The 57671-nt window shown below is 69.2% G+C and carries 48 protein-coding genes and 1 riboswitch (2 of these 49 running past the window's edge); of the genes, 28 read left to right on the top strand and 20 right to left on the bottom strand.

Going from position 1 to position 57671, the window contains the following annotated elements; all coding sequences use genetic code 11:
* Together WBG06_RS06785 and WBG06_RS06780 are read left to right on the top strand one after the other, a co-directional pair.
* Positions 1–241, top strand: the final stretch of a protein-coding gene (locus WBG06_RS06785; RefSeq protein WP_336735829.1) for an ATP-binding protein. Its footprint begins 1097 nt before the window's first position; 241 of the gene's 1338 nt are visible here — the last part of the coding sequence; the start codon falls outside the window, past its left edge; it ends in the stop codon at positions 239–241.
* Positions 234–881 carry a LuxR C-terminal-related transcriptional regulator gene (locus WBG06_RS06780; protein WP_008364072.1) on the top strand — a complete coding sequence of 216 codons (648 nt, stop codon included), beginning with the start codon at positions 234–236 and terminating at the stop codon, positions 879–881. The genes WBG06_RS06785 and WBG06_RS06780 overlap by 8 nt, the downstream gene beginning before the upstream one ends.
* A 1-nt stretch (position 882) precedes the next feature.
* Here WBG06_RS06780 and WBG06_RS06775 read toward each other — a convergent pair whose 3' ends face one another.
* Positions 883–3144, bottom strand: coding sequence for a bifunctional SulP family inorganic anion transporter/carbonic anhydrase (locus WBG06_RS06775; RefSeq protein WP_336735828.1), 2262 nt, complete (start codon positions 3142–3144; stop codon positions 883–885).
* A 135-nt stretch (positions 3145–3279) separates the two neighbouring features.
* Between WBG06_RS06775 and WBG06_RS06770 the strand changes: the two genes are divergently transcribed.
* Both WBG06_RS06770 and pcrA read left to right on the top strand, forming a co-directional pair.
* Positions 3280–3642, top strand: a complete 363-nt coding sequence (locus WBG06_RS06770) for a hypothetical protein (RefSeq protein WP_336735827.1) — start codon at positions 3280–3282, stop codon at positions 3640–3642.
* Between the two features lie 61 nt (positions 3643–3703).
* On the top strand, positions 3704–6163 hold the full coding sequence (pcrA, locus tag WBG06_RS06765; RefSeq protein WP_336735826.1) for a DNA helicase PcrA: 2460 nt from the start codon (positions 3704–3706) through the stop codon (positions 6161–6163).
* Positions 6164–6264: 101 nt separating this feature from the next.
* On the opposite strand, the gene WBG06_RS06760 is transcribed toward pcrA, so the two are convergent.
* Positions 6265–8319, bottom strand: a complete 2055-nt coding sequence (locus WBG06_RS06760) for a peptidoglycan DD-metalloendopeptidase family protein (RefSeq protein WP_336735825.1) — start codon at positions 8317–8319, stop codon at positions 6265–6267.
* Positions 8320–8830: 511 nt separating this feature from the next.
* Here WBG06_RS06760 and sucC point away from each other — a divergent pair.
* Both sucC and sucD read left to right on the top strand, forming a co-directional pair.
* A complete protein-coding gene (gene sucC / locus WBG06_RS06755; RefSeq protein ID WP_336735824.1) occupies positions 8831–9994 on the top strand; it encodes an ADP-forming succinate--CoA ligase subunit beta in 1164 nt (387 codons plus the stop codon).
* Between the two features lie 17 nt (positions 9995–10011).
* A complete protein-coding gene (gene sucD / locus WBG06_RS06750; protein ID WP_336735823.1) occupies positions 10012–10908 on the top strand; it encodes a succinate--CoA ligase subunit alpha in 897 nt (298 codons plus the stop codon).
* 58 nt (positions 10909–10966) lie between these two features.
* Here the strand turns inward: sucD and WBG06_RS06745 are convergent, their stop codons facing one another.
* Entirely contained in the window at positions 10967–11803 is an 837-nt protein-coding gene (locus WBG06_RS06745; RefSeq protein WP_336735821.1) for a helix-turn-helix domain-containing protein, read from the bottom strand.
* Positions 11804–11904: 101 nt separating this feature from the next.
* Here WBG06_RS06745 and WBG06_RS06740 point away from each other — a divergent pair, with 101 nt between their 5' ends.
* Positions 11905–12501: an NADPH-dependent FMN reductase gene (locus tag WBG06_RS06740; protein ID WP_336735819.1), complete on the top strand. Its 597-nt coding sequence runs from the start codon at positions 11905–11907 to the stop codon at positions 12499–12501.
* A gap of 53 nt (positions 12502–12554) precedes the next feature.
* On the opposite strand, the gene WBG06_RS06735 is transcribed toward WBG06_RS06740, so the two are convergent.
* From WBG06_RS06735 to WBG06_RS06715, 6 genes are all read right to left on the bottom strand, one after another.
* Positions 12555–13931: a dicarboxylate/amino acid:cation symporter gene (locus WBG06_RS06735; RefSeq protein WP_336735817.1), complete on the bottom strand. Its 1377-nt coding sequence runs from the start codon at positions 13929–13931 to the stop codon at positions 12555–12557.
* A 115-nt stretch (positions 13932–14046) separates the two neighbouring features.
* Entirely contained in the window at positions 14047–14337 is a 291-nt protein-coding gene (locus tag WBG06_RS06730; RefSeq protein WP_336735815.1) for a hypothetical protein, read from the bottom strand.
* 599 nt (positions 14338–14936) lie between these two features.
* Complete coding sequence (locus WBG06_RS26510; protein ID WP_442945412.1) at positions 14937–15359, bottom strand: peptidase inhibitor family I36 protein; 423 nt, start codon at positions 15357–15359, stop codon at positions 14937–14939.
* Between the two features lie 72 nt (positions 15360–15431).
* Positions 15432–16949: a hypothetical protein gene (locus tag WBG06_RS06725; protein ID WP_336735813.1), complete on the bottom strand. Its 1518-nt coding sequence runs from the start codon at positions 16947–16949 to the stop codon at positions 15432–15434.
* Complete coding sequence (locus WBG06_RS06720; RefSeq protein WP_336735811.1) at positions 16946–17455, bottom strand: RNA polymerase sigma factor; 510 nt, start codon at positions 17453–17455, stop codon at positions 16946–16948. The genes WBG06_RS06725 and WBG06_RS06720 overlap by 4 nt, the downstream gene beginning before the upstream one ends.
* Positions 17456–17557: 102 nt before the next feature.
* Positions 17558–19390, bottom strand: a complete 1833-nt coding sequence (locus tag WBG06_RS06715) for a hypothetical protein (protein WP_336735809.1) — start codon at positions 19388–19390, stop codon at positions 17558–17560.
* Between the two features lie 156 nt (positions 19391–19546).
* Between WBG06_RS06715 and WBG06_RS06710 the strand changes: the two genes are divergently transcribed.
* The 6 genes from WBG06_RS06710 to WBG06_RS06685 all read left to right on the top strand — a co-directional run bounded on the left by WBG06_RS06710 (position 19547) and on the right by WBG06_RS06685 (position 25515).
* Entirely contained in the window at positions 19547–20809 is a 1263-nt protein-coding gene (locus WBG06_RS06710) for a cell division protein PerM (RefSeq protein ID WP_336735807.1), read from the top strand.
* Positions 20810–20819: 10 nt separating this feature from the next.
* A complete protein-coding gene (gene purN, locus WBG06_RS06705; RefSeq protein WP_336735805.1) occupies positions 20820–21461 on the top strand; it encodes a phosphoribosylglycinamide formyltransferase in 642 nt (213 codons plus the stop codon).
* A gap of 10 nt (positions 21462–21471) precedes the next feature.
* Positions 21472–21549, top strand: a riboswitch (ZMP/ZTP riboswitch).
* 17 nt (positions 21550–21566) lie between these two features.
* Complete coding sequence (gene purH, locus WBG06_RS06700) at positions 21567–23177, top strand: bifunctional phosphoribosylaminoimidazolecarboxamide formyltransferase/IMP cyclohydrolase (RefSeq protein WP_336735803.1); 1611 nt, start codon at positions 21567–21569, stop codon at positions 23175–23177.
* 222 nt (positions 23178–23399) lie between these two features.
* Positions 23400–24251, top strand: a complete 852-nt coding sequence (locus tag WBG06_RS06695) for a calcium-binding protein (RefSeq protein ID WP_336735801.1) — start codon at positions 23400–23402, stop codon at positions 24249–24251.
* 51 nt (positions 24252–24302) lie between these two features.
* Entirely contained in the window at positions 24303–25154 is an 852-nt protein-coding gene (locus WBG06_RS06690) for a bifunctional methylenetetrahydrofolate dehydrogenase/methenyltetrahydrofolate cyclohydrolase (RefSeq protein WP_336735799.1), read from the top strand.
* 4 nt (positions 25155–25158) lie between these two features.
* Positions 25159–25515 carry a DUF3017 domain-containing protein gene (locus tag WBG06_RS06685; protein ID WP_336735797.1) on the top strand — a complete coding sequence of 119 codons (357 nt, stop codon included), beginning with the start codon at positions 25159–25161 and terminating at the stop codon, positions 25513–25515.
* 88 nt (positions 25516–25603) lie between these two features.
* Here the strand turns inward: WBG06_RS06685 and WBG06_RS06680 are convergent, their stop codons facing one another.
* Positions 25604–26707: an MIP/aquaporin family protein gene (locus tag WBG06_RS06680; protein ID WP_336735795.1), complete on the bottom strand. Its 1104-nt coding sequence runs from the start codon at positions 26705–26707 to the stop codon at positions 25604–25606.
* 291 nt (positions 26708–26998) lie between these two features.
* Here WBG06_RS06680 and WBG06_RS06675 point away from each other — a divergent pair, with 291 nt between their 5' ends.
* Together WBG06_RS06675 and WBG06_RS06670 are read left to right on the top strand one after the other, a co-directional pair.
* Entirely contained in the window at positions 26999–29191 is a 2193-nt protein-coding gene (locus WBG06_RS06675; RefSeq protein WP_336735793.1) for an NADP-dependent isocitrate dehydrogenase, read from the top strand.
* Positions 29192–29459: 268 nt separating this feature from the next.
* The gene (locus WBG06_RS06670; protein ID WP_336735791.1) at positions 29460–32957 is read left to right on the top strand and encodes an ABC transporter ATP-binding protein; all 3498 of its coding nucleotides are present in this window, start codon (positions 29460–29462) and stop codon (positions 32955–32957) included.
* Positions 32958–33067: 110 nt separating this feature from the next.
* Here the strand turns inward: WBG06_RS06670 and WBG06_RS06665 are convergent, their stop codons facing one another.
* Positions 33068–33607, bottom strand: a complete 540-nt coding sequence (locus tag WBG06_RS06665) for a Clp protease N-terminal domain-containing protein (protein WP_336735789.1) — start codon at positions 33605–33607, stop codon at positions 33068–33070.
* On the bottom strand, positions 33607–33819 hold the full coding sequence (locus tag WBG06_RS06660; RefSeq protein WP_336735788.1) for a helix-turn-helix domain-containing protein: 213 nt from the start codon (positions 33817–33819) through the stop codon (positions 33607–33609). Before WBG06_RS06660 ends, WBG06_RS06665 begins: the two co-directional genes overlap by 1 nt.
* A 120-nt stretch (positions 33820–33939) precedes the next feature.
* Between WBG06_RS06660 and WBG06_RS06655 the strand changes: the two genes are divergently transcribed.
* Entirely contained in the window at positions 33940–35142 is a 1203-nt protein-coding gene (locus WBG06_RS06655) for an MFS transporter (protein ID WP_336735787.1), read from the top strand.
* Between the two features lie 49 nt (positions 35143–35191).
* Here the strand turns inward: WBG06_RS06655 and ggpS are convergent, their stop codons facing one another.
* Positions 35192–37447 carry a glucosylglycerol-phosphate synthase gene (gene ggpS / locus WBG06_RS06650; protein WP_336735785.1) on the bottom strand — a complete coding sequence of 752 codons (2256 nt, stop codon included), beginning with the start codon at positions 37445–37447 and terminating at the stop codon, positions 35192–35194.
* A gap of 435 nt (positions 37448–37882) precedes the next feature.
* On the opposite strand from ggpS, the gene trpS reads away from it, so the two are divergent.
* From trpS to WBG06_RS06625, 5 genes are read left to right on the top strand one after another with little or no spacing between them, the layout of a single operon-like run.
* Positions 37883–38932, top strand: coding sequence for a tryptophan--tRNA ligase (trpS, locus tag WBG06_RS06645; RefSeq protein WP_336735783.1), 1050 nt, complete (start codon positions 37883–37885; stop codon positions 38930–38932).
* A gap of 12 nt (positions 38933–38944) precedes the next feature.
* Positions 38945–39469, top strand: a complete 525-nt coding sequence (locus tag WBG06_RS06640) for a 2'-5' RNA ligase family protein (RefSeq protein ID WP_336735781.1) — start codon at positions 38945–38947, stop codon at positions 39467–39469.
* Positions 39470–39515: 46 nt separating this feature from the next.
* The gene (locus tag WBG06_RS06635; RefSeq protein WP_336735779.1) at positions 39516–40409 is read left to right on the top strand and encodes a YihY/virulence factor BrkB family protein; all 894 of its coding nucleotides are present in this window, start codon (positions 39516–39518) and stop codon (positions 40407–40409) included.
* A gap of 8 nt (positions 40410–40417) precedes the next feature.
* Entirely contained in the window at positions 40418–41317 is a 900-nt protein-coding gene (locus tag WBG06_RS06630) for a phosphotransferase family protein (RefSeq protein WP_336735777.1), read from the top strand.
* Between the two features lie 23 nt (positions 41318–41340).
* Positions 41341–41565, top strand: a complete 225-nt coding sequence (locus WBG06_RS06625) for an SCO4848 family membrane protein (protein ID WP_141791899.1) — start codon at positions 41341–41343, stop codon at positions 41563–41565.
* Positions 41566–41574: 9 nt separating this feature from the next.
* On the opposite strand, the gene WBG06_RS06620 is transcribed toward WBG06_RS06625, so the two are convergent.
* Positions 41575–42030, bottom strand: a complete 456-nt coding sequence (locus tag WBG06_RS06620) for a MarR family winged helix-turn-helix transcriptional regulator (RefSeq protein WP_336735775.1) — start codon at positions 42028–42030, stop codon at positions 41575–41577.
* A gap of 54 nt (positions 42031–42084) precedes the next feature.
* On the opposite strand from WBG06_RS06620, the gene WBG06_RS06615 reads away from it, so the two are divergent.
* Positions 42085–42501, top strand: a complete 417-nt coding sequence (locus tag WBG06_RS06615) for an organic hydroperoxide resistance protein (protein WP_336735773.1) — start codon at positions 42085–42087, stop codon at positions 42499–42501.
* 146 nt (positions 42502–42647) lie between these two features.
* On the opposite strand, the gene WBG06_RS06610 is transcribed toward WBG06_RS06615, so the two are convergent.
* From WBG06_RS06610 to WBG06_RS06595, 4 genes are all read right to left on the bottom strand, one after another.
* Positions 42648–43388 (bottom strand): succinate dehydrogenase/fumarate reductase iron-sulfur subunit, encoded by a 741-nt coding sequence (locus tag WBG06_RS06610; protein ID WP_336735771.1) that lies wholly within the window; start codon positions 43386–43388, stop codon positions 42648–42650.
* Complete coding sequence (locus tag WBG06_RS06605; RefSeq protein ID WP_336735769.1) at positions 43385–45439, bottom strand: fumarate reductase/succinate dehydrogenase flavoprotein subunit; 2055 nt, start codon at positions 45437–45439, stop codon at positions 43385–43387. The genes WBG06_RS06610 and WBG06_RS06605 overlap by 4 nt, the downstream gene beginning before the upstream one ends.
* A 15-nt stretch (positions 45440–45454) precedes the next feature.
* Entirely contained in the window at positions 45455–46174 is a 720-nt protein-coding gene (locus WBG06_RS06600) for a succinate dehydrogenase cytochrome b subunit (protein ID WP_336735767.1), read from the bottom strand.
* A gap of 108 nt (positions 46175–46282) precedes the next feature.
* A complete protein-coding gene (locus WBG06_RS06595) occupies positions 46283–47350 on the bottom strand; it encodes a glycosyltransferase (protein ID WP_336735766.1) in 1068 nt (355 codons plus the stop codon).
* 134 nt (positions 47351–47484) lie between these two features.
* Here WBG06_RS06595 and WBG06_RS06590 point away from each other — a divergent pair, with 134 nt between their 5' ends.
* From WBG06_RS06590 to WBG06_RS06580, 3 genes are read left to right on the top strand one after another with little or no spacing between them, the layout of a single operon-like run.
* Entirely contained in the window at positions 47485–49077 is a 1593-nt protein-coding gene (locus WBG06_RS06590) for a sulfatase family protein (protein ID WP_336735765.1), read from the top strand.
* A gap of 48 nt (positions 49078–49125) precedes the next feature.
* A complete protein-coding gene (locus WBG06_RS06585; protein WP_336735763.1) occupies positions 49126–50655 on the top strand; it encodes a sulfatase-like hydrolase/transferase in 1530 nt (509 codons plus the stop codon).
* Positions 50655–51026: a DUF1707 SHOCT-like domain-containing protein gene (locus WBG06_RS06580; RefSeq protein ID WP_336735761.1), complete on the top strand. Its 372-nt coding sequence runs from the start codon at positions 50655–50657 to the stop codon at positions 51024–51026. Before WBG06_RS06585 ends, WBG06_RS06580 begins: the two co-directional genes overlap by 1 nt.
* A 5-nt stretch (positions 51027–51031) precedes the next feature.
* Here the strand turns inward: WBG06_RS06580 and WBG06_RS06575 are convergent, their stop codons facing one another.
* Positions 51032–51457: a hypothetical protein gene (locus WBG06_RS06575; RefSeq protein ID WP_336735760.1), complete on the bottom strand. Its 426-nt coding sequence runs from the start codon at positions 51455–51457 to the stop codon at positions 51032–51034.
* Positions 51458–51546: 89 nt separating this feature from the next.
* Between WBG06_RS06575 and WBG06_RS06570 the strand changes: the two genes are divergently transcribed.
* From WBG06_RS06570 to WBG06_RS06560, 3 genes are read left to right on the top strand one after another with little or no spacing between them, the layout of a single operon-like run.
* Positions 51547–53337 (top strand): methylmalonyl-CoA mutase family protein, encoded by a 1791-nt coding sequence (locus WBG06_RS06570; protein ID WP_336735759.1) that lies wholly within the window; start codon positions 51547–51549, stop codon positions 53335–53337.
* Positions 53334–55502 (top strand): methylmalonyl-CoA mutase, encoded by a 2169-nt coding sequence (gene scpA / locus WBG06_RS06565; RefSeq protein ID WP_336735758.1) that lies wholly within the window; start codon positions 53334–53336, stop codon positions 55500–55502. The genes WBG06_RS06570 and scpA overlap by 4 nt, the downstream gene beginning before the upstream one ends.
* Positions 55503–55555: 53 nt before the next feature.
* The gene (locus WBG06_RS06560) at positions 55556–57256 is read left to right on the top strand and encodes a serine/threonine-protein kinase (protein WP_336735757.1); all 1701 of its coding nucleotides are present in this window, start codon (positions 55556–55558) and stop codon (positions 57254–57256) included.
* A gap of 84 nt (positions 57257–57340) precedes the next feature.
* Here WBG06_RS06560 and WBG06_RS06555 read toward each other — a convergent pair whose 3' ends face one another.
* Positions 57341–57671 carry the 3' end of an SDR family NAD(P)-dependent oxidoreductase gene (locus WBG06_RS06555; protein ID WP_336735756.1) on the bottom strand. It continues 407 nt past the right edge of the window, so the window shows 331 of its 738 coding nt (coding positions 408–738); its start codon lies beyond the right edge, outside the window; its stop codon occupies positions 57341–57343.

Below are 57671 nucleotides of genomic sequence, written 5' to 3'. Positions count from 1 at the left end.
CCGGGTCGATGTCTACGCGGAGGCGACCGAGGAGGCCTTCGAGGTCTTCGTCCGTGACCGCGGCGCCGGCTTCGTCCTCGACGAGGTCTCCGCGGACCGGCACGGCGTACGCGACAGCATCATCGACCGGATGTCGCGCCACGGCGGCAGCGCTGTGGTGAGATCGTCTCCTGGTGAGGGCACGGAGGTGCGGCTGAAGCAGCCGCGGACTCCCGAGAACGGAAAGAGGAACGATGAGTGAGGTCAAGGTCGTCATCGTCGACGACCACGCGATGTTCCGCACCGGCGTACGCGCCGAGCTGAGCCGGTCGCCGGTCATCCGGATCGTCGGGGAGGCCGAGGACGTCGACACCGCGGTCAAGGCGATCGCCGAGGGCAAGCCCGACGTGGTGCTCCTCGACGTGCACCTCCCCGGCGGGGGCGGTGTCGAGGTGATGCGCAAGGCACCGGCTGTCGACGGGTCCCCGCGCTACCTCGCGCTCTCGGTCTCCGACGCCGCCGAGGACGTCATCGGCACCATCCGTGGCGGCGCCCGCGGTTACGTCACCAAGACCATCACTGGCTCCGAGCTGGTCGCCGCGATCCAGCGGGTCTCCGGGGGAGACGCGGTCTTCTCGCCACGCCTGGCGGGTTTCGTGCTCGACGCCTTCGCGGGCACGATCGCGATCGCCGACATCGACGAGGACCTCGACCGTCTGACCGAACGAGAGCGCGAGGTGATGCGCCTCATCGCCCGCGGCTACTCCTACAAGGAGGTCGCCGGCGAGCTGTTCATCTCGATCAAGACGGTCGAGACCCACATGTCCAACGTGCTGCGCAAGCTGCAGCTGTCGAGCCGTCACGAGCTCACCCGCTGGGCCAACGACCGCCGCCTGCTCTAGCTCAGGCGGGCTCCGGCGGGCGGGCCTCCATCAGGTGGGCCAGCTCGTCGGTCTCCGCGTCGGTCAGCGTCGCGAACCCGTCGGCACGCAGGATCTGCAGCGTGCCGTCGGAGATGTCCAGGAACAGCCCGACCAGACGTACGTCCCGGCCGGCCAGGAGCTCGCCGAGCCGGTCGATCATCACCGCCACGTTGACCTGCGACACCTGGTCGACCTCGCTCCGGCCGGCAGCGGCAGCGGCGAGCCCGACCGGATGGCCGGTCTGCCACTCCTGGATCGCCGGCGCGGCATGGCGCAGCCAGTCGCCGACCGGCCCGGCGGGGATCTCGCCGGCGCGGGTGCTCTCCAGTGCGGAGGTGATCGCACCACAGCGCGAGTGCCCGCAGACCACGACGGTGTCGATGCCGAGGTCGTCCACCCCGAACAGCATGGCGGCCGCGACCGAGGTGTCGGGGCTGTCGGGCTCGGGCACGAGGTTGCCCATCGTGCGGACGGTCAGCAGGTCGCCCGGCCCGCTGGCCGTGATCAGGTTGGGCACGACCCGCGAGTCGACGCAGGTCAGGAAGACCGCGTGCGGCTCCTGGCCCTCCGCGAGCCCTTCGTAGACCGTACGCAGCGGAGCCGCGTGACGGCGGTGGTATTCACGGACGCCGAGCGCCAGCGGGTGGTGCCGGTCGGAGCGTACGTCCTGCCAGGCGCCCCACGGCAGCAGCCCGCGGGGACTGATCGGCGCAGCCTTGAGCGCCCGTTCCCGCCGAGGCGCCTCGACACCGTGCGGGCCGGAGTGCTCCACGTGCACCGTGCCACCGGCGGTCTCATAGCGAGCCCGCCAGTGGTCGAGCTGGTCGCGTCCGGCCGGATCGAGGTAGTCGACCAGGAGATCGAGCTCGACCAGCTGTCCGTCCGGGATCGCGTAGAGGCGGCTCACCAGGGTGGGCGTCGCCAGGAAGGAGAGGCTGCCGTGCACCTCGACCAGCCACTTCTCGCGGCCGTCGGCGGCGTGGCCGACCTGGCGTACATCGATCCGCACGTGGACCAGGCGCCACAGCACCAGGACGAGTGCGGCGACCAGGCCGATCAGGACGCCCTCGATGAGGTTGAGCGCGAGCACACCGGTGATGGTGAGGGCGTAGATCCACAGCTCGCCGCGAGCGTGCGCCTGGGTGATGTCGGCGGGGCGGACGAGGCCGGTGCCCATCATGATCAGCAGCCCGGCCAGCGCCGCGAGCGGGATCTGCTCGACGAGACCGACCAGGACCAGAGCGAACAGCAGCACCCAGAAACCGTGCAGGATCGCGGAGGCGCGGGTGCGCGCTCCGGCGGCGACGTTCGTGGAGCTCCGCACGATGACGCCGGTGACGGGGAGGCCGCCGAGCGCGCCGGAGGCGCTGTTGGCGAGCCCCTGACCGACGAGCTCGCGGTCGAGGTTGCTGCGCGGACCGTCGTGCAGCTTGTCCACGGCGACCGCGCAGAGCAGGCTCTCGACGCTCGCGATCAGGGCGAAGGTGAGCACCGCGCCGGCGATCGCGAGCGGGGTCCCTTCCGGCAGGGCCACCGAGCCGATCTCCTCGAGCAGGTCGGGGCCGAGCTCGACCCGCGCCGCCCCCGGCAGCCAGGCGGCGGCGAGCAGGGTCATGGCAACGATCGCGACCAGCTGGCCGGGGACCGCGCGGACCCGCTGCGGCAGCCGCGGCCAGAGGATCAGGATGACGATCACGCCGAGCCCGGCCAGCACGGCGTGGATGTTCGGTTCCTGCAGGTTGAGGAAGATGTGCTTGACGTTCTCGATCGCACTGGGCTGTGACGTCCCGCCCAGCGCCACGTTGAGCTGGCCGAGGACGATCGAGATCCCGATCGCGGCGAGCATCGCGCTGACGACGGTGGGCGAGATCGCCAGTGCATACCGCCCCAGCCGGGTGGCCCCGAGCACGATCTGCAGGAGTCCGGCCATCACGGTGATCGCGCAGGTCGCCTCCCAGCCGAACTCGGCGACGGTCTCGGCCACCACGACGGTCATGCCAGCGGCCGGTCCACTGACCTGCAGCGGTGAGCCGCCGAAGATGCCGGCGACGATGCCGCCTGCTGCGGCTGCGATCAGGCCCGCGGCGACCGGCGCCCCTGAGGCGACGGCGATGCCGAGCGAGAGCGGCACGGCGACGAGGAAGACGACCAGCGAGGCGGGTACGTCGAAACGGGCGGTCTGGCGAAGCTGGTCGAGCGGTCGGGATCTGCCCGAGGGCAGGGTCGGGTCAGGTGATGACACGTCAGAATCCTCCGTAAGGAGCCGAGATCGAAAATGGCGGTCGTCACTAGGCTAGACAGGTGTCCAAAACCCGCCGGAGGTCTCCGTGCGGGAGCCGCCTGCCGAGGCCGAGGGATCGGGCTCTAGTCTGTGCCCATGGAGATCGTGCGGCACATTCTGCTCGTCATTCACCTGCTCGGCTTCGCCGCGCTCTTCGGCGGCCTGCTGGTGCAGATCAAGGCCCCTGACAAGGTCGCCAACGGCCTCATGCGAGACGGCTCCGGCACCGCGTTCCTGGCCGGTCTGCTGCTCGTCGGCGTCCTCGAGATGGGCGACGGTCCGGTCGACCACGCCAAGGTCGGCGTGAAGCTCGTGATCGGCCTGGTCATCCTCGGTCTGGTGATGTCCCAGCTCCGCAAGCCCAAGATCTCCGACGCCCTCTACTGGACGATCTTCGGCCTGACGATCGTCAACGTCTGCGTGGCGGTCTTCTGGTCCTCCGCGCACGTCGCTTCCTGACCCACACCCAGGGCCCGCCGACCCGCGACTTGTCGGTGGCGCACTCTAGGCTGGAGCCAGCATGAGTACGCCTGACCAGACCCCTGTTGCGACCATTCCCGGCCTCGAGGCCTTCGCCTCGGCGCAGCCGGCCGACGAGCCGCGTACGAAACGACGTGGCCCGAGCGCCGAGGAGCTCCTCGACGGGCTCAACGAGCCCCAGAAGGCCGCGGTGCAGCACCAGGGTGCGCCGCTGCTGGTCGTCGCGGGCGCAGGGTCGGGCAAGACCCGGGTGCTGACCCGGCGGATCGCGTGGCTGATCTCCCAGCGCGGCGCTCATCCAGGCAGCATCCTGGCGATCACCTTCACCAACAAGGCCGCGGCCGAGATGAAGGAGCGCGTCGAGGCCCTGGTCGGCAAGCGTGCCCGGATCATGTGGGTCTCCACGTTCCACAGCGCCTGCGTCCGGATCCTCCGCAAGGAGATCGACAAGGTCGGGCTCAAGTCCAACTTCTCGATCTACGACGCCCAGGACCAGAAGCGGCTGATGCAGCTGGTGCTCACCGATCTCGACCTGGACCCGCGCCACTACCAGCCGGGCCAGGTGCTCAGCTGGGTCAGCGACCAGAAGAACGAGCTGCGCGACGTCGAGGCGGCCGAGAAGGACGCCCGCAACCACCTCGAGCAGACCTACGTCGCGGCCTACAAGGAGTATCAGAAGCGGCTGCGCCAGGCGAACGCCCTCGACTTCGACGACCTGATCATGTCGACGGTCGAGCTCTTCCGGGCCTACCCGGAGGTGCGCGAGGTCTACCGGCGCCGGTTCCGCCACGTCCTGGTCGACGAATACCAGGACACCAACCATGCTCAGTACGCCCTGGTGCACGAGCTCTGTGCCGACCGGATGGACGACACCGCGCTGACCGACTCCTACACGGAGGACACCCCGCGGGCCGAACCGGCCGAGCTGATGGTGGTCGGTGACGCCGACCAGTCGATCTACGCCTTCCGCGGCGCCAACATCCGCAACATCCTCGACTTCGAGCAGGACTTCCCCGACGCGACCACGATCCTGCTGGAGCAGAACTACCGCTCCACCCAGACGATCCTCACCGCCGCCAACGCGGTCATCAAGCACAACAAGGGCCGTAAGGAGAAGGCGCTGTGGAGCGACGCCGGCAACGGTGAGCGCATCGTCGGCTACGTCGCCGACGACGAGCGCGACGAGGCCCGGTTCGTCTCCGACGAGATCGACAAGCTCGTCGACGGTGGGCTCAAGGCCGCCGACGTCGCCGTCTTCTACCGCACCAACGCCCAGTCGCGGGTCTTCGAGGAGGTGTTCATCCGCACCGGCCAGCCCTACAAGGTCGTCGGCGGCGTGCGCTTCTACGAGCGCAAGGAGGTGCGCGACGCCCTGGCCTATCTCCGCACCCTGGCCAACCCCGACGACCAGGTCTCGCTCCGGCGGATCCTCAACACTCCCAAGCGAGGCATCGGTGACCGCGCCGTGGCCTGCGTCAACGCGCTCGCCGAGCGCGACGGGATGACCTTCTGGGAGGCACTGCAGAAGGCCGAGGACGCTCCCGGCATGGCGACCCGCAGCCTGACCAACATCAAGGCCTTCGTCGCGATGGTCGAGGAGCTGCTGCAGATGGTCGACGCCGGCGAGCGCGCCGACGTCATCCTGGAGACCGTGCTCGACAGGTCGGGCTACCTCGCTGCGCTCGAGGCGTCCGACGACCCGCAGGACGAGACCCGCGTGGAGAATCTCGCCGAGCTCGTCGCGGTGGCCCGTGAGTTCTCCGACGACCCCGTCGCCGCCCCGAGCGCCGACCCGGCCGACGTCGACGCCGGCACAGTAGAACCGGGCCTCGCCGACTTCCTGGAGCGGGTCGCGCTGGTCGCCGACACCGATCAGATCCCCGACGACGAAGACGGCGTGGTCACCCTGATGACGCTCCACACCGCCAAGGGCCTGGAGTTCCCCGCGGTCTTCCTCACCGGCATGGAGGACGGCGTCTTCCCGCACTCCCGGGCCCTCGGCGACGGCACCGAGCTCGAGGAAGAGCGCCGGCTGGCCTACGTCGGGATCACCCGCGCCGAGCAGCGGCTCTTCATCTCACGTGCCGTCGTCCGGTCCGCGTGGGGCGCGCCCTCGCACAATCCCGGCAGCCGTTTCCTCGACGAGCTCCCGGTCGACCTGGTCGACTGGCGCCGCACGGAGAAGGAGATGTCCTCCTGGGGCCGGCCCAACTTCGCCGGCGACAGTTGGGGCGGTGGCCAGCGGCTCGGTCAGCCCACGGCGGCCGGGCGCCGCAACTTCTCCTCGGCAGCGCTGCGTGCGGATGCCGCCTCGAAGTCGAAGCCGGCCCGTGCGGTGCCGTCGCTCGACCCGGGCGACCGGGTCACCCACGACTCCTTCGGGCTCGGCACCGTCGTCACCATCGAGGGCTCGGGTGACAAGCAGGTCGCGAGCATCGACTTCGGCGACACCGGGGTCAAGCGCCTGCTGCTGCGCTACGCGCCGGTCGAGAAGCTCTAGTCACGCCGAGTCGGCCCGTCATGACGTGAAATCGCGCCGAGTCGGCCCGTCTTGACGGGCCGACTCGGCGGAATTTTCGGTCAAGATGAGCCGACTCGGCGTCAGCTGGGATCCACGCCGTGCTCGTTGAGGGCGGCGTCGGGGTCGACGGCGTCACCACCACCGGGGCGGACCTCGACATGGAGGTGGTTGCCGGTGGAGTTTCCGGTGGAGCCGACGTAGCCGATGACGTCTCCGGGGGAGACGGTGTCGCCGACGGAGACGCCGTAGTCGCTCTGGTGGCAGTACCAGATCTCGGTGCCGTCCTCGAGGGTGATGATCGTCCGCTCGCCGTAGGCACCGCCCCAACCGGTCTCGGTGACCGTGCCGCGGGCGATGGCGTGGATCGGGGTGCCGTAGGGAGCCGCGAAGTCCAGACCGGTGTGGGTGCTGGACCAGTTGGAGCCCGAGGATCCGAAGGTGCCGGTGATGCGGTAGACGCCTGCCGGGATCGGCAGCTCCCACATGTTGGACTTGAGGAACTTGTCCTGCTTGTCGGCCTGGACGTCGACGCCTTGGAGCGCCTTCTCACGGTCGCTCGCCGCGGTGTCGGCCTCGGTGCGCTCGTCGCTGCGGCTGACGGTCGCGGAGCGATCACCGACGACGACCATGTCGCTGTCGCCGCCGAGCGCGGTGGCCCCGACGAGGCGTACGTCGTCGGCGGCAACCATCGTCGGACCGCCGGTCAGCGCGATGCCACCGATGGCGGCAGCGAGGGCGGCAGCGCCGGCGGTCATCGGGACCGTCGGACGGCCGCCTGCGGCCGCGGCCGCAGCGCGCCGGGTGCGGGGGCGGGTGGGCCCGCCGATGCCGACCATGGTGCCGGTGGTCTCGACCGCCGGGAGGTCGAGCTCGGGCCGGTAGGTCGCGATCTCGCTGATGCTCGGCAGGTCGATGCTGCCCGTGTCGGCACGGAAGTAGGACTCGGGCTGGTGCGGGTCGCGACCGTAGCCGTCGGTGTAGTCGTCCTGGTAGAACGCCTGGTCGGCCTGCGGTGCCTCGTAGTAGGGCGCGTCAGCCGTGTAGGTCTCGGCCGGGAGGTCGATCGCCATCGAGTCGAAGTCGATCTGCTGCGGCAGCGCCACCGGCGGGGCCGGGAACGACGTCGTGTCGATCTTGAAGGAGGTCGGCGGCGCATCGAACGCCTCCTCGAACCCGCGGGGCTCCTTGACCTCAGGCTGGTGGGCCGGAGCAGGCGGCGGAGTCACCGGAGCCGCCGGGGCCTGGCGGGCCTCGCGGACAGCGCGGATCTTGCCGGTCAACGGGGCGAACGTGTTGGCCATCCGCAGCGGCTTCGGGGTGTGCGCCTCGGCAGGCTCAGAACGCCACGTCGGCTCGGGGACCTCGAAGCTCGGCTCCGGGACGACGGGGGCGATCGGAGCGACAGGGGCGACCGGGGCAGGCGGAGCCACCGGAGCAGCCGGGATGCCACGCGGCGGGGTCTTGGTCGAGACCGCCTTGCTCGCCGCGGCCTTCGCCGGCGCAGCCTTGGTCGGCTGGGTCAGGAACATGGTGAGCTCGGAGGTGGTCATCCCCCCGACGCCGAGGTCCTCGAGCACCTCGGGGGTCACCTTGTCCGGGTCGATGCCCATCGAGGAGAGCAGGTCGGCCAGGACCGGGTCGATCTGGGCTGCCCGTCGCTGCACCGGCACGATCGGCCGGGACGCGGGGGCAGCAGGAGGCGTCGTCGGGAACGAGGCCGGGAAGGAGGAGCCGCCGTCGCCCTCGACGAGAGCGCGCAGCTCACCGGTCGAGATACGGCCGTCGGTGCTGTCTCTGTCGAGGGAAGCGTCGTCGCGGGGGGACCCGACGACCGGCAGCATGCCGGTCTGCTCGAGGACCACGCGGTTGGGCCGGGCCTTGGCGACCGGCTCCTCTGGAGTCTCTGGGGCGGGGGATGGTGTCGCGGTCCCGACGGCGGGGGACGGCGCGGCGCGCCGCTTCCCGACGTAGGAGGTCGATCCGGTCGCTCGCGGGGCAGGCCTGGAGGCAGGGCTGTCGGTCGCCGGCGCTGCGCGCCGCTTCCCGACGTAGCTGCTGCTGCTCGTGGTTGCTCCGGGGGAAGGGGTGACCGAACGCTGAGCGTCACTGGTGACCTCGGCTCGGTGGTTGCCCATCAGTTCATATCTCCGCTGTTCGGGGTTCAGACGGCGAGCCATGACTGTAACGGACCGGAGGGCGCGGTCAAGAAATGTGGCACGCCCGTGTCGCTGATTTCACCTTCGGCGGCTGCGGATTCCGTCGCTGATCTGCACAAATCCGCCAGATTCGGAACTCGATTGCGATTTCACACGTACCGGCGAAATGCGTGTCTTCGGGTCATTTGAGCCTCGATGGGATGTCGATATCCCCGCGTCTCGGGACGGCGGGGCGCCGCGTACGCCTCACAGGCGCCCGGCCGAGGAGGATCAGGCGGTGTTACTCGATGTTGCCGATTTGTGGGCGTCCGTGCGGTGTTTTCGGCGTGGTGGGCCGCTAGTGGCGTACGTCACGTCGTGGGCCCTGGGCTCGTAACCCGGCAACTTCGGGGTCTAAGGTGCTGAACGGACACATCTGAAGACGAGGACGTCGACCGCCGATCCCTGCGGTACGCCGTCCCGTACCGCAACACACAGACCAGGTGGATCAGTGGATCTCATGGAGTACCAGGCGAAGAAGCTCTTCGCCAAGCACGGCGTCGCCGTGACCGAAGGTGTCGTCGTCGAGACGGCTGAGGAAGCCAGGAAGGCCGCTGAGGAGATCGGCTTCTGCGTCGTCAAGGCGCAGGTCAAGGCCGGTGGCCGCGGCAAGGCCGGCGGCGTGAAGCTGGCCAAGACCGCGGACGAGGCGTTCGAGCACGCCTCGAACATCCTCGGCATGGAGATCAAGGGCCTCAAGGTCAACCGGGTGCTGATCACCCCGGCGACCCCGCCGGTGGAGGAATACTACTTCTCCTTCCTGCTGGACCGTTCGAACCGGCAATACCTCTGCATCGCGTCCGTCGAGGGTGGTGTGGAGATCGAGGAGGTCGCCAAGACCAACCCCGACGCCGTGAAGAAGATCGGCATCGACCCCGGCAAGGGCGTCGACGAGGCCAAGGCGCGCGAGATCGCGACCGAGTGCGGCTTCCCGGAGCCCGTCTTCGAGCAGGCCGTCTCGATGATCCAGAGCCTCTACACGGTGTTCACCGAGGAGGACGCGACCCTCGTCGAGGTCAACCCGCTGGCTCGCCTCGAGGGCGACAAGCTGGAGGCCCTCGACGGCAAGGTCTCGCTGGACGAGAACGCCTCCGAGGTGCGCCACGAGGACCACGAGTCCTTCGTCATCCGTGACGAGGAGGACCCGCTCGAGGCCAAGGCCAAGGACAAGGGCCTCAACTACGTCAAGCTCGACGGTCAGGTCGGCATCATCGGCAACGGCGCGGGCCTGGTCATGTCGACCCTCGACGTCGTCGCCTACGCCGGTGAGGCTCACGGCGGCGTGAAGCCCGCCAACTTCCTCGACATCGGTGGCGGCGCCAACGCGCAGGTCATGGCCGACGGTCTCGACGTCATCCTGAACGACGAGCAGGTCAAGTCCGTGTTCGTGAACGTCTTCGGTGGCATCACCGCGTGTGACGAGGTCGCCAAGGGCATCGTCGGCGCGCTGGACATCCTCGGCAACGAGGCCACCAAGCCGCTCGTCGTGCGTCTGGACGGCAACAACGTGGACCTGGGCCGCCAGATCCTCAGCGAGGCCAACCACCCGCTGGTCACCATCGTCGACACCATGGACGGCGGCGCCGACAAGGCCGCCGAGCTGGCCAACGCCTGAGGTCAGGAGAGAGAAACATGAGCATCTACCTCAACAAGGACAGCAAGATCATCGTCCAGGGCATCACCGGCGGCATGGGTGCGAAGCACACCGCGCTGATGCTCGACTCGGGCGCTCAGATCGTCGGTGGCGTCAACGCCCGCAAGGCCGGCACCACGGTGAGCCACAAGGACCACGAGGGCAAGGACGTCACCCTCCCCGTCTTCGGCACGGTCGCGGAGGCGATGAAGGAGACCGGCGCCAACGTGTCGGTGCTCTTCGTCCCGCCGGCGTTCACCAAGGACGCCGCGATCGAGGCCATCGACGCCGAGATGCCGCTGATCGTGGTCATCACCGAGGGCGTCCCGGTCCAGGACACCGCCGAGGTGTGGTCCTACCTGCAGGGCAAGGCGACCCGGATGATCGGCCCGAACTGCCCCGGCATCATCACGCCGGGCGAGTCGCTGGCCGGCATCACGCCGCACACCATCACCGGCAAGGGCCCGGTCGGTCTGGTCTCGAAGTCGGGGACGCTGACCTACCAGATGATGTACGAGCTGAAGGACTTCGGCTTCTCCACCGCCATCGGCATCGGCGGTGACCCGATCATCGGCACCACCCACATCGACGCCCTCGAGGCGTTCGAGAAGGACGACGAGACCAAGGTCATCGTCATGATCGGTGAGATCGGTGGCGACGCCGAGGAGCGTGCCGCGGCCTACATCAAGGAGAACATCTCCAAGCCTGTCGTCGGCTACGTCGCCGGCTTCACCGCTCCGGAGGGCAAGACCATGGGTCACGCCGGTGCGATCGTGTCCGGCTCCGCCGGCACCGCGCAGGCGAAGAAGGAGGCCCTCGAGGCCGCCGGCGTGAAGGTCGGCAAGACCCCGTCGGAGACGGCTGCTCTCGCTCGCGAGATCCTGCAGTCCCTCTGACCTACGTCAGCAGCTGAGTGCCCCGCGACCGGGTTCGGTCGCGGGGCACTTCGCGTCTCTAGACCGCGCGCAGGGCGCCGGAGCGGCGGCGCCGCAGTGCGTCGAGGGACTCGGCGGTGGCGTCGTCGGCCGGCATCAGCACCAGGATCTGCTGGTTGTCGGCGGCCGGGAGTTCGAGCTCCTCGACGTCGAGCCGAAGCTCACCGGCCTCCGGGTGGCGCCAGCGCCATACGCCGCCGTGGGGCTGCTCGTGTCGGTTCAGCCGCTCCGTGAACTCCGGCCCCGCCTGCTCCGAGATGGCGTCGATGAGCCGGCGCGAGGCGCCTGCGGTGGGTCCGCGGTAGAGGTTGGTGACCCGGTCGTCGGCCACGCGGTCCCAGTCGGGGAACGCCTCGCGGGCCCGGGGGTCGAGGAAGACGTAGGTGGTCAGGTTCGGCTCCGCTTCGTCGAGCACGCCGAGCGGGCGCGCCAGCGCCTCGAACCCGGAGGTGTGCGCGAGCACGTCACCGAGCCGGTTGGTGAGCACGGCCAGCCCCGGCTCGAACTGCTCCACGACGGCGCGGGCGCCCGGACGTACCTCACGACCGGAGGAGTAGGCCCCGACGCACTGCCCGCTGGAGGCCATCGCCAGCGCGCGCATGTGCTCGCGGCCCGCGGTGTCGAGGCGCAGCGCGTCCCCGATCGCCCGCAGGACCGGGGGTGAAGGATGGCGGTCGCGACCCTGCTCGATACGGACGAGGTATTCCACGCTGATCCCGGCCAGCGTGGCCAGCTCGGAGCGCCGCAGGCCGGGCGCGCGGCGGCGTACGCCGACCGGGAGACCGACGCTCTCCGGCGTGGTCTGGTCCCGGCGGTCCCTGATGAACGAGCCGAGGGCTCCCGGGTTGGCAGGCATGGCCCAAGCCTACGGGCAGCCGGTGTGCTGAGGGTGGCCCTGCGGGGGCCAGCCTCGGCTCGGTCTCCCGCCGCCCGCCGAGCCGCACGAGGCTGGATGACATGAACGAATCACTACGTATCGCAGTCATCACCGCCAGCGTCCGAGAAGGTCGCGGCGGCCCGATCTTCGGCACCTGGATGGCCGAGCAGACCGAGGCGTACGGCGGTCTCGACGTCGATCTGATCGACCTGGCAGACCATGAGATCCCGTTGTCCCTACCCGCCGAGTCGCCCAAGATGGCCGGCGCCGACTACCCGCGGCCCGAGGGCCAGGGTGACCTGACCGCCGCTCTCGAGGCGGCCGACGGCTTCGTCATCGTCACGCCGGAGTACAACCACAGCTTCCCCGCGTCGTTGAAGTCGGCGCTGGACTGGCACTTCACCCAGTGGCAGGCCAAACCGGTCGCGCTGGTCTCCTACGGCGGCGACAGCGGCGGACGCCACGCCGCCCTGCACCTCGAGAACGTGCTCACCGAGCTGCACGCGCATCCTCTCCAGGCCCGCCTCGCCTTCCCCCGCTACTGGGAGCGCCTCGACGAGGAGGGCCGTCCCGGTGACCCGGAATCGGCCGTGTACGCCAAGGGCATGCTCGCCCAGCTCGCTTGGTGGGCCGAGGCCCTGCGGACCGCCCGCGCCAGGGCTTCCTACCCCGGGTGAGACGACAGCGCCCCGGCAGCCGGATGGCTGCCGGGGCGCTGAATCCCGAGGGCTCAGGCGGCGACGGTCTCCTTGGCGGGCTCGTCGTCGGTCAGCAGGCCCTCCGCGGAGGCGGAGCGGTAGCGGTCGATGTCGAGGATGCCTTCGCGCTTGGCCACGATGGTCGGCACCAGCGCCTGTCCGGCGACGTTGACCGCGGTGCGTCCCATGTCGAGGATCGGGTCGATCGCGAGCAGCAGTCCGACGCCGGCCAGCGGCAGGCCGAGGGTCGACAGTGTGAGGGTCAGCATGACGACCGCGCCGGTGAGGCCGGCGGTTGCTGCCGAGCCGACGACCGAGACGAAGGCGATCAGCAGGTAGTCGGTGATGCTGAGGTCGATGCCGAAGATCTGGGCGACGAAGATCGCCGAGATAGCGGGGTAGATCGAGGCGCAGCCATCCATCTTGGTGGTCGAGCCGAGCGGGACGGCGAACGAGGCGTACTCCTGGGGGACGCCGAGGTTCTTGACCGTCACCTGCTCCGTCACCGGCATGGTGCCCACCGAGGAGCGGGACACGAAGGCGAGCTGGATCGCCGGCCAGGCGCCGCGGAAGTAGGAGATCGGGTTGAGGCCGTTGATCCGCAGCAGCACCGGGTAGACGACGAACAGGACCAGGGCCAGGCCGACGTAGACCGCCACCGCGAACCAGGCCAGCGAGCTCAACGAGTCCCAGCCGTAGGACGCGACCGCGTTGCCGATCAGGCCGAGCGTGCCGATCGGAGCCAGCCGGATGATCCACCACAGCACCTTCTGCACGATCGCGAGGAAGGAGCGGTTGAAGGCGAGGAACGGCTCGGCCTTGTCGCCGGTCTTGAGCGCCGCGATACCGATGGCGAGGGCCACCACGAGCACCTGGAGCACGTTGAAGCTCAGCGCGGTCTCCGCCAGCGGGCTCCCGCCGACCTGCTCGACACTCGTCGATGCCTCGAGGCCGAGGAAATTGCCCGGGATCAGACCCTGCAGGAAGTCGAGCCACGACGCGGACGCGCCGGTCTCCGCCGCATCGGCGGCGCTGACCGCGGTGTTGCTGCCCGGGCGGAAGAGCAGCCCGAGCCCGATGCCGATGGTGACCGAGATCGCCGCGGTGATCGCGAACCACAGCAGCGTCTGCCCGGCGAGCCGGGCCGCGTTGCTCACCGTACGCAGGTTGGCGATCGAAGCGATGATGGCGGTGAAGATCAGGGGTACGACGACGGCCTTGAGCAGCGAGACGAAAGAGCTGCCGATCGTGGCCAGCGTCGTCGTCAGCCAGTTGGCCTCGTCGCCGGCCCCGGGGCCCATCGCCCGGGCGACCGCGCCGAGCGCGACGCCGAGGACGAGACCCAGGATGATCTGGACCGAGAAGGACGGGAGCGGCAGCCGCCGTCGGGCGGTGGAGGTGGTGGACACGAGAGGGCTTCTCCCAGGGTTGGCGCGGGTCAGGGCTCTGCAGTGCCCGAACGCCGTGATGGTGAGATGTCTTCCCCGGATACGTCCGCTGTGATCGGAGTCACCGTCATGAGGCTCAGGTCAGCGCGAGGACGTCGACGCGTGGAAATCCTGAGGCGTCGAGCAGGTGCTCGATGTCGTCCGCGTCGCTGGTGGCGATGACCGCACCACTGACAGAGCTGCGCACGGCGGTCGCCACGACCGTCGCGTCGACGTGGTCGGCGGATCCGCGCCGTGCGCGGGACAGAACTCGACCGACGACTGGCGCCAGCTTCTCGTCGGTTGCGACGACCTTGATGTGCCGGTTGCGGCCGAGGAACGAGCTCACTGCTGCCGCATGGCTGGTCCGAGCGTTCTCGGAGAGCACCGCCGCAGTCGTCGCGCGCGGGTCTTCCTAGATCGTTGCAATCAACTCAGAGTCAGGGTGTTTCCGCGGTTGCTAGAAGTGCTCGTCGCCCGTGCCAACATGGCTGCGCCTGCGCCTATGAGTCGCGAGACCGCATCCGAGTCGAGGACCAGGATCACTCTGACATCCGGCTGTAGTCGCCGCTCGCGTCGTCGGCGCGGACCGAGCCGAAGACTGCGGCCACGCCGCAAGAGTCTCCAGATGGGGCTCGTCAAATGTGTTCGCCAGTTCAGCAACGTAGGTCGTGAGTGCGGCCTGGTCGTCGCGCCGCCGTTTCTCGGCCCGGACCACAGCGTTTACTGTCGCAGAGTGTTCGGCCGGACCACCCTCGAACTCAGCGACAAGATCAGAGTCCAGTGCAATCGCCTTCCGCACCTTCGGAGCCCTCATACCATCATCATATTTTGCTGGGCGATCGGCCTTTCGAAAGACTCAGCGCAGGTCGCCGATGCCGGCTGCGACTCTCGTTCGCGAGAATCTGCGATCCTTCTGATGTAGGCCAGCATCTGAGTGCCCCGCGACCGAACTTGGTCGCGGGGCGCTAAAGCAGCCGCAGCGTCTTAGAGGTAACGATGCGAAGCGTTTTGCTTGTAGAGAGTGCTGTTCAGGTCAGGGCTAGCGCCAGCCGCGATCGTCTGGTAGGCCCCGCCATAGCCAGAGTTGTAGTGGACGCGGACGCTGCGACCAGTGCGATTCCAGACTGATGCGGCCCTGTTTTTGACGCACAAGCCCTGACCCGTGCCACTTCCCTTGAACTCGTAGCAGGTCGGCTGGCTCGTCCCATAGTCAGACACCGAACCAGCGAAGTCGGAAACCGATCCACCCTGGTTGTTGCTGTAGTAAAGGCAGAACTCGCCGACTTCGCAATGCCCGTTCCTCGCTACTGCGGCAGAGGCCGGGCTGATTGCAATGAGGGAGGTGCTGAGTGCAGCCAGGAAAGCGACGATGAGTCCGGCAAGACGATGTGATGACCTACGTGACATCTGTACTCCGATCCGATGGGAACTGTTCTGGCCGAGTATGGCGACATCGGCGATGTCCCGGAGGTATTTCTTCTACTCGTAGGAAAGGCGCTCGGCCGCCGTGGGAAGCATCTGCCGTACCGGCGTACCGCCATCCTCCGCGAGCCAGTTGTAGTCCTGACCACTGACCAGCTGGCTGAGGATGGCGACCCGGTTGCCGCTGAGCACGACGCCCATCTCGAGGAACCAGCCGTCGTTCTCGCGGTCGGCAGGGTCGTACTGCGTCCCGGGCGCTGCCGTGATCGGACCGTAGATCGCGAGCCCGGTGGCGCCCTCTGCCTTGGCTGCCATCGGCACGTTCTCGAACGGGTTGGACTTGAAGCTGTCCGAGCCCTTGGGGTTGCAGCTGTCGAACCAGGTCTGTGCGTCCTCGTACGCCGCTTGGGCCTCCTCGTTGGAGGGGAACTCGGCGATCGTCGCGTTGAGGTACGCGTCGGCGTCGGAGTCGCCGCCCTCGGCGGTCTCGAGGACGAAGTCTCGCTGCATCGATGTGGTGGCGCCGCGCGCTTTCATCGATCCCTGCCAGCAGACGTTACCGAACGGAGCGGCGTCGCCGGCTCGGGTCGACCCGGAGGACTCCACCCAGTCCATGGCGCCGCCGTTGGGGTAGATCGCGTCCTCGCCGGTGAGGAGGTTGCTCGCCGAGAGCGTCGGTTCGGGCGCGTTGCTGGACACCGGCGCCGTGGCGCTGGGATCGGACGACGGCTCGACGGGGCTCTTCACTCCCACCATCCGATGGGCGGCGTTGATAGCCGAGGTCTGCACATCGGTCGGCGGGACGTAGTCCTGTACGCCGCGCTTCCGGGTCATCACCAGCACCCGGTCCTCCGCAGAGACGACGGCCGTGACGATCTCCCAGCGTGCGTTCATGTCGGGGTCGTCGGGCAGGTAGGTGACGACGTCGACGTTGCCGCCCGTGATGACGCCACCTTGGATGGGAAGGTACCCCGCGATCTCCGCGTCGACCGACGAGCATGCGGTGGCCGCCTCGGAGAGCTTCTCGCGTGCCTTCTCGGCCTCGGCCGGCGACGAGAACTCCGCAACTACGGCGCGCAACGTTCCGGCCGAGTCGCTGAGCTCGGCCCCGGGCTCGGGGACGAAGTCACGCCGCACTGTCGCCAGAGCACCCATGTCGGCCAGCGGAGTGGTCAGGCATTCGTTGTGGTCCGACCTCCCCTCCCCGTCGTAGGTCTGCTCCACCATCCACGGCGGGAAGGGGGCGTCGGCGACCACGTCGTCCTCGGTCGGCAGGTGGGCACGGGTGAGATCAGAGGGCGGGGTCGACGCGGGTCCCGAGGGGCTGGGGATGACGTTGCTCGGGGTCTCGCTCGGTGCTGGTGCGGGATCGATGGCCTTGTCGCCGAACCCGGTGGAGAAGAAGATGATCGGCCCAGCGACAGCAGCCGCCACCACGGCAGCGCCGGCGGCAACCGCCGTACGGCGTCTCCGACGGATCTGGTCGCCCCGGCGGCGTACGTCGCTTGCGGACTTCATCGGTACTCCGGGGGTATCGGCGCGGAACTGGTCCAGGCGGGAGATCGGGTCACTCATCGCACGCCTCCTTCCAGTGCTGTGCCAGGTGCTTCGTCCGTGAGCAGGGCGGCCAGGGCGGCACGCCCGCGGGAGAGCCGCGCCTTGATGGTTCCGGTGGGTACGCCCACCTCGGCCGCGACCTGATGGACCGGCAGGTCGGCGATGTGGTGCAGGACGATGGCCTGGCGCTGGGCTTCGGGGAGTTGCTTGAGCGCGGCGACGAGAGCGACGTGACTCTCGTCGATCGCGGGCATCTCCGTCTTCACCCCGACGGCTCTGTCGGCTGCGCGACCGGCGTACTTCTTGCGACGCCAGCGACCCACCGCGAGGCGATAGGCGGTGGTGCGGATCCACGCTTCGGGGTAGTCGACCGAGGACATCTTGCGGCGGTGCGCCCAGGCGCGGGCGAAGGCCTCTTGGACGCACTCGGCGGCCTCGTCGAAGTCGCCGATCATGGCGTAAACCTGAGCGCACACGCGGCGGTAGGACGCGTTGTACAACGCGTCGAACTCATCCTCGTCCATCGCATGCCTCCCCGGGCGGGCGTCGCCGATCCTGGCCCTGTGCCAGTCTCGACGGTTCAGACGCGTGAGGGGAGACTCCGGTTGCATCCGGCGAGGGAAAACTTAGAGATAGTCGAGCCGGTATGCCGCACGCTTGGCGAGCGCGACGAAGTCGGCGTCGCTCATGTCGGCGGCGCCGTCCGGGTTGAAGCTCATCTGGGCGACGTTGGCGCCTCGGCGGATCGCAGCCATCCGGTAGAAGACGGAGGAGTTCTCGAGCTCGACCCGGATGTACCACACCGTGAGCACGCCGTCCTTGATCGGCTCGGTCGCGACCTGGGTGACGTGGCTGCCGAGCTGCTTGTCGCTGCACTTGTCCAGCCGCTTCTTGATCGCGACGTTGAACGCCTGCGCCTCCTGGGCGGAGCCGAACTTGCCGACGGTCTCGGTGAGGCCGAAGGTCTTGGCGAGCTTCTTCTTCGTCTCCGGGATCACGAAGTCGCGCGTCTGCGCCTCGGAGATGCCCTTGACGTTGAACTCGGTGTTGTCGCAGCGGGTCTGGGCCGGGTTGGACTTCGCCGGCTTCGGCTCCGTGCCCTCCCAGGGATCGCCGATGGTGGCCACCGGGGGCAGGTCGGTCTCGTTGATCAGCGCGGGCACCTTGCCGGTGGCGATCGGGACCAGTGTCGTACGCGGTCGCTTGGTCTCCACGCACGCGCCCGCCCCGGGCATCGAGCAGAGCTTGTGGACGGCGGTGCCGAGCATGGTCGAGGTCTTGGCCGCGGTCGTGCTGGACTTGCCGTCGATCTTCACGGTCACGGCGGCGGTGTGCCGGCCGGTCCGCGCGACGCCGTAGGCCACCGCCCGGTTGTTCTCCCAGTCGCGGTAGGTGAACAGCGTGGCCTCGTCGCCGATGCCGGCGACCGACTCGGTGGTCATCAGCTGGTAGCGGGGCTCGGCACATGCGGCGTACCACCCCTGCATCGTCTTGTAGGCCGCAGCCGCCGCCTTCGCGTCGACGGACGACTCGATCGTGGTGCCGGCAGTGGTCACGTTGGCCTTGGCGGCGAACGTGCGGGCCATGCTCGCCACCGGCCGCTTGTCGGCGGAGGTGTCCATCTGGCAGGGGATGGTGAGGCCGGTGCCCTCGAGGTTGTCGGAGGAGATGTCGACGGCCCAGGAGCCGCCGTAGATCTTCGCCACCTCGTCCTCGGTCATCAGGTCCTTGGCGGTCAGCTTCTTGCCGGGGATCTGGCTCGGCTCGATCTCGAACTCCTCGGCCGCCGACTTCATCGAGAGCGTGTTGAGCCGGGGCTCGGTCTCGGCGTCCTGGGTGACGAAGAAGCCGGTGCCGACCAGGGCGGCGATGGCCGCGACCGCGCCGATCGCGGTGTGCACCCGTCGGCGCACCGCGCCGGCGGAGGTGATCGTCGACGCGGTCGGCCAGGGCTGCTCGGTGAGTACGTCGACGAGCGGGTCGAAGATGGACTGCAGCTGCTCCGGGGCGATCCCGAGCTCGTCGCAGATGGCGGCGTTGGCGCCCTGCAGGTCGGTCTCGGTGCGGCTGATCGGGGTGCCGACCTCGCGGGCCAGCTGGGCCAGGTCGACGCTGGTGAGGTGGCCGAGCAGGAAGACCTTGCGGTCGTGGAGCGGCAGGCTGCGCAGCGCGGCGAGGGTGGTGCGGGCCTCCGGAGCGATCGTCTGGTCGCGGTGGAGCAACGGCACCGAGTGGTTGCGGATCGCCTTGGACCAGGCGATCGGGCGGACCCAGTCCTCGCGCTCGAAGTCGTCCATCGGCTTCACCTTGCGCCAGTGGTGCCAGGTGATGACGAGCGCTCCGCGCACGGCGGCCTTGGCGGCCTCCAGGTCCCCGGTCAGGGACCAGGTTTGGAGCAGGAGTCGTCCGCGGACGTCCTGGTAGAACGCCTCGAAGGTCTCGTGATCTGCCGTGGTCATGCCCATGTCAGCGGTCAACTGTAGGTGATTCGATCGAATGAACGGCAATGCCCGCAGATGCACAGACGGGTATCAACAGCTGTGACCAACCCGGGGACCGGACGTGGCGGCGAGTCGCCGAGATCGAGGCGACCGGGCTTGGGAGGATGGGTCGCGATGTCGTCCTTGCTGCCTCCACGCACCCCTGACCGCGGGCGAGTCGCGGACGATCTCCACGATCTCCGCCACCGCCGGCCGCTGGTCGCGGTCGCCCTGCTGGGCGGCATCGGCACCGCGGCCGCCACGCTGGTGGTGTGCCTGGCGATCGGCATCCTCGGCTGGTTCATCAGCGACATGGGAGCCCACGGCGAGCCGTCGGACGCCCTGCGTGTCGCTGCGCTCGGGTGGCTGATGGGCCACGGTTCGGGTGTGTTCGTCTCCGGAGTCGCGATCACGGTCATCCCGCTCGGGCTGACCCTTGTCCTCGCCTGGGCCATGTGGCAGGTCGCGATCCGGGTCGGCGACTCGGTCTCGCTGCACGGTCCCGACGCCAACGCCCTCGCCGACGGCGAGCGGGACCTGACGGTGCCGGCCGTGGCCGGGCTCTTCGCGCTCGGCTACACCGCCACCGCGGTGGCGACCGCCGTGATCGCCGGCACGCCGGAGACCTCGCCGAGCATCATCGGCGTCTTCGCCTGGTCGGTCGGGCTCTGCGTGGTCGTGGCTCTGCCCGCGATCGCGGTCGGATCCGGCCGGGCGGCACTGTGGATCACCCTGCTGCCGCGCGCCGCCGTCGACGTACTCGTGATGGTCCGGTCGATCCTGTTGTGGTGGATCGCGGTCAGCACCCTGGTGTTCTTCGCGGCCCTCTTCACCGACTTCACGACCTCGGTCAACGTCGTCTCCCAGCTCCACCTCGACGTCGGCGGGATCATCCTCTACTCCCTGCTCGCCGTCCTCGTGCTACCCAACGCGGTGCTCTGCGCCAGCGCGTACGCCCTCGGGCCGGGTTTCTCCGTCGGCATCGGCACCACCGTGACGCCCACCGCGGTCACCCTCGGCCCGCTGCCGATGTTCCCGATGCTCGCCGCGCTCCCCGACAACGGCGCCCCGCCCGCCTGGGTCGCCGCGGTGATGGCGCTCGGTCCGCTGACCGCCTTCTGGGCCGTGTGCCGGGTGAGCCGGGTCCGGCCCACCCTGCGCTGGTCCGAGGGTGCGCTCCGCGGCGTCAGCGCCGGCGTGGTCGCCGGGCTGCTCGTCGCCATCGCCTCCGGCATCGCCGGCGGTGCCGTCGGCCCCGGCCGGATGCTCGACGTCGGGCCCTACGCCGGCCAGGTGCTCGTCAACGCCATCGCCTTCTTCGGTCTCGCCGGTCTCCTCGCCGGGCTCACGATGACCTGGTGGCACCGGCGTTCCCTTCCGGCAGACCCGGGAGCCTAGAGTTCGCAGCATGTCGCTCAACCGATCGTCTCGAGCTCCGCTTCGACTGCGGATCGTGGTCCTCGTGTCCGGCTCGGGCACCAACCTCCAGGCCCTTCTCGATGCTTGTGCCGACCCGGAGTACGGGGCCGAGGTCGTCGCGGTCGGGGCCGACCGCGACGGGATCCAGGGGCTGACCCGGGCGACCGACGCGGGGATCCCGACCTTCGTGCACCGGGTCAAGGACTTCGGGTCGCGCGAGGAGTGGGATGCGGCGCTGGCGGAGTCGGTGGCGGCGTACGAGCCTGATCTGGTGGTCTCCGCCGGCTTCATGAAGCTCGTCGGAGCTGCCTTCCTCGACCGGTTCGGGGGGAAGACGCTCAACACCCACCCGGCGCTGCTGCCGAGCTTCCCGGGGATGCACGGGGCTCGGGACGCGCTCGAGTATGGCGTGAAGGTCACCGGGGCGACGCTGTTCATCGTCGACGCCGGGGTCGACACCGGGATGATCATGGCCCAGGGGACGGTGCCGGTGGAGGACGACGACACCGAGGAGACGCTGCACGAGCGGATCAAGGTCGTCGAGCGCTCGATGCTCGTCGAGTCCGTCGGAAGGATCGCTCGCGAGGGCTACACCGTGGACGGCCGGCGGGTTCGATTCGGGCGCGCCTGAACGGTTAGACTGACGAGCACACGACTGGCGCAGGTGGGGGACCACCGGGGAGTGTAAAGAGACGGCATCGACCGCCTGGGTGCCCCTCATCGAATTCATCGACCGATGGGGAGTGTGGCTGTGCAGGACCAGGCAGTGCAGGACAAGATTGGCATCAAGCGGGCCCTGGTGTCCGTCTACGACAAGACCGGTCTCGAAGACCTGGTCCGCGGGCTCCACGACGCCGGTGTGGAGCTCGTGTCGACCGGCGGCTCGGCCGCGCTGATCGAGAAGCTCGGCCTGCCGGTGACCAAGGTCGAGGAGCTGACCGGATTCCCGGAGTGCCTCGACGGCCGCGTGAAGACGCTGCACCCGCGCGTGCACGCCGGCATCCTCGCCGACCGCCGTCTTCCGGAGCATGTCGCCCAGCTCGAGCAGCTCGAGGTGGAGCCGTTCGACCTGGTGGTCGTCAACCTCTACCCGTTCGCCGACACCGTCGCGTCCGGCGCCGGCGAGCAGGACTGCATCGAGAAGATCGACATCGGTGGCCCCTCCATGGTCCGCGCCGCCGCCAAGAACCACGCCTCGGTCGCCATCGTCACCGACGGCGCCGACTACGCCCGCGCGCTCGAGGCCGCCCAGGCCGGTGGCTTCACGCTCGCCGAGCGCCAGCAGCTCGCCGCCAAGGCGTTCGTGCACACCGCGACGTACGACGTGCAGGTCGCCTCGTGGATGGGCAACGTGCTCACCGACACCTCCGACGGCTCGGGTTTCCCGGCGTGGGCGGGCGCGACCTGGGACCGCCAGGCGGTGCTGCGCTACGGCGAGAACCCGCACCAGCCGGCCGCGCTCTACCGTTCGGGCTTCGGTCCGGGTGGGCTGGCCGCCGCCGAGCAGCTGCACGGCAAGGAGATGTCCTACAACAACTACGTCGACACCGACGCCGCTCGCCGCGCCGCCTACGACCAGGGTGACCAGCCGACCGTCGCGATCATCAAGCACGCCAACCCGTGCGGCGTCGCGGTCGGCGCGGACGTCGCCGAGGCCCACCGCCGCGCCCACGAGTGCGACCCGGTCTCCGCGTTCGGCGGCGTGATCGCCACCAACGTACCCGTCTCGAAGCAGATGGCCGAGCAGGTCGCCGAGGTCTTCACCGAGGTGATCGTCGCGCCCGGTTACGAGGACGGCGCCGTCGAGATCCTGCAGGGTAAGAAGAACATCCGCATCCTCGTCGCCGAGCCGCTCGCGACCTCCGGTGTCGAGACCCGACCGATCAGCGGCGGCCTGCTGATGCAGCACACCGACACGTTCCAGGCCGAGGGCGACGACCCGGCCAACTGGACCCTGGCCACCGGTGAGGCCGCCGACGAGGCGACCCTGGCCGACCTGGCGTTCGCCTGGAAGGCCGTACGCGCCGCGAAGTCCAACGCGATCCTGCTCGCCCGCGACGGTGCTGCGGTCGGCATCGGGATGGGCCAGGTCAACCGCGTCGACTCCTGCCGCCTGGCCGTCGAGCGGGCCAACACCCTCGCCGAGGGCGCCGAGCGTGCCCGTGGCTCCGTCGCCGCCTCCGACGCCTTCTTCCCCTTCGAGGACGGCCCGCAGATCCTGATCGACGCCGGCGTCAAGGCGATCGTCCAGCCCGGCGGCTCCATCCGCGACGAGCTCACCATCAAGGCCTGCGAGGCTGCCGGCGTGACGATGTACTTCACCGGCACGCGTCACTTCGCGCACTGACAGCACCACGGGTGAGGGTCCGACCTTGTGAAGCGTTCACAAGGTCGGACCCTCTGTCGTAGTCCCCGCAGGCACCTCTGTCAGTGATCGCTTGGGCCGATCATCATCACAGCGCAGACGAACCTGGAAACGACGGGTAACACCGCAGACGTACGCCGGACCGAAACGGGTCGACGGCCCTATGTTCAGCCCTCCATCCCTTCAGCTTGAAAGAGGCCGGGCATGATCCGCCGTACTGCCGTTGTCGTCACCGTCGTAGCCGCGATCGCGCTCCCCGCGGGACTCGCCCTGAATTCGGCGAACGCGGCCCCGTCCTGCGACGGGAGGGCTGCCACCATCGTTGGCACGGCGGGCGCGGACAGGCTCGTCGGCACCGCTGGCGACGACGTGATCTTCGGCGCGGGCGGTAACGACGTGATCTTCGGCAAGGCGGGGAACGACCTCATCTGTGGCGGTGCCGGGGACGACACGATCAGCGGTAACCGCGGTGAGGACCGGGTCTTCGGAGGGCTCGGCGCTGACCAGATCGACCACGGTTCCAGCGGCTATGAAGGCGCCGACAGGCTCTTCGGTGGTGAGGGAAACGACACCGTCTTCGGACAGTCGGCCGGTGACGTCGTCTACGGCGGCGACGGACGCGACTGGATCCACCTGTGGGGCGGCGTAGGCCACGGTGGTCCTGGCGCCGACGGGATCGGTGTCGCCAAGGGCAAGGCCTATGGAGACTCCGGCAACGACAAGGTCGAACCTTACGGAAACGGCGCTCGACTCGTTGGTGGTACGGGTGCGGACACTCTCATCTTCGGCGGGGTGGACAGTGGTGGCGCCCGCGTCGACCTCGCAGCCGGCACCGGCCGTTCCTTGACGCTGCCCGGCGCGACTTCGGGGGCGTTCGACTTCACCTTCACCGGGGTAGAGAACTTCGATGGCACCGGCTACCGCGACATCGTCTACGGAACGGCCGGAGCCAACGTGCTCGATGGCGACGGTGGCCGGGACACCGTCTACGGGCGGGCCGGAAGCGACGCCTGTCGGGCTGAGGTCAAGTACGGCTGCGAGCGGCTGATTCCCTGACGCCCGTGGGCCTCCGCAGACGACACATCGGTGGACCCTAGGATGGTCACCGTGACTGCACAGAAGCTGGACGGCACCGCCACCCTCAAGACGATCAAGGCCGAGCTGGCCGACAGGGTGCAGAAGTTGAAGGCCGCGGGCATCACGCCGGGCCTCGGGACCGTACTGGTGGGCGACGATCCGGGCAGTCGGTGGTACGTCAACGCCAAGCACAAGGACTGCGCCGAGATCGGCATCGAGTCGATCCGGGTGGATCTGCCTGCGACCGCGACGCAGGCGGAGGTGGAGGCGGAGATCGACCGCCTCAACGCAGACCCCGCATGCACCGGCTTCCTCATCCAGCAGCCGACCGGCCTGGACGAGTTCGCGCTGCTCTCCCGGGTCGCTCCGGAGAAGGACGTCGACGGTCTGCACCCGCACAACCTCGGCAAGCTGGTCCTCGGTGAGGACGGTCCGCTGCCGTGCACCCCGGTGGGCTGCATCGAGCTGCTGCGTCGTCACGGCGTCGAGATCAACGGCGCCGAGGTGGTCGTGGTCGGTCGTGGGCTGACCGTCGGCCGACCGCTGGGCCTGCTGCTGACCCGCCGTAGCGAGAATGCCACCGTCACGCTGTGCCACACCGGCACCCGTGACCTGGCCGCTCACACCCGCAACGCCGACATCGTGGTCGCGGCCGCGGGCGTTCCGGGCATCATCACGAAAAACATGGTCAAGCCCGGCGCGGCCCTGTTGGACGTCGGAGTCTCCCGAGTCGACGGTAAGATCGCAGGAGACCTGGCCGAGGACGTGTGGGACGTGGCTGGTTGGGTGTCGCCGAACCCGGGTGGGGTGGGTCCGATGACACGGGCCATGCTGCTCTCCAATATCGTCCTCAGCGCCGAGAAGGCTCTCGAAAGGCTCTGACACCGTGTCCGTCCACCCCCCGCTGACCCCCACACCGGAGGCTTCCGCACCGGTGGCGGTGACACCTGAGAAGACGGACCACGAAGCCGTACGCAGCTTCCCCTCGACCATCGGCGGCATCGTCTATCTCGGAGTCCTGGCGGCAGCGCTCGTCGGTCTCGGGCTCGTCGGCTTCGGCCAATGGCGGGTGGGGATCATCGTCCTCGCCGCGGGGGTGGGCGCGGCGTCGCTCGGACGTGCGGTGCTGCGTACGAAGGATGCGGGAATGCTGGCCGTGCGCAGCCGCTGGTTCGACGTGATCCTGCTGGCGTGCAGCGCGGGTGCGCTGTGGATCCTCGCGGTGACCGTCCCCGGCGAGTAGGACTCAGACAGCCCCAGGACCCACCCACCGGTACGTACACAAGAAGGAAGGCCGCCCCGACCGGGACGGCCTTCCTTCGTGTCGTGGGTCACTGCTCGATCGGGACCCACTCCTGCTTGGCGTAGTCCCAGCGCCAGCCGTCCTGCTCGTAGACAGGCAGGTCGCCTTCGGCGTTCTGGGTGGGCTGCTGCCAGGCCTGCTGGCCGCCACCGGCCTGGCCGCCACCGGAGACGATGGTCCGGTCGCCGGTCTCGGGGGCAGCCGGCGGAGCCGGGTCGGCGGCCGGTGCGGCCGGGGCGGCAGGTGCCGCCGGGGCAGCCGGAGCGGCCGCAGCAGCGGGCGCCGCCGGGGCAGCGGCCTGGGAGTCCCAGGACTGGAAGCTGGGGGCCGGGGACAGGTTGTCTCCGCCGAAGGCGAGGCCCGCTCCCGCGATCTCGGAGCCGTCCTTGTTGAAGAGCAGCGGGTAGACGAACCCGGCGAGGGCACCACCGAGAGCGGGGACGATCAGGAAGACCGGGAGGTCGACCAGCGCGTCGGTGCCCGAGAAGAGCGCCGGCCCGAACGAACGCGCGGGGTTGACCGAGGTGCCGGTCAGCGGGATGCCGACGAAGTGGATCGCGGCCAGCGCGAGGCCGATGGCCAGCGGTGCTGCGGTGGCGTTGGTCCCCGCGCGCTTGTCGGTGACGCCGAGGATGACGAAGACGAAGATGAAGGTGAGCACGAGCTCGACCAGGATCGCGCCGATGAGCCCGGTGCCGGCACCGTCACCGAAGCCGTTGGCGCCGAGGCCGCCGTCGTTCCACGAGTTGTAGCCGGAGGAGAGCGCGACGAGGAACAGCACGATCGCGCCGACGGTGGCGCCGACGAACTGAGCGCCGATGTAGGCGCCCGCGTCCTTCCAGCTGATCCGGCCGGCCGAGGCGACGCCGAGAGTCACGGCCGGGTTGAAGTGGCCACCGGAGATACGGCCGAAGGTGTAGGCGCCGATGACGACGGCGATACCGAAGGCCAGGCCGACCGCCGCGACCTCGAGACGCCAGGGCGAGTTGCGCAGTCCGGCGTGGGTGACTCCCGCGAAGACCGCGACGACTGAACCGCAGCCGAGGAACACGAGAATGAATGTCCCGATGACCTCGGCCGCGAGTTTCTGGATGAAGGTCGGCTCAGCTGCCGACAGTGATTCCTCGGTCATGTCCCCTTAAGCCCTTCAATGTCGGTTGACGTCGGTCAGACCCTTCGACACCCGAGAAGCCGGTCCGGTGGGGCGGACAAACCTCTCAGGTATCAGCAGTCACCTGAACAACATGGAGGTGTTGTCACACAGTAACTCTTTTGTGACGGCACATCGTGGTGCTTAGGTAGGGCGGGGCGGTGTCGCATCGGCTATCAGGTATCTTGACGTCAAGGCACTTACCCGTTTGTCCGGGTCCCCGGCCGAAGTGACCAGCACCGCAGATCGCAACTGTCAGGAGTAGCCACCGCAATGGCCGCACGAATCATCTACACCCACACCGACGAGGCACCGCTCCTCGCGACGTACTCCTTCCTTCCCATCGTCTCGGCCTACGCGGCCAAGGCCGGCGTCGAGATCGAGACGCGTGACATCTCCGTGGCCGCGCGCATCCTGGCGCAGTTCGGCCTCGCCGACGACGCGCTCAGCGAGCTCGGTGACCTGGCGAAGACGCCGGAAGCCAACATCGTCAAGCTGCCCAACATCTCCGCCTCCATCCCGCAGCTCAAGGCCGCGATCAAGGAGCTGCAGTCGCAGGGCCACCAGATCCCGGACTACCCCGAGGCGCCCAGCACGCCCGAGGAGGAGGAGATCCGGGCCAAGTACGACAAGGTCAAGGGCTCCGCGGTGAACCCGGTCCTGCGTGAGGGCAACTCCGACCGCCGCGCGCCGGGCTCGGTCAAGGCGTACGCCAAGGCCCACCCGCACACGAACAAGCCGTTCGCCGACGGCTCCAAGACCACCGTCGCGACGATGGGCGCGCACGACTTCAAGTCCAACGAGAAGTCGGTGACCATCCCGGCCGACGACACCCTCTCCATCGTGCTCGAGAAGGCCGACGGCGAGACGGTGACGCTGCTCGCCGAGCTGCCGGTGCTCGCGGGCGAGATCGTCGACGCGACCTACATGTCCGCGGCCAACCTGCACGCCTTCCTCGAGAACGCGCTCGCCAAGGCCAAGGCCGACGACGTGCTCTTCTCGCTGCACCTCAAGGCCACGATGATGAAGGTCTCGGACCCGATCATCTTCGGCCACGTCGTGAAGGCCTACTTCAAGGACGTCTTCGAGAAGTACGGCGCCGACCTCGACGCTGCCGGCCTGTCCGCCAACGACGGCCTGGGCGCGATCCTGTCGGGCCTCTCCGGCCTGGAGAAGGGCGCCGAGATCGAGGCCGCCTTCAAGGCCGCCATCGAGAGCGGTCCGCGCCTGTCCTACGTCAACTCTGACAAGGGCATCACCAACCTGCACGTCCCCTCCGACGTCATCATCGACGCCTCGATCCCGGCGCTGGTCCGCAACGGCGGCAAGCTCTGGGGCGCCGACGGCGGCGAGGACGACACCCTCGCGGTGATCCCGGACTCCTCCTACGCCGGCGTCTACCAGACCGTCATCGACGACGTGAAGAAGAACGGCCCGCTCGACCCGGCCACCATCGGCACCGTCCCCAACGTCGGTCTGATGGCGCAGAAGGCCGAGGAGTACGGCTCCCACGACAAGACCTTCCAGATCGAGGCCGCCGGCACCGTCCGCGTGCTCAACAAGGCGGGCGACGTGCTGATCGAGCACGACGTCGAGGCCGGCGACATCTGGCGCGCCTGCCAGACCAAGGACATCCCGGTACGCGACTGGGTCAAGCTCGCTGTCAGCCGCGCGCGTGACTCCAAGACCCCGGCGATCTTCTGGCTCGACGAGTCGCGCGCCCACGACGCCGAGCTGATCAAGAAGGTCACGACCTACCTGACCGAGCACGACACCGAAGGTCTCGAGATCAAGATCCTCTCGCCCGAGCTCGCCACCGCGTACTCCCTCGAGCGCCTGCGCAACGGTGAGGACACCATCTCGGTCACCGGCAACGTGCTGCGCGACTACAACACCGACCTGTTCCCGATCCTCGAGGTCGGTACGTCGGCGAAGATGCTCTCCATCGTCCCGCTGATCGCCGGCGGCGGTCTGTTCGAGACGGGTGCGGGCGGCTCGGCGCCGAAGCACGTGCAGCAGCTGGTCGAGGAGGACTACCTGCGCTGGGACTCGCTGGGTGAGTTCTTCGCGCTGGTGCCCGCCTTCGAGAAGTACGCCGAGCAGGCCTCTGCTCCTTCCGCGAAGGTGCTCGCGGCCGCGCTGGACCGGGCGACCGCGACGTTCCTCGAGAACGACCGCTCCCCGGGCCGCAAGCTCGGCACCACCGACAACCGCGGCTCGCACTTCTACCTCGGCCTCTACTGGGCCCAGGAGCTGGCCGCGCAGACCGAGGACACCGAGCTCGCGGCGGCGTTCAAGGGTCTCGCCGAGACCCTCGCCGCCAACGAGGCCACGATCGTCGAGGAGCTCCTCGCGGTCCAGGGCAAGCCGGCCGACATCGGCGGCTACTACCGCCCCGACGCCGAGAAGGTCACCGCCGTGATGCGTCCCTCCGCGACGCTCAACGAGGCGATCGACGCTTTCTGAGACGAGCGCCCTCAACCCTGCGACGGCCCGGCACGGATGTGCCGGGCCGTCGTGCCGTCCCGGACGCTTTCCCGGCGTACGTGACCTTGGTCTCCAAAACTTTCTTCTGATTCCTATAAGTCCAGGTCAGCATCATGTTTGCGATGGGCGTGAGGCGGAAAACCTTTAGGTAGGTGTCGGTGGTCACGCCTACCGTGATGTCCTGATGACTGCGACGCTCTCGACTCCGCCCGCGCCCACTTCCGGCACGTCCCACGGAGTCCCCGCCATGCCTGTCGACCCGAGCCGACAGGTCGACTGGCGACGCCTGAAAGGCCCCGTGACGGTCGCGGCGCTGGTCGCCCTGGCGGTCGCCATGGTGTCCCAGTCGATCGGCACCGTCGTGGCCGGCCGGCTCGCCGAGAACCCGACCGCGAGCCTGGTCGGATGGCTGGCGCTGTGCGTGATCGGTGCGTCGCTGGTCGACTCGACAGCGAAGATCGGCTGGGTCGGAGTCTCCGACCGGGTCGAGGGCAAGCTGCGCGAGGACGTCCTCCAGGCGGCCATGCGACAGCCGCTCTCCGAGCTGAGCGAACAGGCCGTGGGGGAGATCCTCGACCGGGTCGACGACGACTCCCACGAGGTCGGCAACCTGCTGCGCTGGCAGCTGTGGATGCTGTTCCGATCGGTCTTCGCGGCGCTCCCGATGTGGATCGTGGCCAGCTTCACCTGGTGGCCGGCGACCTTCCTGTTCCCGTTGCTGGCCGTGGTGACCTGGTTCGTGATCCGCCGGCTGCTGGGCGAGATCTCGCGGCTGAAGGTCATCGAGGAGGCTGCCTGGACCGACCACGCCGCCGTGCTCGAGGAGGGCATCGCGGGACGTGACGACCTGCGTACGAGCCTCGGGCAGGACCACGTGGTCGCCCGGGTGGCGCGACTCTCGGCGATCGTCCACGAGAAGTTCCGCGCCGTGGTCACGGTCGAGGCGAAGGTCGGCCGCCGCGCCGGTCTGCTGCTGCACTCGCTGCTGGCCGGCATCGGTCTCGCCGGGATCGCGCTCGCCGCGAACGATCGGCTCGGGATCAGCGCGCTGGTGACGTTGTTCCTGGTCACGAGCACGTTCGTGGGCCAGATCGCGATGCTCGCCAGCCACCTGCCCGACATCCAGGCCGGCATGGGTGCCGTCATCCGACTGCGCCAGATGATGGCCACCGAGCCGGAGCCCGAAGGCGGCGCCCCGGTGCCCGCCGGGGGAGCGCTCGAGGTCGACCTGCGCGACCTGACCTTCTCCTACGCCGAGGGCACCTTCGCCCTCCAGGGCATCTCGCTCACGGTGCCGGCGGGCGACACGATCGCCCTGGTCGGCCGCACCGGCTCGGGCAAGTCGACGCTCGCCTCGCTGCTCTCCCGGGCCGTCGAGCCGCCGCGCGGCTCGGTCTTCCTGGGCGGCGTGGACGTGCGCGACCTCGACCTGCAGCAGCTGCGCGCCTCCGTGGGCGTGGTGACGCAGCGTACGGAGATCCTGGCCGGCACGCTCGCGGAGAACATCGCGCTCTTCGACGACCTGCGTCCGCGCGAGGACATCGAGCGCGCCGTCGCCCGGCTCGGGCTCTCCGAGTGGGTCGCCGGCCTGCCTGACGGGCTCGACACCCTGCTCGGTCCCGGCGGCACCTCGTTGTCGGCGGGGGAGGAGCAGCTGGTCGCCTTCGCCAGGCTGCTGGTGCGTGACGTACGCGTGGTCGTGCTCGACGAGGCGACTGCGCGGATGGACCCGCTCACCGAGCGCCGGGTGGTCGCGGCCGCCGACCGGCTGCTGACCGGGCGCACGGGCATCCTGATCGCCCACCGGCTCTCCACGATCGAGCGGGCGCCGCACGTGGCCGTGCTCGACCACGGGCGAGTGATCCAGCACGGTCTGCGGGCCTCGCTGGCGACCGCGCCCGGGCCGTTCCGTGATCTGCTCGAGGCCAGCCGCACCGACCACCACGACTCACCGGCGCCGGACGTCAAGGCTGTCGACCACTCCACCCTCGACCATGTCGCGGACGGCAACGTCGGCGGGAAGCGTCGCTCCGGCGAGCCGCCGAAGGTCGCCGAGGTCGGCACCGGGCCGTCCCTCGCCCGCGGGATGCTGCACGTGCTGTTCCTGCGCCCCGAGTGGGGCGTCGCCGGCGCGCTGCTCTTCCTGTTCGCGTCGATGACGGGTGCGCAGGGTGCGTTCACCGGTCTCCTGTGGGGCCGGATCGTCGAGTCGCTGCAGGACGGCGGCCGGCCGACGGTGCTCTCGGCGCTGCTGGTGATCAGCCTGCTGGCCGCGCCGCTGATGCTCGCCGACGCCTTCTACCGCTACCCGCGCTGGTGGATCGAGGTCATGCTGCGTGCCCGGATGTCGGTGCTCTACGGCCAGACCCGCCAGCACCGCCTGCCGCGTACGCCGCCCGGCGAGGTCGTCGCGCGGTCGATGGACGCGGACCGCTACGCCCGTTACGCCGACCGCTGGGTCGACTTCGTCAACGGCCTGGTGATCGCGACGATCACCGCCCTGCTGGCCGGCACCGCGCTCGCCGGCGCCGTGCTCCTGGTCGTGATGGTCGCCTCGGCGCTGGCCTCCGCGGTCGGCCGGCCGATCGCCGGCCGCTCGGCCGCGGCCTCCTCCGCTGCCCGCGCCCGGTTCGGACGCGCGGTCGTCTCGGCGCTGGAGTCCGTACGCACGGTGAAGCTCGCCGCAGCCACCCCGCAGGTCCACGCCCACCTGCAGCACGTGGACTCGGGCCGCGTCGAGGCAGCGGTGAAGGAGCACCGGGTGCAGGCGTTCCTCGACGGGGTTCCCGCGCTGATGGTGCAGTGCGGCGTCGTCGCGGCCTGGGGCATCTACTTCGGTGGCGGCTGGGGGCTGGCCACCGCGCTGCTGGTGGCCAACGCGGTCTCGGGCTTCGACTGGTTCGGCCGGGTGGCCGGCATGGTCGTCACCGAGGCTCCTGGCACGCGTGCCTGGCAGAAGGAGACCAGCCGGTTCGCCGGCGGTCGTGACCTGATGGACCTACCGCCCGGCGTCGACCTCGTCTCCGGTGACGCACCGGACCCGGGACCGGTGGAGCAGGTGCGGCTGGAGTCGTTGGAGCTCTCGGCGCTGTCCGCGGTCCACGACGACGGCACGATCGGAGTCTCCGACGTCTCGCTGACCGTCGAGCGCGGCGAGCTGGTCCTGCTCGTCGGGCAGGTCGGTTCCGGCAAGTCGTCCCTGCTGGCGTCGCTGGCCGGGCTCATCGAGCACACCGGAACGATCCGGTGGAACGACGAGCTGGTGCAGGACCCGCAGTCCTTCCTGAGGCCCGGCCAGGTGGCCTACGTCGCCCAGGTGCCGCGGGTGCTCTCCGGCACCTTCTCCGACAACATCCGCCTGGGCCACGACCGGCCGTTCGACAGCCCGGTCGCCGACGCGCGGCTCGAGCTCGACGTCAAGGAGGCGGGCGGTCCGGACGCGATCGTCGGACACCGTGGCGTACGCCTCTCCGGGGGGCAGGTCCAGCGCCTCGCCCTCGCGCGAGCACTGGCCGCCGACACCGAGCTGCTCCTGGCCGACGACGTCTCCAGCGCGCTCGACGCGGCCACCGAGATCGAGCTCTGGCGGGCGCTCCGCGAACGGCACACGACGGTCATCGGAGCCACCTCCAAGCGGGCCGCGCTCGCTCAGGCAGACCGTGTCGTCGTCATGGTCGACGGCGAGGTCGCCGCGGTCGGTCCCTGGGCCGAGCTCGCGCCGGCCTGGTCTCACCTCGCCGGCTGATCCCACCCAGCCGAGGCGGGGCGACCCCGGGGGGGGGGGGGGGCCCCCGGGGGCCCCCCGCCCGGCGGGGGGGGTGCCACGCCTCGGCCTGCGGGGGTGACGGCTCGGCCTCAGGCGGCTTCGCCGTGCTCGAGTACGCGGCGCAGCGCAGCAGCATCCACGCCGAGGGCCCGAAGTGCAGCATGTCCTTGCCCCTCTGTCCGGAGGAGGCCGAGCAGGATGTGCTCGGTGCCGATCGAGCGGTCACCCAGCCGGATCGCCTCGCGCAGGGAGAGCTCGAGGGTCTTCTTCGCGTCCTTGGTGAACGGGATGTGGCCACCGAAGCGGCGGCGCGGCTTTCCGCTGCCCAGGGCGCCGGCGCCGAAGGTCTCCTCGACCTTCGAGCGCACCGCGTCCAGGTCGATCCCGAGCGTGGACAGCGCATCGGCGTCGTCGTTGCCGAGCCGCCCGTGGGCACGCTCGATCTCTGCCCGTAGCCCAGCCGCATCGACCCCGGCATCGGCGAGCGCCCGAGCGGCGGACGAGCCGGTGCTGGATCCGACCGCCAGCAGCAGGTGGTCGTCGCCGATGCGGTCGTGGCCGAGCTCGGCGGCGTACGTCTGTGCTGCGGTCACCGCATCGCGGGCCGGCTTGGTGAATCTCTCGAACATCACATCTCCTTCGAGTACTTCTTGTGGACCGCCTGCCGGCTGACCTCCAGCGCGTCGGCGATCTCCTGCCAGGCCCACCCCTGTCGGCGGGCGTTCACCACCTGCAGCCGCTCCAGCGAGTCGGCGAGGCGACGTAGAGCGAGCGCGGCTCGCAGCCCTGTGCGCGGGTCGGCGCTCGCGGCCGACTCGGCAAGATCCTTGGCATCCGTCATGGTGTCAATATAGGTTGACAGACAAGTGATGTCAACTGAAGTTGACGATGCGGCGAGAGGCGGGACCGGCGTCACACCGATTGGCGGAATAGCCCGCAAATCGCCGAAGGTTAGGCAGTAGTGATCGACACCGCCAGCCCCGAGACCGCCGTCAGGCCGGTCAGCCCCGTCCGGTTCGTGATCGCCATGCTCGCCTTGGCGATGGGCGGGTTCGCGATCGGGACGACCGAGTTCGTCACCATGGGCGTGCTGCCCGAGATCGCCGAGGGCGTCGGTGTCAGCACCTCCACGGCGGGTCACCTGATCAGCGCGTACGCGGTCGGGGTGGTGATCGGCGTACCGATCCTGTCGTTCTTCGTCGCCCACCTTCCGCGCAAGGGGCTGCTGCTGTCGCTGATGGCGGCGTATGCGTTCTTCAACGTGCTCAGCGCCGTTGCCGTCGACTACCAGATGCTCCTGGTCGCGCGGTTCCTCGACGGCCTGCCGCACGGCGCCTACTTCGGGGTCGCGACCATCGTCGCGACGTCGATGGCCGCACCGAAGCACCGCGGCCGGGCGGTCGCCCTGGTGATGCTCGGACTCTCGGTCGCCAACGTGATCGGCGTCCCGTTCGCCACCTGGCTCGGCCAGACCGCCGGCTGGCGGGCACCGTACGCCGCCGCAGCGGGCCTCGCCCTGCTGACCGTGGTCCTGGTGCAGCTCTCGGTGCCCCACTTCCCGGGCGACCCGAACGCGACCGGCCGCAGCGAGGCCGGTCGGTTCTTCACCAACAAGCAGGTCTGGCTGACCATGCTCGCGGGTGCGATCGGGTTCGGCGGGATGTTCGCGGCCTACTCCTACATCGCCCCGATCGTCACCGGCACCGCCGGTCTGCCCGAGGGGGCGGTGCCGTGGTTCGTCTTCGCCTTCGGTGCCGGGATGGTCGCCGGCACCTGGGTCGCGGGGGAGCTGGCACGCTGGTCGGTGATGGGGTCCCTGCTCGCCAGCAGCCTCGGCATGGTGGCGGTGCTGACCCTCTTCTGGCTGGTCGCCCCGGCCGGATGGTGGCTCGCGCCGGTCGCCTTCCTCACCACCGCGGTGGCGTCGGTGCTGGTCATCAACCTGCAGGTGCGGCTGATGGACGTCGCCGACGACGCGGTGACCCTCGGCGCAGCGATGAACCACGCCAGCCTCAACATCGCCAACGCGCTCGGTGCTTTCGCCGGCGGTCTGGCGCTGGACGTCTGGAGCGCCCGCGAAGCGCCGTTGGTCGGCGCCGGCCTGGCCGTCGCCGGACTGCTGGTGCTGCTGTGGAGCACCAGCGTCCACCGGCGCCGGGCCTAGGGGTGCGGCCGAGCCGGCGCCGTCCTGACGCGCCGACCCGGCCTAGGGTCTAGAGGTCGGCTTCGTCGGAAGGGTCCGCGGCGGTGGCCGCCTCGACGGCTGCGAGGAACCCGTCGGCCCAGGCCTTGGAGTCGTGGTGGCGGACGGTGTCCCACAGCCCCCGCATCCGGTCCTTGGCCTCGGCCTCGTCCATGTCGACGGCCTGCAGGAAGACCCGGACCATGTCGGAGACGTCGTGGGGGTTGGTCAGGACCGCACCGCGCAGCTCGGCCGCCGCTCCGGCGAACTCGGAGAGCACCAGCGTGCCGCTGGTCCCGAGGAGGCCGTGGACGGCGACGTACTCCTTCGCGACCAGGTTGAGGCCGTCGCGCAGCGGCGTGATCCACATGACGTCGGCGTTGGCGTAATAGGCCAGCAGCTCCTCGAAGGGGATCGGCCGGAAGTAGAAGTGGACCGGCATCCAGCCCATCCGCGAGAACCGTCCGTTGATCCGCCCGACCGCCTGCTCGATCTGGTTCTGCAGCGTCTTGTAGACGGTCATCTCGCCGGCCGCGGGCACGCACACCAGCACCAGGGACAGCTCACCCAGCAGGGACGGGTCCTCGAGCAGCGCCCGCTCGAAGGCCTCGAGCTGCTGCAGCACGCCCTTGGTGTAGTCGAGCCGCGAGACGGCCAGCGCGATCCGCTGCCCCTCGAACTCGTCCTTCACCCGGGCGATCGACTCCTGCACCGCGGGCGAGGAGAGGGTCTGCTCGATCCGCGCGGTGTCGACGCTGACCGGGTTGGCGCCCAGGTGCACGCGGCGCCCGCCGACGTCGATCACCGACGGCATCGTGTCCAGGCCCAGGGCGAAGCCGTAGGTCCGGAACCGAGGCGCGGAGTCCTCCGTCTCGATCACCTCGACCGGTGCGACGCCGCGGGCGACGTCGACGAAGTTCTCGACCTGGCGGGGGATGTGGAAGGAGATGTAGTCGCACTGCAGCAGCGAGCCGATGATCTCGCGGCGCCACGGCACCACGTTGAACACGTCCGCACCGGGGAAGTGGGTGTGGTGCAGGAACGCGATCTTCACGTCCGGCCGCAGCTCGCGCAGATAGGCCGGCACCATCCACAGGTTGTAGTCGTGGATCCAGACGATGCCTCCGTACGCCACCTCGGCCGCCGCCTGCTCGGCGAAGGCCTTGTTCACCCGGCAGTAGACCTGCCAGTCCTCCTCCTTGAACTTCGCGCGCTCCCAGAAGGTGTGCAGCAGCGGCCAGAACGCCTCCTTGGAGAAGCGCTTGTAGAAGACGTCGACGTCGCGTTTCGACAGCGGCAGCCGGGAGGCCACCAGACCGGGGTAGAGCTTGGGGTCGACCACGGTGTGGGTGGCGAAGTTGCCGCGCTTGGGGTCGTCGATCGACCACGCGACCCACGATCCGGTGCGCTCGGTGAAGAAGGACAGCAGCGTCGGGATGATCCCGTTGGGCGACTTCGGTCGCCGGCGCTTGACCTCGCCCTCCTCGATCACCTCGTCGTAGGGGAGGCGGTGGTAGACCATGACGAGGTCGGACTTGCCGGGGTCGTCGGCGTCGTTCTCCGGGTCGTAGATGTGCTCGTCGTCGAGCAGGTTGAAGTGCCGGATCGCCTGCAGGATCCCGCCGGTGCCGGGGGCGGTCGCATGGAACGTACGCTCCTGGTCGCGGGTCGCGTCGAGGAGTTTGTCCTCGGCCTCGCCGACGCAGACGCCCTGGAACCCGATGTCGTACATCGCCAGGTCGTTGAGGGTGTCGCCGGCGACCAGCACGCGGTCCTGGGGGATGCCGAGGTGCTCGACGAGCTTGGTGACCGTGTGGCCCTTGTTGATCCCGCCGGGCAGCACGTCGAGGTAGTGGCTGAGGGAGTAGAGCAGGTCGCAGCCGATCTCCGCGACCAGCGGTGCGAGGTCGTCGGTGACCGCCTCGGGGTCGCAGAAGTAGGACACCCGGCGGTCCTGGGGCACGTTCTGGCGCACCAGACCGGGGCGGTCGCCGATCTTCTCCAGCACCGTGAGCTCGCCCGGCCACTTGGCCGAGATCTCCTGCTGGATGGGCTCGACCGCGAGCAGGTCGTGTCCGGTCACGATGGTGGCCCCGACGTCACAGATGATGAAGTCGGGTGTCGGGATGGTCGGGTCGGCCAGCAGTGGCAGCACCGACTCCAGTCCACGACCGGTGACGAACGAGAGCAGGACGTCCTCGCGGCGGCTCAGTGTCTGGTAGAGCTTGACCTTCGCCTCGGGGTCGCCGGCCAGGAAGGTTCCGTCCAGATCGGTAGCGAGCAGCATGCGTGCATTGGCAGCGGACGTGGGGTTCACAGATCTCCTCGAGGGTCGCCTGGCCTCGAGGCCGAAACGGCTGCTGGCCCCGAGGCTGCGGACCCCTGGGAGGATCCGCGGGTCAGCCAACCACGTTAACAGGGGCGGTTGTCCCGCTGGAAACGGGGAACTGGCCGGTCAGCGAATCCACGCCGAGCAGAGACTCTCAAGACGTCCACAAACTCGTAAGAAATTGGATGCACTTCGTCGGTAACCCCGTTGAGGGTCTGTCGTTGATGGGTCATGCGGATCCTGCCCGTGGCCTTCACGACTGCGGGCGACCATGGTCCTCGACGTTGATCACGGGGGGCGCCGAGGCCCATGGCCGGCACGCAGATCAGGTGCCGCGGGCAGGATCCACTGTCGTTTCGAGCCTTTCGGCGACTGGCTGACAGAATGCGCACCATGACCGGAAGCACCGCTCCCACGACTCGGCCCAGGGTCCTCTCCGGCATCCAGCCGACCGCGGACTCCTACCACCTCGGCAACTACCTCGGCGCGGTCCGACAGTGGGTGAGCCTGCAGGACGAGCACGAGCCGTTCTTCTTCATCGCCGACCTGCACGCGATCACGATCGAGCAGGACCCGAAGGTTCTCCGAGAGCGTACGCGGCGGGCCGCCGCCCAGCTCCTGGCGGCCGGTGTCGATCCGGAGCGGTCGGCGATCTTCGTCCAGTCCCACGTCCCCGAGCACGCCCAGCTCGGCTGGGTGATGCAGTGCATCACCTCCTTCGGCGAGGCCCGGCGGATGACCCAGTTCAAGGACAAGTCCGCCAAGGGCGGTGAGGGTGCCGCCTCCGTCGGCCTCTTCTCCTACCCGATGCTGATGGCCGCCGACATCCTGCTCTACCGCCCGGCGTACGTCCCGGTCGGCGAGGACCAGCGGCAGCACCTCGAGCTGACCCGCGACCTGGCGCAGCGGTTCAACAGCCGCTACAAGAAGACCTTCCGCCTCCCCGAGCCCTACATCCTCAAGGAGGTCGCGAAGATCTACGACCTCCAGGACCCGACGATCAAGATGTCCAAGTCGGCCTCGAGCCCGAACGGCCTGATCGACATGCTCGACGACCCGAAGGTCTCGGCGAAGAAGATCCGCTCCGCGGTCACCGACTCGGAGATGGAGATCCGCTTCGACGAGGACGCCAAGCCGGGCGTCTCCAATCTGCTCCGGATCTACTCCGCGCTGACCGGCTCCGACATCGACACCCTGGTCGGCAAGTACGCCGGCAAGGGCTACGGCGACCTCAAGAAGGATCTCGCCGACGTCGTCGTCGACTTCGTCACGCCGTTCCGGGACAAGACCTTCGAGATCCTCGAGGACCGGGCCTATCTCGACGGCATCCTCGAGCAGGGTGCGGAGAAGGCAGGCGTGGTCGCTCGCAAGACTCTGGCCGATGTCTACGAGCGGGTTGGCCTGGTGGCCCCCACTCTGTCCCCCGACCGGCCCCTCGGCTAGTAAGGTCGGCGCATGCGCACCATCGGTGTTGCCATCGCTATCCCGGAGCCATGGGCACGTCAGCTCCAGGACTACCGGACGTCTCTCGGGGACGCGACGGCGACCATGATCCCGACGCACATCACTCTTGTGCCACCGACGGAGATCCACGACGATCTCCTGCCGGATGTCGAGAGCCACCTCGAGGCCGCGGCCTCGAGGGTCGCTCCGTTCAGCGTGCATCTACGTGGCACGGGCACGTTCCGGCCGGTCTCGCCGGTGGTGTTCGTGGCCGTCGTGCAGGGCATCTCGGGCTGTGAGCAGCTGGCCAACGCCGTCCGGCAGGGTCCGCTCGACCAAAAGCTCACGTTCCCGTATCACCCGCATGTCACGATCGCTCACGACCTTCCCGACGCTAGCCTCGACAAGGCTTTCGGTGAGCTGGCCGACTTCGAGTGCGAGTGGTCGGTCGAGGAGTTCCACCTCTACGTCCACGACGACACGGAGGGGTGGCGCCCGACCAGGGAGTTCGCACTGAGAGCTGCACTGACCGGCTGAGGCGTGCTCGCGTCCCGGCCACGTTCGACGGATGGGGGATCTCGGGATGGAGAAGATCAAGGCGAAGGTAGCCGAGCTGCGGGCTCGTTTCCCGGCGCTGGACCGGGTGCTGCGTACGCAGGAGCACTATGGCGAGGTCGGCGCGGCCCAGCAGGCCGGGGCGATGACCTACTTCGGGTTCCTGTCCACGTTCCCGATCCTCGCGCTGGCCTTCTTCGCCGTGGGCGAGATCGCCAAGGTGTACGCCGGTGCCGAGAGCGACCTGGTCGAGGCGATCGATCAGGTGCTGCCCGGTCTCGTCGGCGACGGCCCCGGGCAGCTGAAGATCGCCGACATCGAGAGTGCTGCCGGCACCGTCGGGATCATCGGTGTCTTCGGTCTGCTCTACGCCGGCCTCGGTTTCGTCGACGGCCTGCGCAAGGCGCTCCAGATCGTCTTCGTGGTGCCCGAGGACGCCCAGCCGGGCTTCCTGGCGGCGAAGGCCCGCGACCTGGTCGCTCTGGTCGTGCTGGGCGTGATCCTGCTGGTCGCGGTCGCCTTCACGGGTCTCGTACGCACCTTCTCGGTCAACGTCCTCGACTGGATCGGGCTCGACGAAGGCTTCGGCTGGCTGATCGTCCTCCTCACGCTCGCGCTCGGCCTGGCCGCCAACACCGTGCTCTTCTTCGCGATGTTCCACCTGGCACCCCAGAAGGACACCCCGAAACGTCCGCTGCTGGCCGGAGCGCTGATCGGCGCGATCGGCTTCGAGATCCTCAAGCAGGCCTCGACCATCCTGCTGAAGGCGACCCAGGGCCAGCCGGCGTTCCAGGCCTTCGGCATCGCCCTCATCCTGGTCGTCTGGATCCATTACACCTCCATGGTGATCCTGTACGCCGCGTCCTATGCCTACGTCGGGGCGAACCCGGCGGAGCAGGACGAGCAGAGCGACCCCGTGTGAGCTGAACGGTGGCCACGCCTCGCCCGCTCGTCGCCTCGGTCCTCAGGTCGGTCTGTGGACGCGACCTCGAGCAGCTCGTACCTCTCACCGGCGGCGGGATGAACGAGACCTACCGTGCCGAGCTCGGCGGAGACGTGGCCGTGGTCGTACGCATCGCGCGACACCCGACGCCATGGTTCGTCGACGAGGCCCACATGATGACCCAGGCGCGAGCGATCGGTGTGCCGACGCCGGAGATTCTCGGGCTGGAGCATCTCGAGCGCGACGGCGAGGTGCTCTCCTTCTCGGTGCAGCAGCACCTGCCGGGCCGGTCGCTCGACACGCTCGTCGGCGATCTGTCCGAGGCGGATCTCCACCGCTGCATCGTCGACGCCGGCGAGCTGATGGCGCTGGTCCACAGCGTCGAGCCCGACCTCGACCGAGGCGTCCGGCATGAGCTGCGCTGGCCGGAGGATCGAGATGTCGAGACGGTCACGCGCACCGTCACGCGGACGCTCGGCCCGGCCGCGGCTGCGGTTCTCGAGCGTGGTGTCGCCTTTCTGCGCCAGCAGATCACGGCCCGTCCGGCCGTCCCGTACGTGCTCGCCCAGGGCGACTTCATGCCGGCCAACCTGCTGGTCCACGAGGGCCGGATCGTCGGCGTGATCGACTGGGAGTTCGCCGGAGCGGCCGCGCCGGCGTTCGATGTCGGTCGCTGGCTGGTGTCGGCGCGTGACCCGTTCGCAGATCGCCTGGACCTGCTTCGCGAGGGCTATGCCCGGGTCGCCGACCCGGTCGCCGCCGAGGCCGGACTGACCCCTGCGTACGCCGTCGACTGGATTCTCGAGATGCTCGCCTGGCGGAACCCGGCCTCGGTCAGCCAGTTCCGACGATGCATCGACGTGATCACCCGCATCACTGCGGATTGACCTCGGATGAGAGAGTCGTGTCCATGAAGCTCGAGAAGACTGACGGCGCGCTCCTCCTGGTCATCGGGATCTGGACGATCGCGATCTGGACCAACTTCGGCCGCAACCTCGTCAAGACCGCCAAGGACCCGGAGCAGACCCGGCCCAAGCCCTACTACATCGCCCACGCGGTGCTCGTGGTCGTCGATGTGCTCCTCGGGGGCCTGCTGATCAAGTTGGGCGTCCAGCGGCTGCTGACCCGGGGATAGATCTATCCCTCAGGCGGAGTCGGCCGTGTCGAGGTGGTCGACCAGCTCGGTGAGCTGGTCGCGCAGGGCGAGCGCCTCGTCACGGGTGATCCCCATCGACGCCCCGAGCTGCTGAGGTACGCCGGCGACCTGCTCCTCCAGCGCCCGGCCCTGATCGGTCAGGCTGACCAGCACCCGGCGCTCGTCGCCGGGATCACGGTCGCGCCGCAGGTGGCCGGCGGCCTCGAGTCGTTTGAGCAGCGGAGTCAGGGTGCCGGAGTCGAGCCGCAGGCGCTGGCCGAGCGCGGTCACGGTCAACGCCTCGTCGGCCTCCCAGAGCACCAGCATCACCAGATACTGCGGATAGGTCAGGCCCGTCCCCTCCAGCAGCCTCACGTAGCGCTTCGTGACGGCGCGGGTCGCTGCGTACAGGGGGAAACAGAGCTGTAGGTCGAGCGCGAGCTGCGGATAGGTACGTCCGGACACATCGACCAGTCTACTCCCTTGCGCGATTAAGTTGTGCGCAATATAGTTGTGCACATGACACCGATCTACACAGCTTCCGCAGTCAGCACCGGCGACGCCCGCAACGGCCACGTACAGTCCACCGACGGTCTCATCGACGCCGACGTCCGCATCCCCAAGGAGATGGGCGGTGCCGGTGGCGCCACCAACCCCGAGCAGCTCTTCGCCGCCGGGTACGCCGCCTGCTTCCACTCCGCGCTCAAGCTCGTCGCCGGCAAGGCGAAGGTCGACATGACCGACTCCGAGGTCGTCGCCGACGTGAGCATCGGTGACAACGGCCAGGGCGGTTTCGGTCTCGCCGTGCAGCTCGAGGTGACCATCCCCGGCACCGACGCCGCGACCGCCCAGCAGCTCGCCGACCAGGCCCACCAGGTCTGCCCCTACTCCAACGCCACCCGCGGCAACATCGAGGTCAAGCTGACCGTCGCGTGAGCGGTCCGTTCGTCAAGGTATGCAGGTGAACGAACACATCCCGTGCGGAACTCCGCACGGGATGTGTTCCTTGTGCTGCATACCTAGACGAACGCACAGGGCCGCCCTCCCTCACGGGAGGACGGCCCTGGAGAGTGAACCTGTCGTCAGCCGAGGATCATCGACTTGCGAAGGTCCTTGTTGAGCTGGGAGATCACGTCGAGCGGGATCTCCTTGGGGCAGGCGGCGGCGCACTCACCGATGTTGGTGCAACCGCCGAAGCCCTCGGCGTCGTGCTGGGCGAGCATGGTCTGCACGCGCGAGTAGCGCTCCGGCTGGCCCTGCGGCAGCTCACCGAGGTGGGTGATCTTCGCGCCGAGGAACAGCGAGGCGGAGCCGTTGGGGCAGGCGGCGACGCAGGCGCCGCAGCCGATGCAGGTGGCCGTGTTGAACGCCCGCATGGCCTTGTCGCGCGGAGCCGGCACCGAGTTGGCCTCGGGGGCCGAGCCGGTGTTGGCCGAGATGTAGCCGCCGTTCTGGATGATCCGGTCGAACGCGGAGCGGTCGACGATCAGGTCCTTGACGATCGGGAACGACGCGGCGCGCCACGGCTCGATGGTGATCGTGTCGCCGTCCTTGAACGAGCGCATGTGCAGCTGGCAGGTCGTGGTGACCTCCGGGCCGTGCGCCTCGCCGTTGATCATCAGCGAGCACATGCCGCAGATGCCCTCGCGACAGTCCGAGTCGAACGCGACCGGCTCCTCGTTGTTCTGCAGGAGCTGCTCGTTGAGCAGGTCGAGCATCTCGAGGAACGACATGTCCGAGGAGACACCGTCCAGCTCGTACGTCTTGAGCGCACCCTTGTCGGACGCGTTGGCCTGCCGCCAGATCTTGAGGGTGAGCTTCACTTGTACGACCTCTGCTTCATCTCGATGGCGGTGTAGATCAGGTCCTCCTTGTGGAGGATCGGGGCGCCGTCCTCGCCGCCGAACTCCCAGGCCGCGACGTAGGCGAACTCGTCGTCGTGACGCAGCGCCTCGCCGTCCTCGGTCTGCGACTCGGACCGGAAGTGGCCGCCGCAGGACTCGCGCCGGTTGAGCGCGTCGATGCACATGAGCTCACCGAGCTCGATGAAGTCGGCCACGCGGCCGGCCTTCTCGAGGTCCTGGTTGAGGGAGTCGGCCGAGCCGAGGACCTTGACGTTGGTCCAGAACTCCTTCTTGAGCTCGCGGATCAGGCCGATGGCCTTCTTGAGACCCTCGGCGTTGCGGTCCATGCCGCAGTACTCCCACATGATCTGGCCGAGCTCCTTGTGGATCGACTCGACCGAGCGGGTGCCGTTGATCGACATGAACTTGTCGATCCGCTCCTGGACCGACTGCTTGGCCTCGACGACCGCCGGGTGGTCCTCGGAGATGGCCTCGAACGGGCCGTCGGCGAGGTATTCGCGGATGGTGTTCGGCAGCACGAAGTAGCCGTCGGCGAGGCCCTGCATCAGCGCCGAGGCGCCGAGGCGGTTCGCGCCGTGGTCGGAGAAGTTGGCCTCGCCGGTGCAGTAGAGACCCTCGATGTTGGTCGAGAGCTCGTAGTCGACCCACAGGCCGCCCATCACGTAGTGGACGGCGGGGTAGATCCGCATCGGAACCTCGTAGGGGTTCTCGCCGGTGATCCGCTCGTACATGTCGAGGAGGTTGTCGTACTTCTCCTCGATCGCGTCCTTGCCGAGGCGCTCGATCGCGGCACCCAGGTCGAGGTAGACGCCGCGACGGAACTTCTTCACCGAGCCGTCGGCCTGGGTCTCGTCGACCTCCGGCCCGACACCGCGGCCCTCGTCGCACATGTATTTCGCGGCACGCGAGGCGATGTCGCGGGGGACCAGGTTTCCGAAGGAGGGGTAGATCCGCTCCAGGAAGTAGTCGCGGTCCTCCTCGGGGATGTCGCGCGGGTCCTTGGCGCAGTCCTCGGCCTTCTTGGGCACCCAGATGCGGCCGTCGTTACGCAGCGACTCCGACATCAGGGTCAGCTTCGACTGGTGGGCGCCGGTCACCGGGATGCAGGTCGGGTGGATCTGCGTGTAGCAGGGGTTGGCCATGTAGGCGCCCTTGCGGTGCGCACGCCACGTGGCGGTGACGTTGGACCCCATCGCGTTGGTCGAGAGGTAGAAGACGTTGCCGTAGCCGCCGGTGGCGAGCACGACCACGTCGGCCAGGTGGGTCTCGATCTCGCCGGTGACCATGTCGCGGGCGATGATGCCGCGGGCCTTGCCGTCGGCGACGATCAGCTCGAGCATCTCGTGACGCGTGAACTGCTCGACCGTGCCGGCCGCGACCTGGCGCTCCATGGCCTGGTAGGCGCCGATGAGCAGCTGCTGCCCCGTCTGGCCGCGGGCGTAGAACGTACGCGACACCTGCACGCCACCGAAGGAGCGGTTGTCGAGCAGGCCGCCGTATTCGCGGGCGAAGGGGACGCCCTGGGCCACGCACTGGTCGATGATGTTCACCGACTCCTCGGCGAGGCGGTAGACGTTGGACTCGCGGGCGCGGTAGTCGCCGCCCTTGACCGTGTCGTAGAAGAGCCGGTAGGCCGAGTCGCCGTCGCCCTTGTAGTTCTTGGCGGCGTTGATGCCGCCCTGGGCGGCGATCGAGTGGGCCCGACGCGGGGAGTCCTGGTAGCAGAACGACTTCACGTTGTAGCCGGCCTCGCCGAGCGTCGCGGCAGCAGCGCCACCGGCCAGGCCGGTGCCGACGATGATGACCGACAGCTTGCGGCGGTTGGCCGGGTTGACCAGGCGGTTCTCGAACTTGCGGGTCGTCCAGCGCTCCGCGATCGGACCGGTGGGGGCCTTCGGGTCGACGAGCTTGTCGCCGAGCACGTAGTAGCCGGCGGCGTCGTCGGATTTCTGGACCGGGGCCTCGTTGGTCGGGGTGAGGCCGGGCAGGTAGTGGGTTCCAGCAGCCATGTGTGTCAGATGTCCTTACGAGATGACGCCGAAGACGGTGAACAGGGGAACCAGCGAGAAGCCGCCGGCGACCACGATCGCGACGACCCAGCCGGCGATGCGGGCCCTGGCACGCGACTCAGCGGTGTTGGTGAACCCGAGCGTCTGGATGGCGCTGAAGGTGCCGTGGTGCAGGTGGAAGGCGAGCGCGAGCATCGAGGCCAGGTAGATGAGGACCATCCACCACTGCTCCGGCTGGAACGCGTTGATCAGCAGCTGGTAGGGGTTCTCGGTGACGTTCGGAGTCTGCCCGCCCTCACCCACGTTGATCTTCACGATGGTGAACTGGAGCAGGTGCCACACGACGAACAGGAGCAGGGCCACGCCGCCCCAGCGCATGGTGCGCGAGGAGAGCGACGAAGCCTTGTTCTTCTTCACCGCGTACTTCACCGGTCGCTGCGCGTGGGCACGCATGGAGAGCGCCACCGCCGAGCTGACGTGCGCCACCAACGAGGCCAGGAGCACCACGCGAATGATCCAGAGAAGGCCGCCGTACGGCAGCATCGGCTCCCCGAACGTACGCAGGTGCTCGGCATACTCATTGAAGGCAAGCTCGCCGCTGAAGGCTTTGAGGTTGCCGTACATGTGCACGAGCACAAACAGGATGAAGACGATGCCGCTGGCCGCCATAAGGAGCTTCAGGGCGATCGTCGAGCGCGTCGACCGCGCGCCTTTGATCAGAGTCGTGGTTGCCACGGCACGCACGCTACTACTCCCGCTACCCGAACTTGTACGCAGGGAGTATGTGACATTTCAGTCTCTGCTGGGGCGCGCGGGGTTACTGACGAGTATCTTCGTGGGGAGTTAGGCAAGCCTAACAGCAGGGTGTGCGTCGTCGTCCAGCGCGACCAGACGGGCCAGCAGCTCGTCGACGGCACCGGTCCACGGACGTGTGGCGGCCAGCTCGCGACCACGGCTCCCGAGCAGGTGTCGACGAGGATCGGAGACGACCGAGGCGACCGCGTCGGCGAGCTCTCGGCTGCGGGCCGGGTCGTAGAGCACGCCGGTCTCCAGATGCCGGACGATCTCGGCCGCCGCGCCGGCGCGCGGTGCGACCACCGGGACGGCGCTGGCCGCGGCCTCGCGCAGGATGTGGCCGCATCCCTCCTCGTCACCCGGGTGGACGAGTACGTCGAGCGAGGCCAGGGCGATGGCCAGGTCGCCGGTGCCCAGCGGACCGGTCAGCTTCGCCTGCGGGATCCGCTGCTTGAGCCACCCGCGCTGCGGCCCGTCGCCGATGATGACCAGGCGGATGCCGGGCACCGAGGTGAGCTCGGCGAGGCGGCGTACGCCGTTGCTCTTGGTCAGGCCGCCCGCAAAGCCGACCACGACGAGCGGGGTGGGACGGGACTTGGCCTTGGACCAGCGCCGGTGGAGCCAGTCGTCCCGCAGGCTGGGCGAGAAGGCGGCGGTGTCGACGCCGGGGGTCCAGACCTCGGCGGGAACGTCGATCGCAGCGAGGGTACGTCGCAGCCACTCGCTCGTGACGAAGATCTCATCGGCATACGCGGCGATCGAGGTGTTCCAGGTCAGTGCCGCCTTGGGGGAGAGGGGAGACTGCTGGACGACCAGCGTGGTCGCGCCGGCCGCCGTCGGTGACGACAGCGCCCGGCGGCCGAGGCGACCGGGGTCGAAGGCGACCACGACGTCCGGCTCGAAGGACTCCAGGGCGCCGCGTACCTGGCGGCCGGTCTTGGCGATCGGTGAGATCCGGGCGACCCGGCTGTTGCGATAGACGGACAGGCCGGGGCCGGGTGCGACCAGCAGCACGTCGTGGCCGGACTCGATCATGCGGTCGGCGATGGCCTTCACCGTGGTTGTGACACCATCGACGGTAGGAAAGAAGCTCTCGGTGACCAGCGCCATCTTCATGGAGCAAGCGTCCTGCCCGGGGATGGCGAGAGCGCGACACGTGCGTTGATCTGGGATGAACCATCGGCGCAGTGGCAGGCTTTCCGTGCTTCGGCGGACCCAGCAGCAATCGATCAGTGTGATGAGGACATTCAGTGGCGGTATCCAGACGGATCCGGGCGCTCTCGGCGGCCCTCGCGGTCGCGGGGGTCGTGGGTATGACGGGCTGTGGCCAGGCGCCGAGGCAGGAGCCGTCGGCCGGCCGTGGCTCCGATCAGGCCTCGACCCGGACGCCCGCCTTCGAGATGCCCGTCGAGAAGCCCAACCTGCTGATGATCACGGTCGACGACCTCTCCTCCCTCGACATGGACTACCTGCCGAGCGTCAAGAAGCTGATCGGTGAGAGCGGTGTGACCTTCACCGACGCGGTCGCGCCGACCCCGATCTGTGTGCCTGCACGGGCCTCGCTCCTCTCGGGGCAGTACGCCCACAACCACGGCGCTCACACCATCCATGGTCCCGAGGGTGGCTACCCGTCCTTCGACGACTCCGCAACCCTGGCCACCTCGCTGCAGGATGCGGGCTACACGACGGTGTTCACCGGGAAGTACCTCAACGAGTACGGCGAGAAGAAGAGCAAGCGGGACGTACCTCCGGGGTGGGACGAGTGGCGCGCGACCATCGACCCGTCGACCTACAACTACCTCGGCGCGAAGTTCAACGTCAACGGCCGCGTCGTGAAGCCGAAGGGCTACTCGACCACCGTCATCACCCAGCAGGCGCAGGCGGCGCTGCGGGACGCGAAGAAGAAGGTGACTCCCCGGGCCGAGGCCGATGCCGAGGCCGACGCGAAGCCGTGGTTCCAATGGGTCAACTACGTCGCGCCGCACGTCGGCGGGCCGACCCAGAAGGGCGACCCCAAGCAGCGCTTCCGCGGCACCAAGGGCGCGATCGGGGTGCCGGTCCCGGACGCGCAGGACCGGGACGTCTATGCCGACAAGCCGATCCCGCAGCAGCCCAACCTGTTCCCGGAGAACCGCAAGGACTTCCCCAAGGGCTCGCCCTCGCGGAAGAACCCGACCCAGATCGAGAAGGACGCCTACCGGATCTCGCATCAGCGGCGGATCGAGTCGGCGCGCAGCCTGGACCGCAACATCGCCTCGATGCTCGAGGGGCTGAGGGCCAGTGGTGAGCTGGAGCGGACGCTGGTCGTCTTCACCTCCGACAACGGGTTCTCGACCGGCTACCACAACTTCAACGGCAAGCTCTGGTACTACCACGAGACCCTCGCCATCCCGGTGCTGATGAGCGGCCCGGGAGTGCCCGAGGGCCGCGAGGTGACGACTCCGGTCACGAACCCCGACATCGCCACGACCCTGCTCGCAGTGGCCGGCGCCGAGGACCCGCACGAGCCCGACGGCATCGACATCATGCCGTGGCTGCGTGCGCCCGAGCAGGCGCGGGTCATCCCGATCGAGGCGTGGCCACCTTCCGACGGCACCTCGCGGCTCTGGTCCGGCGTGCAGGTGGGGCGATGGACCTATGTCGAGCTCACCACCGGCGGCGTCGAGCTCTACGACCGCACGACCGACCCCTATGAGATGAACAACCTCGCCGACGATCCCGACCAGGCGGAGACGGTCTCGCGCCTCGCGAAGCTGACCGAGAAATATCGCGACTGCAGCGGCGACGGCTGCCCCAAGAAGATGTACGCGGCGGACCGCCCCCTTGATCTGACGGGATTCTGACGCGCTAAAGTAGACTAAATAACTCTAATTACTTGGGAGTGTTTGGTCATGCCGTTCCGCCGCAGACGGGCAGTTGCCGCGACCGCCGCGATGAGCGTGCTCGCGGTGACGGGGCTGGTGCACGAGCCTGCCGCGGTGGCGGCGACCCCGACGCGTACGCCTGCTCTGGAGCGTCCGGCGGGAAAGCCCAATCTGCTGCTGGTCACGGTCGACGACCTCTCCTACCTCGACATGGATCACCTGCCGCAGGTGCGCAAGCTGGTCGAGCGGACCGGGGTCTCCTTCGCCGAGGGGATCGCGCCGACGCCGATCTGCGTGCCGGCACGGGCCTCGCTGCTGACTGGCCAGTACGCCCACAACCACGGTGCGCGCACGATCGAGGGGCCCCACGGCGGATATCAGGCCTTCGACGACACCTCGACGCTCGCCACCTCGCTCCAGGAGGCGGGCTACTCGACGATCCTGGCGGGGAAGTACCTCAACGGCTACGGCGAGGGCTCGACCCGCGGCGACGTACCGCCCGGCTGGGACCAGTGGCGCGCGACCGTCGACCCGTCGACGTACAACTTCCGCTCACCCAAGTTCAACGTCAACGGCGAGATCATCAAGTCGAAGGGCTACTCCTCGACCGTCATCACCGAGCACGCGAAGGCCGGGATCGCGGCCGAGCGCGGGTCGGGGAAGCCGTGGTTCACCTGGGTCAACTATGTGGCGCCGCACCACGGCGGGCCGTCGGGGCCCGACGACCCGAAGAAGATCTACCCCGGCACCGATGCCGCGCTGTCGGTGACCGTGCCCGATGCCCAGGACCGTGGGTATTACGACAACATCCGGATCCCGGCGCGACCCAACCTCTTTCCCGAGGACACCTCGGGCTATGCGAAGGGGTCGCCCGCGCGGGCGAGGTTCGACCCGCGGAAGAAGGAGGCGCTCCGGATCGCCTACCAGCGCCGCCTCGAGGCGATCCGTAGCCTGGACCGCAACATCGCCTCGCTTCTGGGTGGGTTGAGGAAGAGCGGCGAGCTGAAGCGCACGCTGGTCGTCTTCACCTCCGACAACGGCTTCTCGAACGGCTACCACAACCTCAACGGCAAGCTGTGGCACTACGACGAGTCGCTGCGGATCCCGGTGCTGATGAGCGGACCCGGCGTGCCGCGCGGCCTGACGGTGCGGACTCCGGTCACCAACCCCGATCTCGCAGCCACGCTGCTGGCTGCCGCCGGTGCCCGCCCGCCGCGCGCTCCCGACGGGATCGACATCATGCCGTGGCTGCGCGCCCCCGAGCAGGTGCGTGCGATCCCGGTCGCCGGCTGGCGGGTCACCGACGGGAGCCGGCAGCTGTGGTCCGGCATCCGGGTCGGCTCCTGGACCTACGCCCGCCTGCACACCGGCCAGGTCGAGGTCTACGACCGCTCCTCGGACCCCTATGAGCAGCACAACCTTGCCGCCGACCCTGCTTCCGCCGAGACCGTCGAGGCGCTCTCCCGGCTGGCTTCTCGCTACCAGGACTGCGCCGCCTCGACCTGCCCGAAGGACCTGTACGCCGCGGGGCGGCCCCTCGATCTCGAGGGCCTGTGATGAGAGTCGGTGACCTGGAGCGCGAGGTCGCGCGGACGCGGCTCGTCGATGCGTACGTCGCGGGGCGGATCGACGTGCCCGAGCTCGAGTCGCGCGCGGAGCGCGTGTGGAGCGCGACCTGGTCCACCGATCTCGCCGCGGTGGTCGACGACCTGGGCGAGGATCCTGCCCCGCCCGGCGGGACGGACACCCGCCTCGTACGAGACCTGCTGGTGTTCCTGATCTGCAGCGCGATCGCCGTGGTGGCCTGGCGCCTCACCGGCCGCGGGTTCTTCTGGCCGGTCTGGGTGCTGGTCTACACCGGCCTGCCGCTGCTGCGGTTCCTCACCCCAAGGAACACCGTGCACACTCGGTGTGCGCCACGCTCCTAGGGTCCTCACCGGGAAAGGGAGTCGGCCGGGACGTTGCCTGCCTGGATCTGCTCGGCGATCTCGTGGATGCGTACGCCGCTGGCTCGCCAGTCACCGGTGCGCTCCTCGTGGATCGGGGTGAAGCCGCGGCGGACTTCCACGGTCCAGTGACGGCCGAAGACGACCCGGGCGCCGACGGCGAAGGGGAGGATCGCGAGCAGGAGGAGGAGCTCGATGCCGGTCAGCAGCATGACCGCGACGATCGCGACGATGATCGGCACCGCGATGACGAGCCAGAGCACCAGGAGGATCGCGCTGATCGGGTCGTCGCCGGAGGGTGGGCTGATCGGGACCTCGAATCCGTCGAGACTCAGCCGGCGTGACTTCCGCTGCCACGGGACCCAACGGCGGGTGACTCGATAGACCTGCCCGCCGGGAGTGCGTACCTTCACGGCGGTCAACGTAGTGCCGCGTCTCAGTTAGCGGTTGTAAACCTCACACTTTGTGGCCACCGCCACGTCGTCGGCCTAAGGTTCGACCCATGAACGACGCCGCTCGCGCCGACTCGTTGCGCCTTGCCCAGCCGGCGGATGCCCATTCCCAGGCAGAGTGGGAGGCGGCGACGGCTGCCGTCCTCCGCAAGTCCGGCCGCCTCACCTCCGAGGACGCCGACTCCCTCGTCTGGGACAAGCTGACGCGCACCTCTCTCGACGGACTCCGGATCGCCCCGCTCGGGCTACCGGACACGTCCTTTGCAGACACAGTCTTCGCCGACACGGTCCGCCCCACGCGCGCGGGCGCCTGGGACATCCGCTCGCTCGTCTCCGGGCTCCCCGGCGTCGACGCCAAGGCGGCCAACGAGGCCGCGCTGGTCGACCTCGACGGCGGGGTCTCCTCGCTGTGGGTGGCCGCCGACGAGACCACCGACCTCCACGTACTCCTCGACAAGGTGCTCCTCGACCTGGCGCCCGTCGTGCTGGACGCGCCGATCGGGGCGGTGAAGGTCGCTCAGAACCTGCTCGCGCTGATCGCCGAGCGGGGCACCGGGCTGCACGCCGCGACCAACCTGGGCGCCGACCCGATGGGTGCGCTCGTGCGCGACCTGCCGCTGGCGCCTGACGAGGCGTTCGCCGAGCTGGTCGACCTGGCGCGCCTGGCCCAGGGGATCGGCGTGCGCGCGATCGTGGTCGACGCCACCGCCGCCCACGACCTCGGTGCCTCCGACGTCCAGGAGCTCGGCTGGTCGATCGCGGTCGGCGTCGCCTACCTGCGGGCCTTGACCGAGGCGGGTTTCTCGCCTGCGGTGGCTGCTGCGCAGATCGAGTTCCGCTACGCGGCGACCGACGAGCAGTTCCCGACGATCGCGAAGCTCCGGGCCGCGCGGCAGCTGTGGTCCCGGGTGCTCGAGCTGTCCGGCGCCGACGGCGTGGAGATGCGTATCCACGCGGTGAGCTCGCGGCCGATGCTGTCGAAGTACGACCCCTACGTGAACATGCTGCGCGGCACCGTCGCCGCCTTTGCCGCGGGTGTGGGCGGGGCGGACGCGGTCACCGTGCTGCCCTTCGACTCCGCCAACGGCGTCCCGGACGGGTTCGGGCGCCGGATCGCCCGCAACGTGTCCCACCTGCTGATCGACGAGTCCCACGTCGCCGCCGTCGCCGACCCCGCCGGTGGTTCCTACGCCGTCGAGCGGCTGACCGCCGACATGGCCGCGGCCGGCTGGGACGCGTTCGTCCAGCTCGAGGACGAGTGGGAGCAGGGCCGGGACTTCTCGCCCTTCCGCGATCGGATCGCCGCGGTCTCCGCGGCCCGGGAGAAGGCGATCGCACGCCGCAAGCGCCCGATCACCGGTCTCACCGAGTTCCCCAACCTCGCCGAGACGCTCCCCGAGCGACCGGTCGACCCGCTCAACGAGCGGGTGGCGCGCTACGGGGCGTCCTTCGAGGCCCTGCGTGACAACCCCGCCACCGCCCGGGTCTTCCTGGCTACCCTCGGGACCGTCGCCCAGCACACCGCTCGGGCGACCTTCGCGACCAACCTGTTCGCCGCCGGCGGCATCGGCGTCGAGGTCGCGGGTGCCACCGCGGACGCCGAGGAGCTGGCCGCGAGCTACCGGGCAGCGGGCGCGCCGCCGGTCGTCTGCCTGGCCGGGTCCGACAAGACGTACGGCGCCTGGGGAGCGGCCGCGATCGCGGCCCTTCGCGAAGCCGGCGCCACGCACGTGATCATCGCCGGGAAGCCCGACGCGGTCGACGCCGAGGTGGACGACGCCGCCTCGATGGGCGTCGACGCGCTCGCCTTCCTGACCGCTACGAGGGAGAAGCTCGCATGACCATCCCCAGCTCCTTCAAGGGCCTTTCACTTCAGGGCGACACCCCGCCGTACGCTGCCGCCGCTCCCTCGGGGGAGGGCTGGCTGAGCCCGGAAGGCATCGAGATCCAGCCGGGCTACGGCCCTGCTGACCTCGAGGGCCTGGACGCGCTCGACACCTTCCCCGGCCTGAGCCCGTTCCTGCGCGGGCCCTACCCGACGATGTACACGACCCAGCCGTGGACGATCCGGCAGTACGCCGGGTTCTCGACCGCGGAGGAGTCCAACGCGTTCTACCGCCGCAATCTGGCCGCCGGCCAGAAGGGACTGAGCGTCGCCTTCGACCTGGCCACCCACCGCGGCTACGACTCCGACCACCCGCGCGTGCGCGGCGACGTCGGCATGGCGGGCGTCGCGATCGACTCGATCTACGACACCCGGACGCTGTTCGACGGCATCCCGCTCGACGAGATGTCGGTCTCGATGACGATGAACGGCGCGGTGCTGCCGGTGCTGGCGCTCTACATCGCCGCCGCCGAGGAGCAGGGGGTGAAGCCGGAACAGCTCGCGGGGACCATCCAGAACGACATCCTCAAGGAGTTCATGGTCCGCAACACCTACATCTACCCGCCGGCGGCGTCGATGCGGATCATCGGCGACATCTTCTCCTACACCGCCGCGAAGATGCCCCGGTTCAACTCGATCTCGATCTCCGGCTATCACATGCAGGAGGCCGGGGCGACGGCTGACCTCGAGCTCGCCTACACGCTGGCCGACGGGGTGGAATACCTCCGCACCGGTCTCGCCGCCGGGCTCGACGTCGACGCGTTCGCGCCGCGGCTGTCGTTCTTCTGGGCGATCGGGATGAACTTCTTCATGGAGGTCGCCAAGATGCGCGCGGCCCGGGCACTCTGGTCCCGGCTGGTGAGCCAGTTCGACCCGAAGAACCCCAAGTCGCTCTCGCTGCGGACCCACTCCCAGACGAGTGGCTGGTCGCTGACCGCGCAGGACGTCTTCAACAACGTCGGCCGCACCGCCATCGAGGCGATGGCCGCGACCCAGGGCCACACCCAGTCGCTGCACACCAACGCCCTCGACGAGGCGATCGCGCTGCCGACCGACTTCTCTGCCCGCATCGCCCGCAACACCCAGCTGCTCCTGCAGCAGGAGAGCGGCACCACCGAGATCATCGACCCGTGGGGCGGCTCCTACTACGTCGAGCGTCTGACGCACGATCTCGCCGAGCGCGCCTGGGCCCACATCCAGGAGGCCGAGGCGGCCGGCGGGATGGCCAAGGCGATCGAGCAGGGCATCCCGAAGATGCGCATCGAGGAGGCCGCGGCCCGCACCCAGGCGCGCCTCGACTCCGGCGCCCAGAAGCTGATCGGCGTCAACACCTTCCGGCTCCCCTCCGAGGACCCGCTCGACGTGCTCAAGGTCGACAACGACCAGGTCTACAAGCAGCAGGTCGCCAAGCTGGAGCGGCTGCGCGCGGAGCGCGACGACGAGGACGTACGCCGGGCCCTGGAGGCCATCACGAACGCCGCAGGCGCCGAGAAGTCCGCAGCGAACCTCGACGGCAACCTGCTCGCGCTGGCCGTCGACGCGGCCCGCGCCAAGGCGACCGTCGGGGAGATCTCCGACGCGATGGAGAAGGCCTGGGGCCGGCACCAGGCGGTCATCCGTACCATCTCCGGTGTGTATCGGGACGAGGCGACGACGTCGGGTGACTCGAAGGTCACCGAGGTGCTGAAGGCGACCAAGGAGTTCGAGGAGGCCGAGGGCCGCCGCCCGCGCATCCTCGTCGCCAAGATGGGCCAGGACGGCCACGACCGCGGCCAGAAGGTCGTCGTCTCGGCCTTCGCCGACCTCGGCTTCGACGTCGACGTAGGCCCGCTGTTCTCCACGCCCGAGGAGGTCGCGCAGCAGGCGGTCGACGCCGACGTACACATCGTCGGGGTCTCGTCGCTGGCTGCCGGCCACCTCACGCTGCTCCCCGCGCTGAAGGCAGCGCTGGAGGAGCAGGGGCGCCCGGACATCATGATCGTCATCGGCGGCGTGATCCCGCCCGACGACGTGGCCACCCTCGAGCAGATGGGCGCGGCCGCGGTCTTCCTTCCCGGGACCGTCATCGCCGACTCCGCCCTCGACCTGCTCGGTCGCCTGCGGGAGCAGCTCGACCACTGAACGTCGTGCGAATGTCCTCGCCGGAGGCGTAGCGCTCGTCTAGCCTCACAGGTGTGACGGACCTACGCCCCGGGCGGGCATCCGCGGACGGGCTGGTGAGAGTCGGGGCCTACGAGCTCCTCACCAAGCTCGGTGAGGGCGGCATGGGTGTCGTCCATCTGGCCCGCCACGAGGAGACCGGCGAGCGGGTGGCGCTGAAGGTGCTGCGTACCCACGTCGTGGGGGACGAGGAGACCCGGGCGCGGCTGGAGCGCGAGGTGCGGTCGCTGCGGCAGGTGCGCAGCCCGTGGATCGCGGAGGTCCTCGACGCCGACCCTTACGCGGACCTTCCCTACGTCGCGACCCGCTACGTGCCGGGGCCGACCCTGCACGACCGGATCAAGGCCGACGGTCCGGTCCTCGGCGAAGACCGGTTCTGGCTGGCCCGCTGCCTGGCCGACGGTGTCGCCGCCTGCCACGACGCCGGCGTGCTGCACCGCGACGTGAAGCCCTCCAACGTGGTGATGGAGGGACGTACGCCGGTGCTGATCGACTTCGGGCTGGCCCGGGTCGCCGACGATCCCAAGATCACCCTGACCGGGTGGCTGGTCGGTACGCCGGGCTACCTGGCGCCGGAGATCCTCGAGGGGACGCCCGCGTCCCCGGCCAGCGACGTGCACTCGTGGGCGGCCACCACCGCCTACGCGCTGCTGGGCCGGCCGCCGTTCGGGACCGGGCCGTCGATGGCCGTCCTGGATCGCGTACGCCGTGGCCAGCACGATCTCGGCGGCATCGACGGTGCGATGCGAGAGGTCATCGCGGCGGCGCTGGCGACGGACCCCGCGGACCGGCCCGGGCTCGAGGAGCTGCGGGAATGGCTGATGGAGCCCGAGGCGCCGTGGTCCGGGGGCGATGCCGCGGCGGTGACGAAGGTGCTGCCGCTGACGATGCCACTGGCCGCCGCACCCGCGGCCGCAGAGCTGAAGCCGACGCTGGTCGACCCGGACGCTGCCGGCGACGCGGCGACGGAGGTCGTGCCTCCGGAGGTGGAGGAGGTGCCTCCGACCGCGGTGACGGTCGCTGACGCGCCGGCCGAGCCGCTGGTGGTGCGTCGGTTCGATCCGCACGCACCGCCGCCACCTGCACCGCAGCCTGAGCCCGGCTGGAGCCCGCCCAGTGCTCACTCCAAGCTCAAGCGCTGGCCTGGTCCGATGCACTTCCTGATCCTGGTCGCGCTCGCCGCGATCCTGGCCGGGGTCGTGGCCGCCTACCCGTTCCTGGGCGTCGCCCTCCTCTGCCTCGGGGTCTGGCTGCTGCGCGCCGCGTCGCTCGCCTCCGAACACCTGACGAAACGGCGCGAGGCGCGCGGGCGGAAGTGGTACGACGGGCCGTGGGTGCTCATCCGCTCGCCGTGGGACCTGGTGCGCGCCATCCCCGGCACCGCAGCGCTGACCGTGCTGACCGGTGTGATCGCGGCCGCTGTCGGCATGGGGTTCCTGGCGCTGGGGGTGCCGCCGGCCGCCGTGCTCTACGCCGCCGCGATGACGTTCATGTCCGCCGCCTGGCTCGCCTCGCAGCGGGTCCGCGACACCGTCGGTCCGGTCGCCCGCGCCGCCTCGTCGCCGTCCCAGCGATGGGTCGTCTCCGTCGTCGGCCTGGCGATCATCGCCGCTGCCGTCGCCTGGTATGTGCTGCAGGTGGGTGTCACGTGGATGCCCTTGGACGACGCCCGATCGAGCCGGCTCCCCGACGTCCTCCGCGACCTCCTGCCGTGACTCAGCAGCGCGGCGACGGGGTTGTGAAGCTGAGCGCGGTCTAGGGGTCACTCTCAGCTTCACAACCATCGGGAGATGGCCGGGTCAGAGCCGGGCCAGGACCGCTCCGCCGTGGATGCCGACGACCTGGCCGGTGGTGAAACCGGCGTCCGGTGAGGTCAGGTGAGCGACCAGTGCGGCCACCTCGTGCGGTGTGCCGGGGCGGCCCACCGGGATCCGGGAGGTGCGTTCCTCGATCAGCTCGGGACTGCGACGGGAGTCCCAGAACTCGGTGTCCGGGACGAAGCCGGGGGCGACGGCGTTGGCGGTGATCCCGTCTGCCGCGACCTCGGCAGCGAGGCCGGTGATCCAGGTGTTGATGGCGCCCTTGGTGGCTCCGTACGACCCGTTCCCGCGCAGCGCCGCGACGGAGCTC

The sequence above is a fragment of the Nocardioides sp. CCNWLW239 genome, assembly GCF_037137035.1.
Taxonomy (GTDB): domain Bacteria; phylum Actinomycetota; class Actinomycetes; order Propionibacteriales; family Nocardioidaceae; genus Nocardioides.
This window is presented reverse-complemented; position numbering and strand designations above follow the sequence as displayed.

Bases quoted from the DNA above. Each gene is read 5' to 3' on its own strand.
- WBG06_RS06745 (WP_336735821.1), bottom strand. From the start codon at position 11,803: ATGCCTGCCAACCCGGGAGCCCTCGGCTCGTTCATCAGGGACCGCCGG.
- WBG06_RS06570 (WP_336735759.1), top strand. From the start codon at position 51,547: ATGAACGACGCCGCTCGCGCCGACTCGTTGCGCCTTGCCCAGCCGGCG.
- pcrA (WP_336735826.1), top strand. From the start codon at position 3,704: ATGAGTACGCCTGACCAGACCCCTGTTGCGACCATTCCCGGCCTCGAG.
- WBG06_RS06625 (WP_141791899.1), top strand. From the start codon at position 41,341: ATGAAGCTCGAGAAGACTGACGGCGCGCTCCTCCTGGTCATCGGGATC.
- WBG06_RS06675 (WP_336735793.1), top strand. From the start codon at position 26,999: ATGGCCGCACGAATCATCTACACCCACACCGACGAGGCACCGCTCCTC.
- WBG06_RS06585 (WP_336735763.1), top strand. From the start codon at position 49,126: ATGCCGTTCCGCCGCAGACGGGCAGTTGCCGCGACCGCCGCGATGAGC.
- WBG06_RS06635 (WP_336735779.1), top strand. From the start codon at position 39,516: ATGGAGAAGATCAAGGCGAAGGTAGCCGAGCTGCGGGCTCGTTTCCCG.
- WBG06_RS06760 (WP_336735825.1), bottom strand. From the start codon at position 8,319: ATGGGCAACCACCGAGCCGAGGTCACCAGTGACGCTCAGCGTTCGGTC.
- purH (WP_336735803.1), top strand. From the start codon at position 21,567: ATGGGGAGTGTGGCTGTGCAGGACCAGGCAGTGCAGGACAAGATTGGC.
- ggpS (WP_336735785.1), bottom strand. From the start codon at position 37,447: ATGCTGCTCGCTACCGATCTGGACGGAACCTTCCTGGCCGGCGACCCC.
- WBG06_RS06725 (WP_336735813.1), bottom strand. From the start codon at position 16,949: ATGAGTGACCCGATCTCCCGCCTGGACCAGTTCCGCGCCGATACCCCC.
- WBG06_RS06695 (WP_336735801.1), top strand. From the start codon at position 23,400: ATGATCCGCCGTACTGCCGTTGTCGTCACCGTCGTAGCCGCGATCGCG.
- scpA (WP_336735758.1), top strand. From the start codon at position 53,334: ATGACCATCCCCAGCTCCTTCAAGGGCCTTTCACTTCAGGGCGACACC.
- WBG06_RS06670 (WP_336735791.1), top strand. From the start codon at position 29,460: ATGCCTGTCGACCCGAGCCGACAGGTCGACTGGCGACGCCTGAAAGGC.
- WBG06_RS06595 (WP_336735766.1), bottom strand. From the start codon at position 47,350: ATGAAGATGGCGCTGGTCACCGAGAGCTTCTTTCCTACCGTCGATGGT.
- WBG06_RS06580 (WP_336735761.1), top strand. From the start codon at position 50,655: ATGAGAGTCGGTGACCTGGAGCGCGAGGTCGCGCGGACGCGGCTCGTC.
- WBG06_RS06710 (WP_336735807.1), top strand. From the start codon at position 19,547: ATGTCGTCCTTGCTGCCTCCACGCACCCCTGACCGCGGGCGAGTCGCG.
- WBG06_RS06780 (WP_008364072.1), top strand. From the start codon at position 234: ATGAGTGAGGTCAAGGTCGTCATCGTCGACGACCACGCGATGTTCCGC.
- WBG06_RS06740 (WP_336735819.1), top strand. From the start codon at position 11,905: ATGAACGAATCACTACGTATCGCAGTCATCACCGCCAGCGTCCGAGAA.
- WBG06_RS26510 (WP_442945412.1), bottom strand. From the start codon at position 15,359: ATGTCACGTAGGTCATCACATCGTCTTGCCGGACTCATCGTCGCTTTC.
- WBG06_RS06680 (WP_336735795.1), bottom strand. From the start codon at position 26,707: ATGACCGAGGAATCACTGTCGGCAGCTGAGCCGACCTTCATCCAGAAA.
- trpS (WP_336735783.1), top strand. From the start codon at position 37,883: ATGACCGGAAGCACCGCTCCCACGACTCGGCCCAGGGTCCTCTCCGGC.
- purN (WP_336735805.1), top strand. From the start codon at position 20,820: ATGTCGCTCAACCGATCGTCTCGAGCTCCGCTTCGACTGCGGATCGTG.
- WBG06_RS06715 (WP_336735809.1), bottom strand. From the start codon at position 19,390: ATGACCACGGCAGATCACGAGACCTTCGAGGCGTTCTACCAGGACGTC.
- sucD (WP_336735823.1), top strand. From the start codon at position 10,012: ATGAGCATCTACCTCAACAAGGACAGCAAGATCATCGTCCAGGGCATC.
- WBG06_RS06660 (WP_336735788.1), bottom strand. From the start codon at position 33,819: ATGACGGATGCCAAGGATCTTGCCGAGTCGGCCGCGAGCGCCGACCCG.
- WBG06_RS06640 (WP_336735781.1), top strand. From the start codon at position 38,945: ATGCGCACCATCGGTGTTGCCATCGCTATCCCGGAGCCATGGGCACGT.
- WBG06_RS06770 (WP_336735827.1), top strand. From the start codon at position 3,280: ATGGAGATCGTGCGGCACATTCTGCTCGTCATTCACCTGCTCGGCTTC.
- WBG06_RS06720 (WP_336735811.1), bottom strand. From the start codon at position 17,455: ATGGACGAGGATGAGTTCGACGCGTTGTACAACGCGTCCTACCGCCGC.
- WBG06_RS06665 (WP_336735789.1), bottom strand. From the start codon at position 33,607: ATGTTCGAGAGATTCACCAAGCCGGCCCGCGATGCGGTGACCGCAGCA.
- WBG06_RS06615 (WP_336735773.1), top strand. From the start codon at position 42,085: ATGACACCGATCTACACAGCTTCCGCAGTCAGCACCGGCGACGCCCGC.
- WBG06_RS06605 (WP_336735769.1), bottom strand. From the start codon at position 45,439: ATGGCTGCTGGAACCCACTACCTGCCCGGCCTCACCCCGACCAACGAG.